Annotated in this window: 42 protein-coding genes and 1 pseudogene (2 of these 43 cut by a window edge); 35 read left to right on the top strand and 8 right to left on the bottom strand. The window is 54.1% G+C overall.

The genetic code is table 11. From position 1 onward, the window contains the following. Window positions 1–701, top strand: partial view of a ribokinase gene (rbsK, locus tag KJS42_RS09880; protein ID WP_213622739.1) — the 3' portion only. Its footprint begins 610 nt before the window's first position; only the last 701 of its 1,311 coding nucleotides appear in the window; its start codon lies off the left edge, out of view; the stop codon is at window positions 699–701. A gap of 82 nt (window positions 702–783) precedes the next feature. Here the strand turns inward: rbsK and KJS42_RS09875 are convergent, their stop codons facing one another. Continuing rightward, on the bottom strand, window positions 784–1,326 hold the full coding sequence (locus KJS42_RS09875; RefSeq protein ID WP_213622738.1) for a flavin reductase family protein: 543 nt from the start codon (window positions 1,324–1,326) through the stop codon (window positions 784–786). Between the two features lie 240 nt (window positions 1,327–1,566). On the opposite strand from KJS42_RS09875, the gene KJS42_RS09870 reads away from it, so the two are divergent. From KJS42_RS09870 to KJS42_RS09825, 10 genes are all read left to right on the top strand, one after another. Next, window positions 1,567–3,876 carry a helix-turn-helix domain-containing protein gene (locus KJS42_RS09870; RefSeq protein WP_213622737.1) on the top strand — a complete coding sequence of 770 codons (2,310 nt, stop codon included), beginning with the start codon at window positions 1,567–1,569 and terminating at the stop codon, window positions 3,874–3,876. Between the two features lie 203 nt (window positions 3,877–4,079). Further along, complete coding sequence (locus tag KJS42_RS09865) at window positions 4,080–5,012, top strand: ABC transporter permease (protein WP_239483943.1); 933 nt, start codon at window positions 4,080–4,082, stop codon at window positions 5,010–5,012. A 15-nt stretch (window positions 5,013–5,027) separates the two neighbouring features. After that, entirely contained in the window at window positions 5,028–5,912 is an 885-nt protein-coding gene (locus tag KJS42_RS09860; protein WP_155605751.1) for a carbohydrate ABC transporter permease, read from the top strand. A gap of 37 nt (window positions 5,913–5,949) precedes the next feature. After that, entirely contained in the window at window positions 5,950–7,488 is a 1,539-nt protein-coding gene (locus KJS42_RS09855; RefSeq protein WP_213622735.1) for an ABC transporter substrate-binding protein, read from the top strand. A gap of 124 nt (window positions 7,489–7,612) precedes the next feature. Continuing rightward, complete coding sequence (locus tag KJS42_RS09850; protein ID WP_244868432.1) at window positions 7,613–11,410, top strand: Ig-like domain-containing protein; 3,798 nt, start codon at window positions 7,613–7,615, stop codon at window positions 11,408–11,410. 281 nt (window positions 11,411–11,691) lie between these two features. After that, window positions 11,692–12,402 (top strand): hypothetical protein, encoded by a 711-nt coding sequence (locus KJS42_RS09845; protein WP_213622734.1) that lies wholly within the window; start codon window positions 11,692–11,694, stop codon window positions 12,400–12,402. Further along, window positions 12,381–16,568, top strand: a complete 4,188-nt coding sequence (locus KJS42_RS09840; RefSeq protein ID WP_213622733.1) for a glycoside hydrolase family 2 TIM barrel-domain containing protein — start codon at window positions 12,381–12,383, stop codon at window positions 16,566–16,568. Before KJS42_RS09845 ends, KJS42_RS09840 begins: the two co-directional genes overlap by 22 nt. A gap of 242 nt (window positions 16,569–16,810) precedes the next feature. Further along, entirely contained in the window at window positions 16,811–19,189 is a 2,379-nt protein-coding gene (locus tag KJS42_RS09835) for a GH36-type glycosyl hydrolase domain-containing protein (RefSeq protein ID WP_213622732.1), read from the top strand. A 38-nt stretch (window positions 19,190–19,227) separates the two neighbouring features. Continuing rightward, entirely contained in the window at window positions 19,228–20,373 is a 1,146-nt protein-coding gene (locus KJS42_RS09830; RefSeq protein ID WP_213622731.1) for a glycoside hydrolase family 88 protein, read from the top strand. Between the two features lie 205 nt (window positions 20,374–20,578). After that, the gene (locus KJS42_RS09825) at window positions 20,579–21,856 is read left to right on the top strand and encodes a BNR-4 repeat-containing protein (protein WP_213622730.1); all 1,278 of its coding nucleotides are present in this window, start codon (window positions 20,579–20,581) and stop codon (window positions 21,854–21,856) included. Between the two features lie 65 nt (window positions 21,857–21,921). Here the strand turns inward: KJS42_RS09825 and KJS42_RS09820 are convergent, their stop codons facing one another. After that, window positions 21,922–22,596 (bottom strand): SOS response-associated peptidase, encoded by a 675-nt coding sequence (locus KJS42_RS09820; RefSeq protein WP_213622729.1) that lies wholly within the window; start codon window positions 22,594–22,596, stop codon window positions 21,922–21,924. 252 nt (window positions 22,597–22,848) lie between these two features. On the opposite strand from KJS42_RS09820, the gene sigK reads away from it, so the two are divergent. From sigK to KJS42_RS09765, 11 genes are all read left to right on the top strand, one after another. Next, a complete protein-coding gene (gene sigK / locus KJS42_RS09815; RefSeq protein WP_155605744.1) occupies window positions 22,849–23,547 on the top strand; it encodes an RNA polymerase sporulation sigma factor SigK in 699 nt (232 codons plus the stop codon). A gap of 144 nt (window positions 23,548–23,691) precedes the next feature. Beyond that, entirely contained in the window at window positions 23,692–24,315 is a 624-nt protein-coding gene (locus KJS42_RS09810; RefSeq protein WP_244868431.1) for a YczE/YyaS/YitT family protein, read from the top strand. A 152-nt stretch (window positions 24,316–24,467) separates the two neighbouring features. Then, window positions 24,468–25,325: an ABC transporter ATP-binding protein gene (locus KJS42_RS09805; protein ID WP_213622728.1), complete on the top strand. Its 858-nt coding sequence runs from the start codon at window positions 24,468–24,470 to the stop codon at window positions 25,323–25,325. Beyond that, the gene (locus tag KJS42_RS09800) at window positions 25,318–25,977 is read left to right on the top strand and encodes an ABC-2 transporter permease (RefSeq protein WP_213622727.1); all 660 of its coding nucleotides are present in this window, start codon (window positions 25,318–25,320) and stop codon (window positions 25,975–25,977) included. The genes KJS42_RS09805 and KJS42_RS09800 overlap by 8 nt, the downstream gene beginning before the upstream one ends. Next, window positions 25,974–26,339, top strand: a complete 366-nt coding sequence (locus KJS42_RS09795; protein ID WP_155605740.1) for a GntR family transcriptional regulator — start codon at window positions 25,974–25,976, stop codon at window positions 26,337–26,339. Before KJS42_RS09800 ends, KJS42_RS09795 begins: the two co-directional genes overlap by 4 nt. Window positions 26,340–26,553: 214 nt before the next feature. Further along, window positions 26,554–27,522, top strand: coding sequence for a LacI family DNA-binding transcriptional regulator (locus KJS42_RS09790; RefSeq protein ID WP_193416509.1), 969 nt, complete (start codon window positions 26,554–26,556; stop codon window positions 27,520–27,522). Window positions 27,523–27,751: 229 nt separating this feature from the next. Continuing rightward, window positions 27,752–28,705: an ABC transporter permease gene (locus tag KJS42_RS09785; protein ID WP_193416508.1), complete on the top strand. Its 954-nt coding sequence runs from the start codon at window positions 27,752–27,754 to the stop codon at window positions 28,703–28,705. A 12-nt stretch (window positions 28,706–28,717) separates the two neighbouring features. Beyond that, window positions 28,718–29,614: a carbohydrate ABC transporter permease gene (locus KJS42_RS09780; RefSeq protein ID WP_193416507.1), complete on the top strand. Its 897-nt coding sequence runs from the start codon at window positions 28,718–28,720 to the stop codon at window positions 29,612–29,614. Between the two features lie 108 nt (window positions 29,615–29,722). Continuing rightward, entirely contained in the window at window positions 29,723–31,384 is a 1,662-nt protein-coding gene (locus KJS42_RS09775; protein ID WP_213622726.1) for an ABC transporter substrate-binding protein, read from the top strand. Continuing rightward, window positions 31,378–33,846, top strand: coding sequence for a PfkB family carbohydrate kinase (locus tag KJS42_RS09770; protein ID WP_213622725.1), 2,469 nt, complete (start codon window positions 31,378–31,380; stop codon window positions 33,844–33,846). Before KJS42_RS09775 ends, KJS42_RS09770 begins: the two co-directional genes overlap by 7 nt. A 3-nt stretch (window positions 33,847–33,849) precedes the next feature. Then, window positions 33,850–36,129, top strand: a complete 2,280-nt coding sequence (locus tag KJS42_RS09765) for a GH32 C-terminal domain-containing protein (RefSeq protein ID WP_213622724.1) — start codon at window positions 33,850–33,852, stop codon at window positions 36,127–36,129. 174 nt (window positions 36,130–36,303) lie between these two features. Here KJS42_RS09765 and KJS42_RS09760 read toward each other — a convergent pair whose 3' ends face one another. Both KJS42_RS09760 and KJS42_RS09755 read right to left on the bottom strand, forming a co-directional pair. Beyond that, a complete protein-coding gene (locus tag KJS42_RS09760) occupies window positions 36,304–37,587 on the bottom strand; it encodes a glycoside hydrolase family 27 protein (protein ID WP_213622723.1) in 1,284 nt (427 codons plus the stop codon). Between the two features lie 463 nt (window positions 37,588–38,050). Further along, window positions 38,051–38,236, bottom strand: a pseudogene (locus KJS42_RS09755) (catalase); the annotation flags it as partial. A gap of 428 nt (window positions 38,237–38,664) precedes the next feature. Here KJS42_RS09755 and KJS42_RS09750 point away from each other — a divergent pair. Continuing rightward, complete coding sequence (locus KJS42_RS09750) at window positions 38,665–43,470, top strand: X2-like carbohydrate binding domain-containing protein (protein ID WP_244868430.1); 4,806 nt, start codon at window positions 38,665–38,667, stop codon at window positions 43,468–43,470. 55 nt (window positions 43,471–43,525) lie between these two features. On the opposite strand, the gene KJS42_RS09745 is transcribed toward KJS42_RS09750, so the two are convergent. Next, window positions 43,526–44,506 carry a glycoside hydrolase family 43 protein gene (locus KJS42_RS09745; RefSeq protein WP_213622721.1) on the bottom strand — a complete coding sequence of 327 codons (981 nt, stop codon included), beginning with the start codon at window positions 44,504–44,506 and terminating at the stop codon, window positions 43,526–43,528. A gap of 246 nt (window positions 44,507–44,752) precedes the next feature. Between KJS42_RS09745 and KJS42_RS09740 the strand changes: the two genes are divergently transcribed. Further along, window positions 44,753–45,961, top strand: a complete 1,209-nt coding sequence (locus KJS42_RS09740; RefSeq protein WP_244868440.1) for an oxalate decarboxylase family bicupin — start codon at window positions 44,753–44,755, stop codon at window positions 45,959–45,961. Here KJS42_RS09740 and KJS42_RS09735 read toward each other — a convergent pair. The 3 genes from KJS42_RS09735 to KJS42_RS09725 all read right to left on the bottom strand — a co-directional run bounded on the left by KJS42_RS09735 (window position 45,952) and on the right by KJS42_RS09725 (window position 47,389). Beyond that, the gene (locus KJS42_RS09735; RefSeq protein WP_213622719.1) at window positions 45,952–46,326 is read right to left on the bottom strand and encodes a hypothetical protein; all 375 of its coding nucleotides are present in this window, start codon (window positions 46,324–46,326) and stop codon (window positions 45,952–45,954) included. The genes KJS42_RS09740 and KJS42_RS09735 overlap by 10 nt on opposite strands. A gap of 2 nt (window positions 46,327–46,328) precedes the next feature. Beyond that, window positions 46,329–46,928, bottom strand: coding sequence for an ImmA/IrrE family metallo-endopeptidase (locus KJS42_RS09730; protein ID WP_193416497.1), 600 nt, complete (start codon window positions 46,926–46,928; stop codon window positions 46,329–46,331). A 107-nt stretch (window positions 46,929–47,035) separates the two neighbouring features. Continuing rightward, a complete protein-coding gene (locus tag KJS42_RS09725; RefSeq protein WP_059044468.1) occupies window positions 47,036–47,389 on the bottom strand; it encodes a helix-turn-helix domain-containing protein in 354 nt (117 codons plus the stop codon). 290 nt (window positions 47,390–47,679) lie between these two features. Here KJS42_RS09725 and KJS42_RS09720 point away from each other — a divergent pair, with 290 nt between their 5' ends. From KJS42_RS09720 to KJS42_RS09670, 11 genes are all read left to right on the top strand, one after another. Further along, complete coding sequence (locus KJS42_RS09720; protein ID WP_213622717.1) at window positions 47,680–47,967, top strand: hypothetical protein; 288 nt, start codon at window positions 47,680–47,682, stop codon at window positions 47,965–47,967. A gap of 430 nt (window positions 47,968–48,397) precedes the next feature. Further along, window positions 48,398–49,330 (top strand): peptidoglycan recognition protein family protein, encoded by a 933-nt coding sequence (locus KJS42_RS09715; RefSeq protein ID WP_244868429.1) that lies wholly within the window; start codon window positions 48,398–48,400, stop codon window positions 49,328–49,330. A gap of 14 nt (window positions 49,331–49,344) precedes the next feature. After that, window positions 49,345–49,623, top strand: coding sequence for a holin (locus KJS42_RS09710; protein WP_213622715.1), 279 nt, complete (start codon window positions 49,345–49,347; stop codon window positions 49,621–49,623). Window positions 49,624–49,724: 101 nt separating this feature from the next. After that, window positions 49,725–49,937, top strand: a complete 213-nt coding sequence (locus KJS42_RS09705) for a hypothetical protein (RefSeq protein WP_213622762.1) — start codon at window positions 49,725–49,727, stop codon at window positions 49,935–49,937. 178 nt (window positions 49,938–50,115) lie between these two features. Further along, window positions 50,116–51,690, top strand: coding sequence for a DUF4127 family protein (locus KJS42_RS09700; protein ID WP_213622714.1), 1,575 nt, complete (start codon window positions 50,116–50,118; stop codon window positions 51,688–51,690). Between the two features lie 94 nt (window positions 51,691–51,784). Then, window positions 51,785–52,897 carry an amidohydrolase/deacetylase family metallohydrolase gene (locus KJS42_RS09695; RefSeq protein ID WP_213622713.1) on the top strand — a complete coding sequence of 371 codons (1,113 nt, stop codon included), beginning with the start codon at window positions 51,785–51,787 and terminating at the stop codon, window positions 52,895–52,897. Next, complete coding sequence (locus tag KJS42_RS09690) at window positions 52,863–53,966, top strand: DgaE family pyridoxal phosphate-dependent ammonia lyase (protein WP_213622712.1); 1,104 nt, start codon at window positions 52,863–52,865, stop codon at window positions 53,964–53,966. Before KJS42_RS09695 ends, KJS42_RS09690 begins: the two co-directional genes overlap by 35 nt. 1 nt (window position 53,967) lies before the next feature. Next, a complete protein-coding gene (gene dagF, locus KJS42_RS09685; protein ID WP_213622711.1) occupies window positions 53,968–54,723 on the top strand; it encodes a 2-dehydro-3-deoxy-phosphogluconate aldolase in 756 nt (251 codons plus the stop codon). Beyond that, entirely contained in the window at window positions 54,716–55,735 is a 1,020-nt protein-coding gene (locus KJS42_RS09680; protein ID WP_213622710.1) for a sugar kinase, read from the top strand. The genes dagF and KJS42_RS09680 overlap by 8 nt, the downstream gene beginning before the upstream one ends. A 10-nt stretch (window positions 55,736–55,745) precedes the next feature. Beyond that, the gene (locus KJS42_RS09675) at window positions 55,746–56,459 is read left to right on the top strand and encodes a GntR family transcriptional regulator (RefSeq protein ID WP_213622709.1); all 714 of its coding nucleotides are present in this window, start codon (window positions 55,746–55,748) and stop codon (window positions 56,457–56,459) included. Between the two features lie 362 nt (window positions 56,460–56,821). Then, a protein-coding gene (locus tag KJS42_RS09670) for a glycoside hydrolase family 130 protein (RefSeq protein WP_155605719.1) crosses the window boundary here: on the top strand, window positions 56,822–57,671 show its 5' portion. Its footprint extends 170 nt past the window's final position; 850 of the gene's 1,020 nt are visible here — the first part of the coding sequence; it begins with the start codon at window positions 56,822–56,824; its stop codon lies beyond the right edge, outside the window.

The following is a 57,671-nucleotide window of genomic DNA, read 5'->3' as shown; positions in this document are numbered from 1 at the left end:
CCGGCGATTTCCTCCGCTCGGCGATGCGGCGGCTGAAGGACTTGGGCGCGGCTCAGGTCGTGACAACGCTGGGAGCCGACGGATCGGCCTATCTGGATGAGGCCGGGGAGGTCCGCCCGGTGAAGGGGCATGCCGTCTCCGTCGTGGACACGACCGGGGCCGGCGACTGCTTCAACGCCGCGTTGGCGACGGCGCTCGCCCAAGGGGAGGGCCTGGAGGCCGCGATACGCTTTGCGTCGCTGGCCTCCGCGCTGGCCGTGACGAAATTCGGCGCCCAGGCGGGCATGCCGACGGCGGATGAGGTGCGGCAGTTTGCGGCAGCGGGCTCGCCCCGGACGATGCAAGAAGCGCAGATCCGCGTGAAACGGATCTACGAACCTGCCGCCCCCGCCGATGGGTACCGCATTTTGGTCGATCGCTTATGGCCGCGCGGGATGACCAAGGCGGATGCGGCGATCGACGAGTGGATGAAGGCGATCGCACCGAGCCCGGAGCTGCGTAAGCAATTCGCGCACCGGATGGAACGGTATGCAGATTTCAGCACAAGCTATGTCCGGGAACTGAACACCAGCCCGGAGTGCGCCGTGCTAGCCGACCGTATCCGCGAACTCGCGCGCGAGCGCTCGGTTACTTTGCTGTATGCCGCCAAGGACCCGGAGTATAATCACGCGAATGTGCTCCGCCGTTGGTTGGTTGAGTGAATACAGCAAAAAGCTGCTTCGTCGCTTTGATAGCGATGAAGCAGCTTTTTCGTGTAGGGAGATGTTGTAAGGAGTATAGCTGTCAGCTCTCCTGCAAAAACCGGAACCCCTTGTTGACCCCGTCCCCGCCATAGATGATCGGATTGATCTTGCCGATCTGCAAGCGTCCCTCCGCATTCAAATATTCCTTGGCTACGGAGCGGCTGATGATTCGCCCCATGATATGGGTCAAGCCCGGGAAATGCTCGCTTTCGACAACATCCACGACCCGGCAGGCGATCGAGATGGGACATTCCTTGACGACAGGCGCATGAACATGCTCCGAAGCCTCCGGCGTTAGGCCGGCTGCGGCGAACTTGCTGCCTTCCGAGCCGGAACGCGAACCGCAGTAGCTGACCGACTCCTGCAGGGAAGGGTCCGGTAGGTTAACGACGAAGTCGGCGCCCGCCTTGAGATGCTGTGCGGCAAAGCCCTTACTGTTGAAGCCCAGGACAACCATGTCCTTGAGCGAATAAGAGGACGAAGACGGCGTCACATGCGCGACCCCGTTTTCATCGTAAAAGCTGGTTAGAATCACCGGAAAACCATAGTACATTTTTTCGAAATTAACCTCGAGTTTCTCCACGTTACGACCTCCTGCATCCATTATTTCTTTATCATTGGTCCATCTCTTTCGAAGGATAACGCTGTTGAAGGAGCGGCAAGGTGATTGCGGTCACAATTCACGGCGCGGTGGAAGGAGGAGGATTGACAACCCAAAATGCGAACGATATATTTAGGGCACCCGATACCAAGGCATTCTCCCGATGCCGAAATCCAATATATTTGAACGCAACCCTAAGTCATCTACAGGGAGTGAGAACCGATGAATGTGCTGCAAATGCTCCGCTCACGCAAATATTTGCAGCGGATCCTGCTCAGCTTTATGCCCGTAGTCGCCATGCTTGCCATTGCCTCCCTCGTCCTGAACTCCGTCGCCCGCGATAAGGTGCTGAGCCTGCAAAACGACGCCGACCGCAAATTGCTCACTCAACTTAACTACAATATCGAGAACATGAACGGGATCGTCAAAGATCTGGCGGTTTCCCTCTACAACGATGAAGAGATGATCGCGCTAAAGTCCGGGGGGGACTATAAACAGAGTATTTTAAAAATCGAACGGCTGAACAAAATGGTGGCGACCTCCCCTTATTTGCACGCCATCGTATTTTACAACGGCAAGCAGGGCCGTTTCTTCTCGTCGCTGAACCACGGGATGGACAACGGTCAGTTGTACGGGGCTTTGGAGAAAATCATGGCTTCAGACAGCGAACTCCCGAAGCTGCAGCTCTTACCGCTTGACCTGGACGGCGGGAACGAAGGAATCGACGTATTCGCCTTTTTTGTGTACGACGGGCTTACGCTAGGCTCCGTCAACGACGACGTGTTGATTCTGACAGTGAAGCCTGGGTGGATGCTGGACAATCTGAAAGCGCTTAATCGGGTGGTCGACCGAGAGAACGACTTGCTGTTCGTTACCGACGGCGCGGGTCGGCTGCTGATGTCTAACGATCGCCAGCTTCCTGAAGGACTTGATACCAAGGATGTTCTTCGGCGTATCGCGGCTTCAGAACAATCGCTCGACTCGTTTATCTACGCGCAGGATGGAAGCAAATACAAGGTCACCTATTTAAGCAAAGCCCTAAACAACTGGCAAATCATCAGCTTACAGGACTATGATGATGTGCTAGGCAGCGTGCGGCAAATGAGATGGACGGAAATTGCGGTTACGTTATCCGTGGCGCTCCTGGCCGTGTTGTTGTCCGTTTTCTTTGCGCTGCGGCTATATAAACCGGTCGGCCATCTGCTTGCTTTGGTCCCTCCTCCGGGAGGACGACCGTCAACAAATTCCAAGGATGAGCTGTCGCTCATCGCGGATAACGTAACGGAAATGCTGGGTAAACTCAAGGGGTTGGAGCAGGAGCGGGCGTCGCAGTGGAACATCGCGAAGCTGTATCACCTGCGCAGCTTGATCAGTCTGAGCGAAAGCCTGGAGGAGCCGGCCTTTCTAAGGCTTAAAGCGCAATATGGCATCGACATTGCGTACCCGTCGCCGCTTCGCCTGGCGTTGGTGCAGATCGACGATGCCCATGAATTGGCCAAACAGCAGGGTCCCGCGGCAGAGTCGCTGCTCTACTTCGCCGTCGCCAATATCGGCCAGGAGCTGCTTGGGAACGGCGGTTCCTGCGAAGCTGCGGATATGAAAAGCGGTCATCTCGTCTTCATCGTCGGCGGAGGCACGGAAGCGCTGGAGAAGCTGGGAGAGCGCTTTGCCGAGCTACAAGGCATGATTCTCCGCTATTACCGGATTACCTTCACGGTAACCTTAAGCGACGTGTTCGAGGATTACCGCAAGCTTACGGCGCATTATAACCTGGTGGTGCGGCGTGCCAACTACCGTATGATTGTGGGCAAAGGAGCGATCCTGGAATCGGAACAGCTGCGCGCTAACGAGACCAATGAGGCGTTCCGCGTCCCGCAGGAGCTGGAACGGCGATTGACGGAAGGGCTGAAGAGCGGAGATCCGGAGGAAACCGAGCAGGCGATCCGCAGCTGGATCCGGCTTCTTAAAGGATTCAGCTTTGAGAATATGTATTCCGGACTGTTGCATTTGACCGTGGCCCTAAGCAACACGTTGGGCGAAATGAACCATCACAACGCTAACCCGGTCTCGGTGAACCTCCAAGCCATCAACCGACGTATTTTGGAGCAGGAAACGCTAACCGAAATCGAGGCCGTACTCCTGGAGGTGGTGGAGGAAGTACTCGAGCAACGCCGCAGCGGACGCGAGAACAAAAACCGGCTGCTGGCCGATACCGTCAAGGAAATCATCGACAAGCATTACGCCGATCCCGACCTTAATGTGCAAAAAATCGCCGACATGCTAAAAATGAGCTCCGTTCATTTGGGACAGGTCTACAAAGCGGAGGAGGGGCTGTCGGTCGTCGACCGGATTAACGAAGTCCGTTTGGCTCAAGCCCGAGTGTATCTCGAGCAACAGCAATTGACCGTAACGGAAATCATGGAGAAAGTCGGCTTCGGCAATGAGAGCTATTTCTATCGGCAATTCAAACGGCGTTACGGAGCCACGCCAAAGGAATACCGCCTGAAAGCGGCCATCGACCGCAACACATGAACTTTTCCTACCTTAAGAACCCGCAGCGGGAGCTACCGCCTGCGGGTTTTTGACGTCTCGATACAGCAATCTGAAATTGTTACAGCCTTCCTATACAGCAATCCTGAAATTGTACAGTAACGATGTGGCCCGTAGCTGCGCTATCGTTAGACGTGCAAAGCCATCGTCGCAGGCAAGACGGATGGAAAGGAAGGGGCTTTGAAATGTTGAAAAGGGATTCATGGATGCGAAGGGAGCTTCACCATTTTCGAAACAACCGGGAGCTGTTCGTGCTGTCATTACCGGGGATCGTGTATAAGCTGATCTTTGCTTATCTCCCCATGGTCGGACTGATTATTGCATTTAAGAATTACAGGTATGACCTCGGCATGTTCGGCAGTAAATGGGTGGGGCTGGAAAATTTCCGATATTTGTTCTCCACGGATGCGGCCTGGCGCATTACGCGCAATACAGTGCTGTACAATGCGGCTTACATTATCACCACGGCGGCTGCGGCGCTCCTGCTTGCGATTCTGCTGAACGAAGTGAAGGCGAAATGGAGCAAGTATTACCAGACGGCCTTGTTTTTGCCCTATTTTTTATCGTGGGTACTGGTGGGGTATGTGGCCTACGCGTTCTTAAATCATTCGGACGGATTCATTAACCGCACGCTCGAAGCTTTCGGCATGGATCCGATCAGTTGGTATCAAAATGCCGGGTCGTGGCCGTTCATTTTAATTCTGGTTCAGTTATGGAAAGCGGTAGGGTTCAACACGCTGATCTATTTCGCTGGCATTGTCGGCATCAACGGCGAGTACTACGAGGCGGCGAGGATGGATGGGGCGACGAAACGGCAGATGGCGTTAAAAATCACGATTCCGCTCCTGGCACCGCTTGTCATTATCATGCTGATCTTATCCATCGGGAACATGTTCCGCGGGGATTTCGGGCTGCATTACTTCATTCCGAACAACTCCGGTTTCCTGTACGGCTCTACGGATATTATCGATACCTATGTTTATCGGGCGCTGCGCGAAGTAGGAAACGTGAGCATGTCCGCGGCAACGGGATTTTATCAATCGGTGGTCGGGTTCATTCTGGTGCTGCTGGCAAACGGTATCGTGCGAAAAATCAATCCCGATCATTCGCTATGGTAAGGAGGGGATGCGACAATGCCTAAAACGATCAAACTTTCTCAAATCGGACTACATCTCCTGTTTGTTGTCCTATCGCTGGTCGTCATTCTTCCGTTTCTGCTTGTTGTTGCCGTATCCTTGACCGACGAGAAGTCGCTGACTCAAAACGGTTATCAGTTCATTCCCGAATCATTCAGCTTGAACGCGTACCGATATTTGCTGGACGCTCCTGATATTTTGCTAAGGGCCTACGGGGTGACGATCACGGTGACCGTAATCGGAGCGTTGACCGGCTTGCTATTAACCGCGATGACCGCTTACGTCATCTCCAGGCCGGACTACCGGTATAACCGGATTACGACGTTTTACGTGTTCTTCACGATGCTGTTCAGCGGCGGGTTGGTGCCTTCGTACATCCTGATGACGCAATACCTGCACCTGAAGGACAGCTTGCTGGCGTTAATCCTGCCGGTGCTGCTGTCGCCGTTTAACATTATGGTGATGAAAGGGTTCATGTCGAAAATCCCGATTGAAATCATCGAGTCGGCCAAAATCGACGGGGCGCGGGAATATCGTATCTTCTTCCGCATTATCCTGCCGCTGTCCACGCCGGCGCTGGCCACGCTGGGCCTGTTGATCTCCTTCACCTACTGGAACGAGTGGTTCAACGGGATGCTGTATATCGACGATCCGAACAAGGTGCCACTGCAGCTGTTGCTGGTGCGAACCCTAAAAAGCATCGAGTTTCTTACCTCCAATTCCGAGTTTACGCAGCAGTTGGGTATCGATCTGTCGAGCTTTCCCAATAACTCGGCACGAATGGCCATCGCCGTTCTAGCCGGCGGACCGATGCTGGTGATCTTTCCATTCTTTCAACGGTTTTTCGTGAAAGGGCTTACGGTTGGCTCCCTCAAGGGTTAACATAGAACAATCCAAATGAAACATAGGAGGTCATGACATGAGAAGAAGGCTAATCGGAATTTTGACAGTGGTTCTGCTGGCGGCATCCGTACTTGCAGCCTGCGGCGGTAACGGGAACAGCGGCAACGGCGGAAACGCTGGAAACGGCGGGGAAGGTGCAAATGCTCCAACGGCGGAGACGGGAGGCACAACCGATCTTGAGCCCGTCACGTTGACCTGGTATTATCCGCTTTCCCAACTTCAGGCGGATCAAACGAAGGTGGAGGAAGCGGTCAATAAGATCACGAAGGAGAAGCTGAACGCCACCGTCAAAATGATGCCGATCGCCATCGGCGACTATGTGCAGAAGATGAACACCGTGCTGGCCGCAGGCGAGAAGTTTGACATTCTCTGGACCGGCTACATGCTGAAGCCGGAGGAGCTGGTACGCAAAGGGGCGATCCAGCCGATCGATGAGCTGCTAGACAAGTACGCTCCCGAACTGAAAGCGGATGTCCCGCAGGTCATGTGGGATGGCTTGACCGTCGACGGGAAAATCTACGGCATTCCGAACCAACAGATCAACGGCAATCGTTACGGGTATATCGTGCAGAAGCGATTTGCCGACAAGTACGGGCTGGATCCGGCATCCATCAAAAAAATCGAGGACATTGAGCCGTTCCTGGCCCAAATCAAGCAAAACGAACCGGATATCATCCCGTTTGGCAATTTCGGCAATTACTTCGATTTCATTCCTCAGGTGCATGACGATCAGTTTTGGGGGGTTCCAGGGGTCGACGGCCATTTCTTCGTCAAGACCAACGATCCGACTTACACGTTGTACCGTTATCCTGAGGAAGAGCTGAACAATTTCCGACTGGTCAGCAAATGGTACAAAGAAGGGTATATCTACAAGGATGCAGCAACAGCCAACTTCGCGGATTATCAAACCAAAGGACAGATTGCGGTGGAGTATAACGTGACGCTGAAGCCGGGCGTAGAGGCCGAGGTGATGGCGAAAAACGGTGGCAACGAAGTCATCACCGTTCCGATCAGCAACTGGTATTCCAACGGTTATTCGGCAGCGACCAACCAGTCGATCAGCCGCACTTCGCCGAATCCGGAGCGGGCAATGATGCTGCTCAATCTGATCAACACCGACAAAGAGCTTTACAACCTGATCTGTAACGGGATTGAAGACGTCCATTACAAAAAACTGTCCGGCGATTATATCGAAGCCTTGGCGGATACCCGGTACCGCCCGAATATGGACTGGGTTTTCGGCAGCGTATTCAATTCCTACCTGAAGGAAGGACAGCCGGAGAACGTATGGGAAGAAACGAAAAAAATCAATCAGGAAGCCGAAGTTAATCCGATTGGCGCCTTCAAGTTCAATTCCGAACCGGTGAACACGGAGATCGCCAACCTGAACGCGGTGTGGGGCGAATATAAGCGGGGGATCCTCACCGGTACACTGGACTTCGACGAAACGTGGCCTGTGCTGTACGGCAAGCTGAAGGAAGCGGGCGAAGTCAAATATGTGGAAGAGGTTACGCGTCAGTTTGAAGCGTTCTTAAAGGAACAAGGCTTAAAGTAATCGGACTCGCCTGAACGAAAGTACGTGGAGCGGAGATAGGGAGGAACCCGCTGTGAGGGACGGCTTTGCCCGCAGAGATTGGGCAAAGCCGTTCATATCGCATGCGAGAGGATGAAGAAGAACGATGACGAAACAAAGTTGGCTTGTGCTGATGATCGCCAGTCTGTTATTCACGTTAAATCCTGTAGCATCGCCTGCGGTTTCCGCGGCGGAAAACAGCCATCCCGGCAATTCCGGTCATCCCCGCGCCACGGTTTATTACGTGGCCACAAACGGCAGTGATTCCAACAGCGGGAGCAAGAAGGCCCCGTTTCGAACCCTGGAGAAAGCCCGGGATGCCATTCGCGAACTAAAAGCGGAGAAAGGCTTGCCGCCCGGAGGCATTACGGTCTATTTACGGGAAGGCCGCTACGAGCGATCAGCGAGCTTTGAACTGCGGGAACAGGATTCGGGTAGTGCGGGCAAACCGATCACCTATGCGGCGTACCCCGGCGAGAAGGTGGTGATCTCCGGTTCCGAACAGCTGGAGAAGTCGGCATTTGTTCCGGTTACCGACGAGGCCGTGCGTAACCGCATCATCAGCGCTGAAGCGCGAGAGAAGGTGCTGGTGGCGGATTTGGCGGGACTTGGCATCACGGACTATGGGAACTTAAGCCGCCACGGGTATTATCTCGCCAACGATCTCAGCGAGGTGCCGCCCATGGAATTGTACATCAACGGGCAGGGCATGACGCTGGCGCGCTGGCCGAACGAGGGTACCGTTCAAATGGACGAGATCCTCGATCCCGGTCCGACGCGGAAAGACCCGAACGGAGAAGTGCATACGCGAGGGGGGACGTTTACGTACACGTATGATCGTCCGCAATATTGGATGCAGGCGGACGACATTTGGCTGGACGGGATTTTCGGCTATAGCTGGGAGTGGTCGTATAACAAGATCGCCTCGATCGATCCGGTCGCCAAAAGCATTACGCTTCGTTACGGAGAGATGAGCGGGATCTTCAAGAACTGGTACCCCGATTTCCACTTCGCGCAAAACTTGCTGGAGGAAATCGATATGCCCGGCGAGTATTACATCGACCGTTCCGCGGGGAAGTTATATTTTCTGCCGAATGCGGAATTTATGACGGCCGATCCGACGATTGAAGTCACGATGCTGAAATCGCCGATGATCAATGCGCTGAACGCTTCGCACATCAACTTCTCCGAGTTGATCCTGGAGAACGGCCGCGATTCGGCGGCGGTGTTCATGGGCGGCAGCCATATGAAGATCCAGAACAGCGAAATCCGCAACTTTACCAACAGCGGCGTCCTGGTGAACACGCAAAGCCGGTTCTATTACAACGACTTCGACGGCGTCCCCGGCACAGACCACGCGATCGAAAACACGCATATCCATCATATCGGCGGGACGGCCGTGACCCTGACGGGCGGCAACAAAACGACGCTCTCGCCAGGCAGAAACGTCGTGAAAAATTCCCATATCCACGATTTTGCCTATTATCACAAGGCCTATAATCCCGGCGTTCTGCTGTCGGGCGTGGGCAATCGGATGCAACACAACGAACTGCATGACGCGCCTCATCCCGGGGTGTTGATTTTTGGCAACGACCATGTGGTGGAATACAACAACATTTACGATGTATGCAAAACGTTCTCCGACCTCGGCGCGATCTACATGAACGCCGGCGAAACGCCGCAGGAGCGCGGAACCGTGATTCGGCGCAATTATTTCCATCATATCGGGGAAACGAAACCCGGGGTTGAAGGCGTATATCCCGACAATTTTACGATGGGTCTGACGATCGACGAGAACATTTTCTATAAAATGGGCAATTCGGCGATTAAGAACAACGGGGGATCCCACATTCTGACGCGCAACAATATTTTTGTGGACAGTAAGGTGCCTTATGATTACGCGGATTTGTTTCTGGGCGATGATCCGGACGATCAGGTGCCGAAGAATTACATGCCGAAGTGGCTGGCTTTGTTTGCGGCCAACAACGATTTCGTAGGGACGCCTTATCTGGCGAAATACCCGGAACTGGCTGATTTCTTCACGGAAAACCGTTATTACCCGGACACGAATACGTTTCAGGGGAATGTGATCTACAATCCGGTGGTCCCGCGCAGTACGACGACGAACGAAAACGGGGCGTACGACAAATTTGGGCTGATTCAATATGCCAACAACTGGGTGGCGCAGGAGGATCCCGGCTTCGTTGATCTGGCGGGAGGGGATCTGTCGTTGCGTCCGGATGCGGAAGTGTTCCAGCAGATTCCCGGGTTTCCGGATATCCCGTTTGATCAGATCGGTGTCCAAGGCAAAGCGGGCACGACTCTCGGTCAAGACAGCTACCCGGTGCAGGGCGTCGCGGTTTATGACGACAACGTCACGGTCGATCGCTGGAAGACGGTGAAGCTGCGGACGGCGGTTCTTCCCTGGAATGCCGACAATCCGGCGCTGATTTTCACCTCGGCCGATCCGGCCATCGCTTCGGTTGACGGAAGCGGCGTTGTCACCGGACTGGCGGTAGGTCAAACGGTCATCACGGTAGCGTCGGCGGAAAATCCGCTGTTCACGGCCACGGTGAACGTTACAGTGGAAGCCGGCGACGGCGTGATGGACTTTACCGATTTCGAATCGGGGTCGAACGGCTGGCCCCAGGATGCGAACCGAAGCATCGTCAAGGAAGGGGACAACCGCTGGTATAAGGTACTGAATGGAGCCTCGGCGCTAAGCTCCAAATCGTTCTCCGAATACGAGCTGAGCTTCAAGCTGAAGACGCCGGAGACGATCGGGAACGCTGCGACCTTGTACATTTTCGACCGACAGGTCGGCAGCGGGTCCAGCCGGATCGGTTACAAAACCCGGGCAGACGGCAGCTCGGCCTGGCTACTGTACGATCCTGCTTGGGCGATTCTGAAGGAAGTGAAACTGCCGGGCCACGACTTACAGCCAAACACGGAATATGAAGTCAAAATGCTCGTCAAAGGCGGCGACATCAGCGTGTATGTGGACGGCGGTCTCCGCCTGAAAGGCCAGGATCCCGGACACAACGCCGAGGGAAAAGTCGGGTTCTACATCGCCGGCGTTAGCTACATGCTGTTTGACGATATCCAGTTTAAGGCGCTGTCGACGGAGCTGGCCGGCATCCTTCCCGTTGAGAGCCAGGTGCGGATGGTTCCTGGAGAACAGCGGCAATTGCAGCTCACCTTCGATCCATCGGATACGCCGGAGACGGAGGTTGCGTGGCAATCGGCCGATCCGGCGGTGGCGACGGTGGATGCCATGGGCGTCGTGAACGCCGTTTATGAAGGGGAAACGATCATCACGGCGGTGTCTACGGTAAATCCGCTCATCCAAGCGGACATTTCGGTGACCGTCTCCAACGTGATGCACGAGACCAACTTCGAGAACGGCGGCAACGGTTGGCCGATTGATCCGAACCGCAGCATCACGGCGGATCCGGACGGTAATCGCCGCTACAAGATTCTGAACGGCGCTACCGGTCTATTGGACCGAAACTTCGAGTCCTATGTACTGGAGTTTACGCTGAAGACGCCGTCCTCGATGCCTGAGAACGGCGGGGTGATGTATATTTTCGACCGGCAAGACGCGGTTGGTTCCACCCGCATCGGCTACCGGACGCGGGCGGATGGGACCTCCGGCTGGATCCTGTACGACACCAGCTGGCAGAAGCTGGCGGAGGCCGATTTGCCGGGCCTTGACCTGCAGCCGGATACGGAATATGCGGTGAAGGTGGTCGTCAAGGACGGCGACGTCGCCGCTTACGTAGACGGCTCGCTGCGAATCGCCGGCACCGATCCGAATCATCGGCCAACGGGCAAGGTTGGCTTTTATGTCAGCGGGTTCGACTATCTGCTGTTTGACGATATTCGGGTATCGTTGAATCCGTGATGTGGATTAGGGGCACGGCAGGGAGGGCGGCGGGTTCGAGATCGAGTTCGGGCTAGGGTTCGAGTTCGATGTCTGATTGTATTCGATTTTTCGAATACATTTCCTCGATCGCGGCCAGAAATCGGGATTCTATATGATTTTTCATATAGATTAGGGGCTTTCGTCTTTCAGAAGCCTCATTGTATATGAAATTTCAAGTATATTGCTTTGAAATCGACGTAAACGGGGGAAATCTATGCGAATTTTCGAATAGATTTCCCCGATCTATTGGGAGGTTGGCCATGAAACGGTGCATTTACCGGGCCGAAGGTCTAGATGGAGTGGAGAAGGCTGAGATCTGGCGGGGGTCGGAGGTTTGGTTTGAGCTGTCCGAAGCGATGGAACGGCTGGAGGTGGATCATCTCAGCCTTTTTGCCGACGGGAATCGGTTCTATCTGTATTATGAATGCTTGCGGGAGACGGTTCCGCCGGAGCTGCTGCTGATGGCGGCTGGTGAGCGGTTGGCCGTTTGGCCAGGAGGGGAGTTGGAGACGGGGACAAGGACGGGGATGGAGCGGCGGTGGGCGCCGATGACGGATATTTTTCATTACCATCAACCCGCTATCGGTGCGGCTTGGCGGCATTCGGATCGCTCGACCGAACCTTACGGAAGGCTGGCAAGGCTGAAGCCCGAAGAAGCCGCAAGCTACATCTACCACCATTATCAATATCAAGAAGAAAAGCCGGGCGACGGGGATAAATACGGGATCATCGGGCTGCACGAGAACTTGTTGTTTTTCTATTCGGAGCAGCCTGCGACCCTTGAGCCGGCTACCTATAAAGGAAAGCTGAACACGTCGCTTAAGCCGGAACGCTGGGCCGAAGTGATGGAACCGCATTTTATCCCGTGGACGGGAGTTTCGGCAGGGCAGGAGCTTTGGCGGAAGCTGGAGCTTGTACTGCACGCGCGCCGGACGGAGGAGGAGACACGATGCGTCATACGTTATGCTTGAACGGAGATTGGGATTTTATGCCGCTGTACGGCGAGCCGCGGCGCCGCACGCTGCCCGAATCCCTCGTGTATGAGGCACAGAAGGTGAGGGTTCCTTCCAGTTGGAGACGAACCTACGCCCAGGGGCCGGGGAAGCGTTTTGGCGAAATCCCCGAGCATGGCTTTGTTCCGATGGACTTGTACGGTTACCCAAAGGAATGGGACGATGCCGAGGCTGGCGTGCTGCATCGCTGTTTTCGAGTGCCGGAGGGGATGGCCGGGCAGCGAATCGTGCTGAGACTGGACGGCATCATGCAGAAAGCCGTCATCTATCTGGACCGAAGAGAAATCGCCGTATGGGAGGACGGCTACCTGCCGCTAAGACTCGATATCACGTCTTTTGTGACGCCGGGGCAGGAGCATGAGCTGCATCTCGTCTGCGGGAGCTTCGATCAAACGACGTTACCCTCTGGAGCCAAGAAGGTGACCGGTCTCGTCGGTTCCTGGTTTGGCAGTGTTTGCCGGGGAATCTGGCAGGATGTTTATCTGGAGAGTTACCCGGCGCTGGCCGTAGAGGACGTCACCCTGCGCACTTCCGTCCGGAAAGGGCGGCTTGAGGCAGACGCCGTGATCGGCGGCGCGGGAGGGAAGGCGGCGGCGATTGCAGGGGAAAGACCGCTACGTGTCCGGCTTCGCGTTTGCGAGCTGGGGGTGCTGGCTTCGAGCCCGGATGGGGGACGCCCCCCAGAGGTGGTGACCGGTGCCGGGCGGCAGGTTCTAACGGCGGAACGGGCGATTGAGCCGGTTTCGTCCGAGTCGGCCCGGTGGCAGCGGCTGTGCGAGAACGATCATGGCGGGGAAGTCTTCCGCGTTTCGTTCGATTTGGACTGGGCGGACGCCAAGGGGTGGAGCCCCGATTCGCCGTTCCTGTACCGGGCGGAGTTCGAACTGTTGGACGGGGAACGCGTAATCGATCGGCGGGAGGAATCGTTTGGCTTTCGCGAGTTCTGGTGCGAAGGCCCGCAGTTTAAGCTGAACGGGATTCCGCTGAACTTGCGCGGCGACTCTTGGCATTTTCAAGGCGGAACCCAGCAGACGGAAGGTTATATCCGTAACTGGTACCAGATGTGCCGCTCCGTCGGAGTAAACAGTATTCGGCTGCACGCGGAGCCTTACCCGGCAGACTATCTACGGATCGCCGACGAGGAAGGGATGCTGATCGTCGACGAAACGGCCATTTACGGCTCGAGCAAATCGATGCAAGCTGACCATCCCGACTTTTTGGAAGCTTGCCGGAAGCATGTACGCCGGCTGGTGCAGCGCGATAAGAACCATCCGTCCGTCATCCTCTGGAGCGTGCAAAACGAGATGCGCTGGGTGGACGGACGGGATGGCTTTAAGGTGCATCTTCCCGGGTTGATGACTTCTATCCGAGAGCTGGATCCGACGCGGGCGATCATTGCCGAGGGGGATAACCGGCTGCTGTCCAAAGCGCATACGGAGGTGGAGAGCCGACATTACAACATCGACGGAACGATCGGACAATGGGATCGTACCGTTCCGCTAACCTTTGGCGAACATGGCGGCTGGTGGTACATCTGCCCGCAGAACAGCAGCATGTACGTCGGGCTGCGGGCTTACCGGGGTACCGATGAAAGTACCCTAGGTCTGGCGGAGAAAGAGCGGCTGTTCGTGGAGGTTGCGCGGCGCCAGCAGGTGTCAGGTATATCGACGTTTAATTTCGCCCACTACTTCATGCGGGCGATGCCCGAGCGGGACGTGGTCCTCCCGCCGCCGCTCGACGCTGATCTCCCCGGCGTGAAACCGAAGGTGATCCCGGCTTATTCGTTGACGATGCACAACGGCTTGCTGCCGGAGGATGAACCGAGGTATCGGCCGAATCCCGCTTTTGCCGTTATGGCCGAGGCGTTTAAGCCGGCAACGATCATCGCCGCCGAATACGATCGCTGCTTCTATGACGAACAGCCGATCGATCGCAGCTTTGACGTGTACAATGACACGCTTTCGGCCCGGAGGGTCACGGTGAAATTGACCGTGAAGCAAGGGGAGACGCTCGTCCATGACCAAAGCTTCGACTTCACACAAGGCCCGGCGGAGCTCCGGGTACTCCGGATCAGGTGGCAACCACTGCCTGTCCAATCGGAAGGAAAGGCGGAGCTCACGGCAACGTTGATTCACGATGGACAACCGGTGCATGAGCTGATGTTGAACTACCGGATCCTGTCCGCCAACCTGCGGAGCCGTCCCGTCCCCGTCAACCGGCCGGTGGCTTATTGGGGGAACGATGCGGATTATGAGACGATCCGCAGGCTAGTGCCCGGCTGTGAACGGGTGGACCGGGAGCAGTTGGATGACCGTCGTCTGCTGACTGACGGGCTTCTGGTCATCGGGAGTTGCGCAGAGGATGCTGACGGCGCGTTGGAGCGGCTACTCCAGGCGTATGTCGCCCAGGGCGGCCGGCTGCTGCTGCTGGAACAGAACCAGTTATCTCTGGGGAAGCTGACGCTGTCGCGGCGTCCGTTCCAGCGCGCCCATGCCGGGGATTACGGCCATCCGGCGCTCTCCGGGATCGGCGACGACGACCTGATGTTCTGGCAACCGGAGCTTGCCGAAGACGGCCCGTTGCCGATCATCCGCGCCGCCTTCGAGAAGCCGGTCCGCGGCGACTTCACGCTGCTGTTGGAGTGCAGCGCGGGCGATTTCGGCGACGGCGGCGATCTGTGGTCGCCGCTGCTGGAATACCGGCACGGCCGCGGCCGGATGGTGGCCAATCAGCTGGAGCTGATGGCCCACGCGGATCGCGTGCCGCAGGCTTGCTTGCTGCTGCGCAACCTGCTCGCGTATGCGGGCGGCGCGGCCGGGGAGCAGGACGAGGCGGCGGCGTTGCCGACCGCCGCGCTGGTGCGCCCCGGCGGCCCCGCCGCCGCGTTGCTCGGCCGGCTGCGGCTGCGGCACGCCGCGCTGGCCGATATCGCGGCGCTGGCGCATGCCGCGCCGCGAGGCCCCTTGGCGCCGGGCGATGCGCCGGCGCCCGCGCCTGGCGGGCATGGCGGGGACGCCGCCGCCATGCCGCCCGGGCAGGACTTCGGCCTGCTGGTGGCCGAAGCCTGCCTGCTCGAGGCGCCGGGGGCGGCGGAAGCCGTCCGGCGCCATGCCGAAGCCGGCGGACGCGTGCTCGTCCTGCCGGCGCAGCCTGGGCAGCAGGCGGCGCTAGCCCGCCTGCTGGACCGTCCCGTGCGCGTGGCGCCGCACGAGACGTACCATTTGGCGGCGGACTATGCGCACGCCGCCGTCCGCGGGCTCAGCCCGGTTGACCTGTTCGGTTTCGACAAGGTGTTCTTGTCGCCGCGGGAGGTGGTCAACCGGGTCCTCGCCACCCACCGCCTGGAAGCGCCAGGCGTGGACGTCCTTTGCACCAGCGTGGAAGGCACGGCCTGGATGGACTTTTTCGTGCAGGGATACACCGCCGAATACAGCCGCCTCGCGCTGGTGGAGTTAAATCGCCGGAAAGCCCTGCCATCCGGGGTGTTCCTGATTGAAGCCAAAGTGGGGAGCGGAACCGTAGTATGCTCCCAGCTGTTACCGGACCCTGAAAGCGACAAGGCGCTGCGCTTATATACTCGCTTGCTGGCTCATTTGGGTGCCTCTTTTGACGATGAGCTGCTGTACGAGGAGAAAGGCGACGGCGAGTGGGCCGTGGAAGCCATGATGGCTCTGCCTTGTCCGACTTACGTCGATTCCGACGCGATGAGGGCTTACTATACCGATCCGGAATTTTCACTAAACAATTTGGGTGAAGGCCTGTACGGCTGGACGCAGAAAAAAGAACGCCGCTCCACCGGCTTGCTGCATCTCGCCAATGCGGGTCGGGATCCGTGGTTCCTGAGCTGCTTCGTGACGGTACCGGAAGAAGGGGGAGCTCCCCGTCGGGGACGGCTGCGCGTGCTCGCCGATACCTCTTCCACGGTTGAAATCGTGTTAAACGGGGAGCGGGTAGCGGAGCCGGAACAGGAGCTGGTCTTGAATCCGGGTTTGAACCGGCTGATTGCCATCGTGCGTGGGAGTGACGAGGATCTTGACTTCGGTTTGGTCTTCCTTCATCCCGACGGCCGCTATATGAAGGATCTGTCGTATAGCCTGACGCTAGACGAGGTAGAGCCCAAATAGGTGGACCCGGTCTCACGGGTTTACGGTATAACGGACCTGAAAGACCTTAATTGTCCGAAAACGCACCTTTCCTGTTTCTAACGGACCGGAAAGCCGCTATTTCCTCCCAAATAGGCTTGATCGTACGTTTAGATGCTCAATAAGGTCTTTGGAGTCCGTTACAGATGGAATCGGTCTTTTCCAGCTAAATAACGGCGCTGAGGTCCGTTAGAAATCAACAAAGAAGTAAGGAGTGGATACCCATGAAACCGATCGACCCGCAAAGCTACTATTCCTTCCGCGATGCGGAAAAAGAAATCGAGTTCCACCGGCACGACATGCCGACCCCATGGATGAACTATTTGTCCAACGGCACATTCCATACGATGTTGTCCCATGCGGGCGGCGGGGTCGCGTTTTACAAATCGCCGCAAATTTGGCGGATTACGCGCTATCGGTTTTTTCACCTGCCGATGGATCGCTCGGGCCCCTATATTTACCTCCAGGACGCGGACTCGGGGACGTACTGGTGCCCCACCAACGAACCTGCTGCCGCCAAACCGGATACCTGGAAAAGCACCCACGGCCTCGGCTACACCCGGTTTGAAGCGAGGAGGGACGGAATCGCGGCCCAAACGTTGTATTTCGTGGGTCCCTACGAAAATTCGCTGATTTGGAAATTAACCTTGTCCAATGAAACCTCGGTAGCCAAAGAACTGAAAGTTTACGCTTACGTGGAGTTCGGGATGATGGAATTCATGCGCGAGCTGCAGTGGCAATGCTATAACAAGCACCAGGTCTCCGTGCAGTACCGTCCGTCCGAAGCGTTGGTGTACCGGTATGGCGTTGAAAATCAACCGAAGCCGGAGGAGACGCCGCTCGTTTATTTTGCTTCCGACGCGCCGCTGTCCGGATATGACGGCGACCGCGAGGAATTTATCGGCAGCTATCGCAGCGAGGCCAATCCGGCGGCGATCGAAGAAGGAGGCTGCCGCGGATCGACGCTGATGGGCGGAGATCCTTGCGGCGCGCTGCAATTCAAGGTCACGCTGCAGCCGGGCGAAAGCCGGACCCTTCATCTCTTCCTTGGCACGGCCCAAGATGAAGCGGAGGTTGAAGAGGCGCTTGCACGCTCCCGGGAAGAAGGATTCGCGGAGCGTTCTTTTCAAGGGCTTCGATCCTTTTGGGACGGTTATCTCGGAGCTTGGGAGTGCCGGCTGCCGGATCCGGACGCCGAGCGGATGCTGAACATCTGGAACCCGTATCAAGCGCATCGCAACTTTCTGTTTTCACGGAATATTTCCTTCTATGCTACCGGAACGTTCCGCGGTGTCGGGTACCGGGACACATCGCAGGATATATTGGCGGTCGTGCCGTTTGATACGGCGCAAGCGCTGGGCAAGCTGCGGCTACTGCTCGGCCAGCAGTACCGGGACGGGCACGCAAACCACTACTTTTTCCCTCATGAAGGTTGGGAGCCGGTGACGAGCATCCATTCCGACGATCATTTATGGCCGGCATTGGCGGCTTGGGACCTGTTAGCTGAAACCGGGGACGCCGCGTTTTTGCTAGCGGAGGTGCCTTACTACGATGGCGGTCAAGGAACAGTATACGAGCACTTGAAGGCCGCGATCGATTTTACGGCGTCGAAGCTGGGACCCAACGGGTTCCCGTTGATGCTGCGATCGGATTGGAACGACCAGTTGTTCCGGGTGTGCCGCAAGGGTCGGGGGGAGAGCATTTGGACCGCCATGCAGCTTGGCCTGGTGTTGTTACGGATGGTTGATCTCGCCGTCGCCGCCGGCCGTCCGGAGGATGTCGCGAAATACAAGACCATGTACGAACAACAGCGGGAGCTGGTCAACCGCATTGGCTGGGACGGCCGCTGGTTCCGCCGCGCCATTATGGATGACGGCCGTTTCCTTGGGAGCGATGAGCACGAGGAAGCAAAAATCTGGCTGAACGCCCAAACCTGGGCGGTTCTATCCGGGATGGCCGATCCGGAGAAAGGTCGGCAAGCGATGGACAGCGTTCGGGAGCTGCTGGACACGGAGCTTGGCATCAAAAAAATCCACCCTTCCATCAGCACGTTTCCCGATCCCGCCGATCCTTTGACGAATTACAACAAGGGGACGGGGGAGAACGGGGCGGTATTCTGCCACGCCAATACCTGGGCGATCATGGCCGAATGCCTGCTCGGGCGAGGGGATGTCGCCTACAAGTATTACCGCCAGCTGCTCCCGAACGTGGCGATGGACCAAGCGGGCTTGTGGCGGTATAAGGCGGAGCCATATGTCTACGCCTCAAACTTGTTTGGGCCGGAGTCCGACAAGTTCGGATTGGCCAATGTGTCCTGGCTGACCGGGACGGCCGCTTGGATGTACGTCGCCGCGACGCAATATATCCTGGGCATCAAACCGGTGCTGCAGGGCTTGTCCGTCAACCCCTGCATTCCCGCGGATTGGGAAGGGTTCACGGTGAAACGCCGGTTCCGCGGTTGCGACTACGAGATTACGGTTCGCAACGAAAGCCGGGTTAGCCAGGGCTTAAAACACATCACCGTCGACGGTCAGCCGCTGGAGGGCCATGTCCTGCCGGCTTATCCCGGACGCTCATCCGTCCGTGTTGACGTCGTCATGTAACTTGAAAAATCCATCAAGCCAACCTACAGGAGGATAAAATGAACTGGAATGAATGGATCGAACAAACGCTGGACATTACGCGAACGAATATCTCCCGTTTTCAAACCCGTTTTCCGCATGTCAGCCAGGGAGAGGGCAAGTACCAGCTGGTGGAGCATACCGATTGGACCGAAGGCTTCTGGTCGGGTATCTTATGGCTTAGCTACGAGTACAGCCGGGACGAAACGATCCGTCAAGCGGCTGAAGCGGCCACGGCGTCTTTTCAAGACCGGCTTACGCGGCGGAGCCATTTGGAGCATCACGACATCGGCTTTCTATATCTGTTGTCCACCGGGGCGCAGTGGATCGTAGAGCAAGATGAGGCCGCCCGGAAGTCGACTCTGGAAGCGGCCGATTTGCTGCTGACACGGTGGCGGCCAACTGCCCGCATCCTGCAAGCCTGGGGCCCTGAGGGGGATGAAATCAACGGCGGACGCATCATCATCGATTGCCTCATGAACTTGCCCTTACTCTATTGGGCCAGCCAGCAAACCGGGGATCCCGAATATGCCGACATCGCCCGGATTCATGCCGAGCAAAGCCAGCGATTCTTGGTGAGAGGCGACGGCTCGTCGTATCACACGTTTTATTTCGACACCGCGACCGGCGATGCGGTTCGGGGCGGCACGCATCAGGGCTATCGCGACGGATCGACCTGGACGCGGGGGCAGGCTTGGGGAATCTACGGATTTGCGCTCTCCTACCGTTATTTCCGGGAAGCTTCTTTTTTGGATACATCCAAGCGGCTGGCCCGTTATTTCATCGATCATCTACCTGCGGATCTCATTGCTTATTGGGATTTTGATGCGCCTCAAAATGAAAGCGAACCTCGGGATAGTTCGGCTTCTGCGATCGCGGCATGCGGCGTTCTGGAACTCGTGGAGCATTTACCCGCCGATGACCCGGACCGGGCGAAACTGCTGGCTTTTGCCGAACGTGCCGTGGCGTCGCTGGCGAAGCATTGTTTCTCGGGCGGCACGAACGGGGCCCGGGAAGGCGAAGGCTTCCTGCGACACGGCTCCTACTATGTGAGGGGCGGTATCGCAACCGATGATTATGTGATCTGGGGGGATTATTTTTACCTCGAAGCGTTGATGCGCCTTGGCCACGGGATCCCGGGATATTGGTACGAACGCGGGCGTTAATTCACGTGAATCCGGGGTTGGTCTGTATGATAAAGGAGAAATGTTCTATTTTTAGCAAAAATGCGTAATTCCGTTCTATTCAGAACGTTGTTTTGTTTCTATTCCGGCTCGGGGCAGCGTGATACGCTTGTACCGGTAGCGGGAGGACCAAGGTTATCGGGGGATTGAGTTTTGCAAGCGATTTCAGTTTGAGGAGGCGAGAAGTGTGAAAAGGGGAAAAGGTTGGCGAATCGGGCTCTGGTTTGTAGCGTTGATGACGCTGCTGCCGACAACTACGGGGTATGCGGCCGCTGAACTTACAGAGGTTCCTTATCCGATGGATTCCAGCAACCAGGCGGGATGGTGGTCGCCGCTGGATACGTATGGAACGGGGTATGAATACGCTTATATGGCTTACAATGCGCCTGGGGGCACAGCGGGTATGCATACGGTATATATCGCCAGAAGAGACGGAACGGGGGCTTGGAGCAATATCCCGGTCATGAACGGGTCCGTCGTAGCCGAGTATAACGACGATTTAGGTCACAACCAGCCCTCCATCGCGAGGGACGGCAGCGGCCGGTTCCATGTGTTTGCCTCGATGCACGATAATAACTGGCGATATTTTCGATCGGATACGGTAGGCGGAGCTCCTCAGAATCATTCGGCGGATATGCCGGGTCCGGATATGAAAATCTCTTATCCAATCGTCAAAACCGCGCCAAACGGGGATTTGTATCTCTTCGCACGGGCGGCCAAAGATCCTGCGGGGAAACGGGAAGGCGTCCTGTTCCATTGGGATAATACGGCCTCGACTTGGAGTCAGATCGGTGTGATCGCATCAACGCTGAATCGGTCCGTTTATCCGGACGACTTGGCTTTTGATGCGAATGGCGATATGCATATTTTGTTCGAGTGGGCGCATTTTGCAGCCAGCGCGTTACGCCATGAGCTGTCGTACCTGAAGTACAGCCCAGCCACAGGCAGCTTTACGAAGGCGGATGGAACGCCGGTGTCCCTTCCGGCGACGTTGTCTACGGCCGATATCGTCCAGCCTTTAGCCCCTGGCGAAACCTACGTGCAGAGCGGCGACGATCCGGGCGGACCCGGCGTGCAAAGCGCCAAAATGACGGTGGACTCCGCAGGACGGCCGATCATCGCCTACCGTTACCGTGAAGCAGGCAGCGCGAATTTCGCCGTGAAGCAGGCAACCTACGGCACGGGAGGCTGGGAGCTGCAAACGGTCTTTGATGCCGCCGCGACGCGGGCTGCGGTGGATGTCACCTGGACCGGCACGGAAGCGAGAATCTACTACGTGAAGCAAAGCGGTGCGGATCGGGCCTTCGTGGCCGTGAATTCGAGCGGAGCCGGATGGACCGAGACCTCGTTGGCCCCTGGCAAACCGATCGAACGGCTGGCAGTGGAGCGTAGCGCCAAAGGCGTCGATATCCTGTACCTGGTGGATATCCCGAATCTCAAGTTATATTACGGCAGGAATAACTGAAGTGAAATTAAAGCTCTTGGACGAGAGAAGGGTCCAAGAGCTTTTTTACTTTTTTTTTCAAAGTCTTATCGCTTCACCCAAGCCAGCTGCAAATCCATCTCCCGGATGCATTCGTCGGTGTCGTACCGGTTGTTGTCGATAAGCGGCGTAACCGCGTAGGCCTTCATTTCCTCCGCTGCATGCGGACGCAAGATGGGGTCCAGCGCGTCGAGATCATTGATCTCCTCGTCCAGCCAGCGGGTCATATCCTCAGGAGACAAAATCGCTGGCATGCGGCTCTCAAACTCTCCGATCAGCGGATTGGCATCCGTCATGACGAGGGTGCAGGTGCGGAGCGGCTCGCCTCGCGTATCCCGCCAAATTTCGTACAGTCCGGCCACACCAAACATGCCGCGGTTTTTCAGAACCACCCGGACGGGGTATTCTTTCTTGCCTTCCTTCCTCCAATAATAGAAGCCATTGCACGGGATGATGCAACGCTGCGTGCTGATGATTCGGCGGTACGTCGGATTCTGGTGGACGTTATGCAGATCCGCGTTAACCGCGTCTTTTCCCCAATACGGAACAAACCCCCAACGGAACTCGTCGAGCACCCGCTCCCCATCCTGCTGAAGCACGACCGGCGTCGGTTGCGTGGGACTGATGTTGAAGCGGTTCTTGTAATAGCTCATGACCCGCCCGATTTGAAAATGCTCCTGGACTTCCGGCAACTCGGCCGCGATGGAAAACCGTTGACACATGAAATATCTTCCTCCTTTGATCGATTGTGATGTAGTGTTTGTAAAAGGAGGAAAATAATTCTTTTTCTTAGCTAAAAATGATTTAATTCATGGATTTACTTGTGCTTCATGTTCCAAGATGAGAGAAAGGATCCTGTTAAATCAAATTCCTTCGTACAGGCACGCCTAGGCCTCCGCCCACATACAATGAAATGACCCAAAATGAAGCGAGGTTGTATTCATTGTGATGTGAATCAGCAGGAGGTGTCATCATTGCCTGGATTGTTTACCGCAATTGCTTTGTTCATTAAACAGCTGACTTTGCTCGTATCGTATGTCAAAAATAATGCGTTTCCCCAGCCCTTGACCGAGGAGGAGGAAACGAAACACCTGCAGCGCATGGCGGAAGGGGATGCGGTTTCCCGCAATATTCTGATCGAGCATAATTTGCGGCTGGTGGCGCATATCGTGAAGAAATTCGATAACACCGGCGAGGATCTGGAGGATCTGATCTCGATCGGTACGATCGGTCTGATCAAGGCAATCGAGAGTTTTCGGCCGAATAAAGGGACGAAGCTGGCGACCTTCGCGGCCCGCTGCATCGAGAACGAAATCCTCATGCATTTGAGATCGCTGAAAAAAACGCGCAAGGACGTATCGCTGCATGATCCAATCGGTACAGATAAAGAAGGAAATGAAATCACCTTGATCGATATTTTGGGTACGGAAGCGGACGATGTGGTGGACCGGGTTCAACTGAAGATGGAGAAGAGCAAAATCTATCGGAACCTGGACATTCTGGACGCGAGGGAGCAGGAAGTGATTAAGGGACGTTTTGGCCTGGATCATGGGGGAGAAGAACGGACCCAGCGCGAAATCGCCAAGGAGCTCGGCATCAGCCGAAGTTATGTGTCACGGATCGAGAAGAGAGCGCTCATGAAGCTGTATCATGAGTTTTATAAGAAAAAATAATAAGAATTTGTTGTAGATGCCTAAGCGGGACCGAGCCATGCTCGGTCCCGCTTATTTTACAGTCAAGCGATTGAAATTGTGATACAATGGCGTCGTTGATTGTGAAGCAGCAGGAGCAAATATAAATGGATTAGGACGGACCCTATGAAGAGATTATTTCTTAAAATAGATTCAAAGAGACTGATCATCATGGTTATTGGTAATGTCTTTTTGGGGATGGGGATTAGTATTTTCAAGCTGTCCGGTATGGGCAACGATCCCTTCAGCGGCATGGTGATGGCGCTCGCAGATTCTCTCGGTATTGCGTATGCTCATTTTCTAATCCTACTTAACTTGATGTTGTTTGTAATCGAATGGATCATGGGTCGGAAATATATCGGAGCCGGGACTTTCGTCAATGCGATTCTTCTGGGCTATATCGTTACTTTCTTTCATAGTACCTGGCTTCATCTATTCGGCGAACCTCAGCTTTTTTGGCAACGGACGGTCGTTGTGGCGATTGGTGTGGTCGTTTGCAGTTTTGGGGTATCGCTGTACCAGACCTCGAATGTGGGAATAGCTCCGTATGATAGTTTGTCCTTGATTATGAAAAATCGCTTCCCGAAAATCTCTTATTTTTGGCATCGGATGTTTACAGACGCACTTTGTGCTTTGATCTGCTTCCTGGCTGGAGGCGTGATCGGTTTGGGAACGCTCGTGTCCGCGCTGGGTCTAGGACCCATCATCCACTTTTTTGATGTAAAATTTACGAAGAAGCTCTTGGCTTAACCGGGATGCTGTACAATCAAACCCCCGCCGACTTTATCGTCTGGCGGGGGTTTTGTGTTTATTTTACATCTTGAGTTATTGACGTTCCCCAATTTCGATGTTATATTGTGCATACACGATATGCACAATTATTTTTTTGGGGGAGGTACCGAATGCTGGCATTAGATATTCGTAACCTAAATAAGAAATACCCGAGCTTTGAGCTCAAAGATGTTTCGTTCCAGCTGGAGAAGGGCTATATCATGGGCTTTATCGGAGTCAATGGCGCGGGGAAAACCACCACGATCAAATCGATTCTGAATATGACTCACATCGATAGCGGTGAGGTTCATATTCTGGGGCGAAACATGAACGAGCACGAGCTTGAATTGAAACAAGACATCGGATTCGCCTTTGGAGGCATCGATTTTTACACGCGCAGTAAAATCAAGACATTGACCGAAACCATCAAAAAGTTCTATCGGAATTGGGACGACGAGACCTACTCCTATTACCTGCGGAGATTCAAACTGGATGAGAATAAGAAGATCGCCGATCTATCGACGGGCATGAAGGTTAAATACAGCCTTGCCCTTGCTTTGTCCCACGGGGCGAAGCTGCTCATTCTCGACGAGCCGACAAGCGGACTTGATCCGGCCTCACGGGATGATCTGCTGGACATTTTCCAGGAGTTGATCGTTGGCGGTGAAGTCAGCATTCTTTTCTCCACCCATATTACCTCCGACTTGGAGAAGTGCGCGGATTACATTACCTTTATCGCGAATGGGGAAATTATCCTTAGCTGCGAGAAGGAAGAATTCAAGGAATCTTATCTTCTGCTGAACGGTTCCGCGAGTGAACTGGACCAGGTGAAGGACCAGATGATTGCCTACAAGACGAATTCGTTTGGGTTTACGGGATTGATCCAAGCGAGCGACTTCGATCCGTCCTGCGGCATCAAGTCCGCCACGCCAAGCCTCGAGGATGTCTTGATCTATTACACGAAGAAGGGGGAGCAAATCCATGGTTAACTTGATTAAGAAAGATATCAGGCTGGGCGTACATCCCCTGTTTTTGATGATGCCTTTCCTAACGGGCGCTTTAATGTTCATTCCCGGCTGGGTTTACTTCGTAGTGATCCTGTATTTTTGCTGGATCACCATACCGAATATGTTTAACCAATTGAGATCGCAAAATGATTTGATGTTTACCTCGATGATGCCGGTCACGAAACGGGACATCGTGAAAGCGCGGGTATTCGTAGTCGCCGGATTGGAAACGGCGCATATTGTGGTTGCCCTGATCTTTGGCCTGATTAGCTCGCGTATCTATCCGGATTCGATGACCTATCTGTTCTTCCCGCCGAATTTGGGTTTCTTTGGTCTCTGTTTTGCCATGCTGGCGATCTTTAACCTTGTCTTTATAACCATGTATTACAAAACGGCGTATAAATTCGGCATGGCGCTGCTTGCCTCCACCGTGGCTGCTACGCTGTTCGCCGGGATTACCCAATGGCTCGGGATCGTGAATTCGGGGATGAACCGTATTTTCTATGGTACGGAAGCGAATCATGTGGCGTTTCAAGCATACATGCTGATTGCAGGAATCGTCATCTTCTTTGCATTTACCGCTGTGGCTTACCGGATGGCAGTCAAACGATTCCTTCAAGTGGAGATCCAATGAACGTAGCGATTTCGAACACTTCGGAGAAACCGATTTATCAACAGCTGTTTGAGCAAATTAGCGCTCAGATTTTGAAGGGTGAACTGGAGAGCGGCTACAGTCTCCCCCCGATCAGACAAGCTGCCCATGAGCTGCGGGTCAGTGTCATCACCGTCAAGAAGGCATGGGAAGAACTCGAACGGCGCGGTTTGATCCATACGGTTACTGGAAAAGGATGTTTCGTGGCCGAGTTCTCACCGGAGGAGATGTTGCGAATCCGCAACGAAATGGTGATGGAGCAATTGATGAATGAGGTGTCTTATTATAAGTCCTTTGGACTGAGCTTGGATGAGATGATCGAAATGTTGAAGAAGGTTTATTGATGAAGCGAAGAGAATAACGATTTTGCGTTATGTGTTACGAATCGATTGGAAATATAACGTTCGACTCCAAAAAGCCGCAGCAGCGGCTTTTTTCATTTTACGGTACATGGAAAGACTTAAAATTTTACGAATTTGAAACGTTTCCAAATTTATTATTGAAACGTTTCCACTTTGGTGCTATGATAGGATTCATAAGAGAGCTCGGGGGGGTTATATGGCAAGCATTAAGGATGTAGCCAACTTAGCTGGCGTCGCCGTGGGAACCGTATCCAGAGTCATCAATAACTCGGGGGCGGTCAAACCCAAGACGCGCAGAAAAGTGGAAGAGGCAATCAGGGAGTTAAATTATATCCCTAATGAAGTCGCTCGAAATTTTAAGATGCAAAAATCCAAGATGGTCGCTCTCTTGCTTCCAAGTATCTGGAATCCATTCTTCTCTGAACTGGCTTATTACATTGAGGATGAGTTGGATCGGGAAGGCTTCAAGCTCATGCTGTGTAACAGCGGGGGGAAGCCCGAAAAAGAACTGTACTACCTGGATATGCTTCGGCAAAACAAAGTGGCTGGAATAGTGGGGATCACTTACAACGATATCGAAAATAATGTGAGCCATGATATTCCGATCGTAAGTATTGACCGACACTTTAATAAGAAAATTACCTGTGTGACTTCGGATAATTTTGAAGGAGGACGCATGGCTTTACGGGAGTTAGTTAAAGCCGGTGCTCGAAAACCGGCTTTTATTGGGAGCGTCACTTCCGTATTTAGTGAGACCATGAACCGAAAAAAAGGATTCATGCACGAGGCTGAGGCACTGGGTGTCGAGTACGTGGTTTACGAGAAACCGGACCCTATTGTGGATGACGAAGCCTATTTTAATGAATTTTTTAATGAGCATGCAGCGGTGGATGGCATTTTTGCCATCACGGATATGCTGGCTGCCAACTACATCGAAAGAGCACGCAAACGAGGCATTCGTGTTCCGGAGGATGTCAAGGTGGTAGGTTATGACGGCATTCAGGACAATCCTTATTTTCACCCGATCTTGTCAACGATTAGACAACCGGTGGAAGAGATGGCGCGCATGGCGATTCGACTGCTATATAGCAAGATGGAAGGTGAACCTCTGACCGAGCAGGTCTATCGGATCCCGGTCACCTTCAAGCAGGGCGAAACAACTTGATTCCTTCAAAAGGAAAGAAAAACATCAGTTTATTCCGATTTCTATGAGAAACTGACGTTTTTCTTCTCAGAATTGGAAACGTTTCAAGTTTGAGTATCTGTGCGATAAACACTGAAAAACATTAAAGGTTTCAGTTGATGGATGGGATAGATTCGCGGTCTTCTGCACATAACAAATTGGAAACGTTTCAAAATAGAAGATTATTTTACCATGGAAAGGGAGTATTTCAATGACCTCAAGAACCAGCGGGGGGGAACCGAGGATGATCAAACCTCATGGGAATCGGAGATGGAGCCGGATCAAACGCGATTATGAGTTATACCTGTTCCTGCTTCCTATCCTAATCCTTTATCTCATCTTCAAGTATTATCCGATGTACGGCGTCCAAATCGCATTTAAGGATTTCTCGCCAAGTCAGGGGATCTGGGGGAGTGAATGGGTTGGGTTTCAGCACTTTATCGATTTCTTTGATTCCTATAACTTCTGGACCATCATTACCAATACGCTCTCCCTTAGTTTCCTATCGTTGATATTTGGCTTTCCGGCACCCATTATCATCGCCATTATGCTCAATCAGATGCTCGGCAAGAGATATAAGAAATTTGTTCAGACGGTGATCTATGCCCCGCACTTTATCTCTACCGTTGTGCTGGTCGGCATGCTGAACGTTTTTTTATCTCCCAACAGCGGCATCGTAAATCATATCATCACATGGTTTGGTGGAGAGCCTATTCTCTTTATGGCTGATGAGGGTTGGTTCCGTCCTTTGTATATCTTGTCCGGCATATGGCAGGAAACCGGGTTTTCAACAATCATCTACCTGGCGGCGCTTGCCGGAGTGAATCCGGAGCTGCATGAAGCGGCAATTATGGATGGTGCGAGTAAATGGAAGCGAATCTGGCATGTGGACATTCCAGGGATCTTGCCAACGATTGTGATTCTGTTGATTCTCGCGTTAGGCAACATCATGAGCATTGGATTTGAGAAGGCCTTCCTGATGCAAAGCGATTTGAACTATGCCACCTCCAATATCATCCCAACCTATGTTTACGAAATGGGGATTCAGAAAGCAGAGTACAGCTTCTCCACGGCAGTAGGCCTGTTTAATTCGCTGATTAATATTATCCTGATTGTCACTGTCAATCGAGTCGCCAAGAAGTTGACAGAAACTAGCTTGTGGTAGGAGGGGTCCACCTTGAATTCATTGCTGAAAAGAAAGAGCAGAGGGGACGTATGGTTTGATGTAACCAACTATTCCTTATTAACCATTGTGATGCTGCTCGTGTTATTCCCGTTATACTTTGTTCTGATCGCGTCATTTAGTGATCCCAACTATATCTACTCGGGAGAGGTTTGGCTGTTTCCCAAAGGCTTCACCTTGGATGGTTATGAGCGAATATTTAACGATTCCTCCATTTGGATAGGGTATGCCAATTCGATCCTTTACGCGACTTTAGGAACCCTCATTGGAGTGGCCGTCACCGTATTTGCAGCTTATCCGCTGGCTCGTCGAGATTTGGTGGGGAAATCAGTGATTATGTGGTTTCTAATGGTCACCATGTTTTTTAGCGGCGGGTTGATCCCAACGTATTTGCTGATTAAGGATCTCCACATGCTGAACACGATTTGGGCGCTGGTTATCCCCGGAGCGGGCGGCGTATTTAATGTGATCATCGTAAGAACCTTCTTTCAATCGACCATCCCGGATGAAATGTGGGAAGCCGCTTCGATAGATGGATGTTCCAATACCAGGTTCTTCTGGAGTATCGTTCTGCCGTTGTCCAAGTCCATCTTGGCGGTCATGGTGCTCTATCATGTAGTTGGTTTCTGGAATGGCTTCTTTGACGCTTTGATTTACCTGAATGATGAGAGCAAGTATCCCTTGCAATTGGTGCTTCGCAACATCCTTGTCCAAAATCAGGTGAACTCGGGGATGATGATTGATGTGGAATCTTACGCGGCCAAAATGCGCGTCACCGAGTTGATCAAATACGGCGTCATCATTGTATCCAGCTTACCTTTGCTGATTTTATATCCCTTCCTGCAAAAGTATTTTGTTAAAGGCGTCATGATCGGATCGATCAAGGGCTGATAGGAACAAGCGACTTGAAGGGGGGGATGCGGGCTTAGGGCTATTTCATCGCAAGGAAACAATCGTGGGATTAAACGAGTAGGACGAAATCAAGGGAGGTTATGTTCAATGAAATCATGGTACAAAAAAGCGGGAATTCTTGCCTTAGCCGGAGCCTTTGTACTAAGTGGGTGTTCGGGTAAAGGGAACAGCAGCGAGGGTTCGAAGAACCAGGCCAATAGCTCGGTGGAAGACACCAATTTTAACAAGACCGGTCTTCCGATTGTAAACGACACCGTGACCTTAACCATGGTATCCCCAAAAGCGGCATTAGCGCCGGAATATTCCGAGATGGAAATCTTTAAGCGACTAGAGAAGGAAACGAACGTAAAGATCAACTGGGAGAACATTCCGGATACTGACTATACAGAGAAGAAAAACCTGCTCATTGCGAGTGGCGATTTGCCGGATGCATTCTACGCAGCCGGATTTACCGACTATGAGCTGATTAATTTCGGTAAAGACGGAACCATTATTCCTCTTGAGGACTTAATTGATCAATACGCACCGAACTTGAAAGCGCTTTTTGAACGTCGGCCGGACATCAAATCGACGATCACCGCACCGGATGGTCATATCTACGGACTTCCATCCTGGGAAGATAATAATCTGGGAACCAACCCGTTCTTTCATGTGATCAATAAAAGCTGGCTGGATAAGCTGGGGCTGAAAATGCCGCAAACCCTGGATGAATATACGGAGGCTCTGGTTGCTTTTAAAACACAAGACCCCAATGGGAACGGCAAACAGGATGAAATTCCGCTCAGCTTTATGCACATGCAATGGTGTATGGATATTGCCGGCATCTTTGGTGCATTTGGACTTCCGGATAACCTGGAGCATCGAGTCGTTCGCGATGGCAAGGTCATTTTCACCGCCACTCAGCCTGAATATAAAGAAGCGCTCAAATACTTCCACGAAAAATGGTACAAACAAGGTCTGATCGATCCCGAGTCCTTTACCCAGGACGCTGCACAGTATCTGGCTAAAGGTAAATCGTCGGATGAGACGCTGGGCTCCTATATCTGGTGGGAAATCGAAGAGGTTGTCGGGACAGAACGCAGTAAGGACTATGCTCTGTTGTCTCCGCTGAAGGGACCCAGTGGTGATCAGTTAATCGGACGCGCTAATGGCGGAGGTCCGGGACGCGGAGCTTTTGTGATTACGAAAGCAAACAAGAATCCGGAAATCACCATGCGTTGGATCGATCAACAGTATGAACCCTACATGGCTGCTCAAATCCATTGGGGGCCGCTGGATGTCGTGTTCGAGAAGGATGAAAATGGGAAATTGGTGAACCTGCCGCTTCCGGAGGGCACCTCTGCAGGTGAATTCCGTCAAAAGGTTGCTCCAGGTTCGGGCGGACCCGGCGTGATCACATTTGAAGACTTCGGCAAAGTGGTCGATATGGAACCACGTGCCCAACAGCGTGCCAAGGATCTGGAACAGTATTACAACCCTTATATGGAGAAGGAAAACTATCCAAGCATCTTCTTTGAACCTGAGGAATTGGACAAAATTAACAAGATTGAGCCGGAGTTAATCAAATATGTAAATACGCAAAGAGGGAAATTCATCGTGGATGGCGGCGTGGATGGGCAGTGGGACAGCTACGTTAAAACACTGGAAAAAATGGGCCTCAATGAATTAATGGAGCTCTACCAAACCGGGCTGGATCGTTATTATGCAAACCTAAATAAATTGACGATAGGTGGGGAGAAACCGTGCTAGATGTCATCGCAATCGGGGAAGTATTAATTGATTTTACGCCGGCTGGCCGTTCAACTGGAGGAAACGAGCAGTTTGAATGTAATCCGGGAGGAGCTCCGGCTAACGTGGCGGCTGCGCTATCCCGGTTAGGATCCAAATCGGCCTTGATTAGCAAGGTGGGGGAGGATCAGTTTGGTTCCCTGCTGCATCAGACTTTGCAAAACGCCGGTGTGGATGTTACCGAAGTTTCGTATACGAAGGAAGCGAGCACCACGCTGGCCTTTGTCCATTTGGACGATCACGGGGACCGATCCTTCAGCTTTATTCGGAAGCCAGGGGCGGACACCTTCTTGCAGTCCATGGATCTTCCGCACGAGAAAATCGTGAACAGCCGAATCTTGCATTACGGGACGGTATCCATGACCCATGAACCGGCTCGTACCGCAACTAGAACGGCGGTTCTTCAGGCGAAGGAAGCAGGCGTTCTGCTCTCCTTTGATCCGAATATCCGGTTCCCGTTATGGGAGAGCCCAGAAAAGGCCAAGCAGAACATCCTTTGGGGAATGAAATACGCCGATATTCTGAAAATCTCCGAAGAAGAGCTTTCCTTTATTACGGGGACTCACGATATCGAAGAAGGATCCCTGAAGCTGGCGCAACAATTTGAGATTGCGGTGATCGTCGTCACTTTGGCGGAAAAAGGCTGCTACTACCGGATCGGAAGTAAAGACGGCTATGTTTCGGGGTTTCAAGTCAAGGTCGTTGACACGACGGGCGCCGGAGATGCTTTTCTCGGATGCTTGTTATTTAAAATCCTGGAGGCCGGAAGCCCTCTGAAAGATCTGACTCCCTCGCAGATCACGAACATGCTGACTTATGCAAATGCCGGCGGAGCGCTGGTCACAACACGGAAAGGGGCTCTGAGAGCAATGCCAACAACCGAAGAGATTCATCAGATGCTAGAGTCCAATCAGCAACTTATCGAAGAAGAACGTTTTAGACCGGGGTTTCACTTCTCGCCCCCAACCCATTGGTTAAACGATCCGAACGGATTGGTTTATTACGAAGGAAGCTATCATTTATTTTATCAACACCATCCTTACGGGAATCAATGGGGGCCGATGCATTGGGGCCATGCAGTTAGTAAAGACCTTGTTCATTGGGAGCATCTGCCGATCGCCTTGTACCCGGATGAACATGGCGCGATTTTCTCCGGATGTTGTGTGGTGGATTGGAAGAATAGCAGCGGATTATTCGAAGATTCCCATGGTTTGGTGGCCGTCTTCACCCATGCGGACACCCATCCGGAAACCGGGCAGCCCCGCCAACGACAAAGCTTAGCTTACAGCAGCGACAAGGGGTTAACCTGGCACAAATACGAAGGAAATCCCGTCCTCGCCGAGGAGGAGCTGGTTGATTTCCGCGATCCGAAGGTGTTCTGGCATTCCGAAAGCGAACGTTGGATCATGGTGCTTGTGGCGGGAGATCATGTTCGGTTCTATCAATCTGAGAATCTATTGAAATGGTCCCTGTCCGGTGTATTCGGTAAAGAAGAAGGGTCCCATGACGGCGTTTGGGAATGCCCGGATCTATTTGAATTGCCGATAGGCGATACCGGGCGTTCGAAATGGGTGCTTATCATCAGCATCGGCGATCATCCGAATGGTCCGGAAGGATCCCGTACGCAATATTTCATCGGGGAGTTCGACGGGAACACGTTCATCAATGAGAATTCGCCTGATCACATCCTGTGGCTGGATTATGGGAGAGACAATTATGCCGGGGTCACCTGGTCGGATCTCCCGGAAGAAGACGGACGGCGAGTGATCATCGGATGGATGAGTAATTGGAAATACGCCAACGAGACGCCTACGGGGGCCTGGCGAGGCGCAATGACTTTACCCCGAGTCTTGTCATTAACGGAACAGGATGGGAGTGTCGTATTATCCCAAATGCCTGTCCGGGAAATCGAGCAACTGCGTAAAGCATCATTGCGTTGGGAGGAGGTCTCGGTTACGCCAGAAGCTCCTTTTTGGCAGAACGTGAAAGAGGATTTGCTTGAAATGGAAGTGAATCTCGATATCCGGTCTGGCGAGGAAGTGCTGATCAGGTTGAAATCCTCAGAGAAGGACGAGGTAATTGTCGGCTATGATCCCGGGAATCAATGGCTGTTCATCGATCGTACCTATTCCGGGGTTAGCGATTTCCATCCGTCATTCGCTAGCAAGCATGGGGCTAAAATGGCGGCGATAGACGGAAAGATCCAACTGCATCTTTGGCTGGATCGCAATGCGGTTGAAGTGTACGGGAATCAAGGTCTCGTTGTATTGACGGATCAAATTTTTCCGAAAGCTCCGTTGGATCAGGTTGAAGTCATCACGAGATCCGGGGAGGTTGTACTGGATTTTGTTCAGATCCATACCCTGAAATCCGTTGAAATCCCCTACGCCTTTCCAAAGCAAGTGGTGTGTCAGGAGGGATAATCGATGAGTCAGCTCACGGGTGAGCAAGGATTAATGATGCATTGGGCTTTTGATGAAGGGGCCGGAAGAAGTGCTCTGGAGCAGGTATCCCAATCGCGGGATGAGATTCAGTATGTATTGAATCAAGCCGAATTCACTGAACCCGCTGATCCGCAGTGGAGACAAGGCGTAGAAGGAAGCGGGCTCCTGTTCGATGGATATTCAACTTCGATCGCCCGGCCAGTTTGTGAATTAGACAGGAATCAGGGGGCGGAGCCGTTGTCAGCCCTAAGTATTGGGGTGTGGGTGGCGCCACGCTCCTATGATTGGGGGTATGAAGGGAAACTGGCTGCAATTGTGAACCGTCACAACAGGGAATGCGAGCAGGGATATCTGCTTGGAATGTTCCGACACGGCCGCTGGTCCTTTCAGTTGGGGCTTGATCAAGGGGGCTGGAAGGAAGTTTGGTCACCGGACGGCGATGAGCTGCCTAAGCATGAATGGTCCTACGTAAACGCTGTTTTTAATGGGGAGCAAGGCGTAATCAAGCTGTACTTAAATGGCCGGGAAATTGCTTCGTCAGAGGTTCCTGTTGGTTCCCGAATGGTCGAGGCTGTAGGCACAGATTTGCTAATCGGCAAAAATAATCACAGCAGCCGATGGGCGGGAGTATTTCATCTCCAGATGTTTAGCGGGATCCTGGATGAACTGAAGATCTATCAACGGGCATTAAGTGGAGAGGAAATAGCCGCATCGTATCGGCAAGTGCTGGATTCCCTGTATGGCGGCATCAAACCTCAGGTGCCCTATGATGAGATTAAGCTGGATCGGGCTCCGCTCCTGCTGGATCGGCATAGGCCGCAGTATCATGCCAGCCCTCCTGCTCATTGGATGAATGAACCACACGCGCCGATTTATTTTGAAGGGCAATATCATTTGTTTTATCAGCATAATCCGTTAGGGCCGTTCTTCTATCAGATCCATTGGGGACATTGGGTGAGTGAGGATCTCGTCCATTGGCGTGACCTTCCCGTAGCCCTGGCCCCTGAGAGGGATCAACTTGCCCCGGACGGAATTTGGTCAGGCAGTGCCACGTATGATGCGGAGGGTTTGCCTGTATTGTTCTTTACAGCAGGCAATGACAGTGCTTCGCCTAATCAAAGCGTGGCTCTTGCTCGGAGCACGTATCCAGCCGATGGCAACCCGGATTTGGTTCTTTGGGTCAAGCATCGGGAGCCGCTTATCGTACAGCAAAAAGGGATAGGGGCGTTTGGAGATTTCCGCGATCCGTTCGTTTGGAAGGATGATGACGGTTGGTATGCTTTGGTCGGATCGGGGATCGAAGGCGAAGGCGGGGCCGCGTTGGCCTTTGTTTCGAAGGATATGTTGAACTGGACGTACAAAGGACCGTTTTTCCAAGCGGATCTTCAGAGGTTTCCTTATCTTGGACCGATCTGGGAGCTTCCGGTTCTGCTTCCTCTTGGCACGGATAAGCAGGGGGAGAACAAGCACTTACTGTTGGTCAGTCCCGTGGGAGATGGCGCGGATGTTGAGGTGTTTTACTGGATTGGGCGGCTGGATAAGGAGGAGCTTTCGTTTATTCCAGATCAGGAGGAACCCGAGCTGATTGATGTTGGTGATTTCCATTTCACCGGCCCGAGCGGCATGGTGGACCCGAAGACCGGCAGAAAAATCATCTTTACGATAGCCCAAGGGGACCGGACGTCCGAACTGGAATATCAATCGGGCTGGGCCCATAACGCCGGGTTACCATTAAGCGTGTATTTACGGGATGACGGACGGCTGGGAATCGAGCCGATCCAAGAATTGCAATCGCTGCGCGGAGAGAAGCGGCTGTCGCTTCGGGACAATTCGCTCGCCGAGGCGAATGAACGGCTCCAAGAGATTCAAGGCGACATGCTCGAGATTCAATTGGAAATCGAACCGGACAGCGCCCAACAATTCGGAATCAAGCTCCGGCGGACTCCGGACGGGGAAGAAGAAACGCTGCTCTATTATGATTCGAAGCAATCGATGCTCCTGGTCGACCGAACGAAAACGACGCTGCATCCGGGAGAACGATGCGGAGGGATCCAGGGCGGCAAGCTGGAGCTCGCGAGCGAGAATTTGAGGCTGCACCTTTATCTGGACCGTTCCATGGTCGAAGCTTATGCCAACAGCCTAAAAAGCTTGACCACCCGGGTCTATCCAAGCCGCAGAGATGCGCTGGGGCTGGAGATTTGGGGAGATGGAGAGCTTGTTGTGAGGTCGATGGAAGTGTGGGAAATGAAGTCGATCTGGTAGAGAAGGGCAGAAATGATTTCCCATATAAAGTAACCCCTAAGTCGTTCGAATTGAGCGCTAGGGGTTACTTTTTTGTTCTTAACCACCGTTACTTATCAGGGCCACCGGTCAAAAGATAATAATAGGATTTCTGAGGACCTATGCATAAGTCACTAGCAGGTCTCTTTGTGTTGCTTACCCTAACCGGAATAAACGCACTCCATGCGATGGTACCGTGGTAGGAAGTTCACCTGATACCGTGAGCTCGGCCGTCGCTCCGCTCCACAGCTCAAAGCCCGCAGTAACTCCCGATAGACCGATCCGCTCCATAGGGAGTTCCAGCGTCAGCGGACTTTCACCGAGATTAAAAACAGCGGCATAGCCGAATCCCTCAGGATGTTCAGCCGTCCAAACGATAAGATCGCCTTCACGGATTGCTTCCCTGGCTCCGCGACTCTCCCGGTGCATGCGCAGCACCTCCCGATTGGTGATCAGCGAAAGAGTCCATTCGTCGTTATCCCTTAATTCACCGCCAAAGATGAGCGGCGAGCGGAAGATGCTCCAAAGCGACATCATCGTCAACTGCTCGTCTCGGGTGAACCGGGTCCAGCGATCCGCCCCGCCGCCATCCACCGAGCGTATGCCGATATGACCGAGCGGCAGCATGTCGCAGTCCGGCCATGAGCCGGCTTGCGGCACGCCCTGCCAGGCCCGGCACCGGTCGAACATATCTCGCAGAAGCGGCCACTGGTCCCAGAAATCGTCCGTCATCCGCCACATGTTGGCATGCTCGGCGAAGAAGCCCGAGGATTCCACCGGAGCCGGCCCGGGGGACAGGCTTAGCACCATAGGCCGGCCGCAGCGTTTAATCGCTTCGGAAATCATCGCGATTTCCGGTTGGTGGGTGCCGTATAACCTGGAGGCCGCAATATCGTCCACCTTTACCAGGTCAACACCCCAGGAGGCGTACAATTCAAAGAGCGAATCGTAATAAGCCTGCGCTCCTTCCTTTGAGGCATCCACGCCGTACATATCCGTATTCCAGGGACAGATGGAGTTCGTATGCGCAATGTCACGCGCGGTCGCGGTTGTGCCTAGAATGGGAGTGGCGGCATGAACGGCTTGGCGAGGGATCCCGCGCATGATATGAATGCCGAACCTCAAGCCCAGGTGATGAACATCATCGGCCAAAGGCTTGAAGCCTAGGCCGCCGACCGCGGAGGGAAAACGGTTCTCAGCGGGCATGAGCCGGGAATAGCTGTCCATCGCGAGCGGTACAAATGGGCGATATTGCGAGGAATGCGCCCCCGGTTCATACCATTGAATATCGACCGTGATATAACTCCAGCCAAAGGCTTTGAGGTGTTTCGCCATGTATTCCGCATTGCCTCGAATCTCTTCTTCCGTTACGGCCGCGCCATAACCGTCCCAGCTGTTCCAGCCCAGCGGCGGAGTAGGTGCAATAAACGAATGGTCCATTTTACAGGCTCCTTTACAGATGATTATTGCTCTATTTAGGTTCATCTTAATCAAGAAGTAGTGCAATATCTATAGTAACTTTGGAACGATGAGGGTAAAATATTGCGGTTAATCGAGTATATAAGGGAATTATGCGAAAACCATCGGTGTTATGGCTGCCGGAAGCTGCGGATGGACTTGCTGAGCCGCGGCGAATAAATGCAAGAACAAAGCCGGCGATTGCTGCTGCAATCGCCGGCTTTTCATTAATATCGATCGGACTTGTGTCCCATCCCTTGGGCCTTATCCAGCGCTTCATCCGCACTGGCAGTGCTGGTATGCTTACCCGCCGCATCCATCTCCCGCTTCACCGCCTCAAGTCCTTCCTTGGCCCTTCTTCTATACTCTGGGTCCGCTTGCGTGAAGTGGCTGATCCAAGTCTCCTAAATTACGGAACTGCACAACTTCAGATTGTTTACGAGATTCGGTCGAAATGGGAGATTTTCTCGAGGAGATGATAGTTCTCCAGTGTGGTCGGCCCCCGGCTTCCGACGGTTCGGACGTTTTGATTGTCTGTGATCGGGTGCCCTTGGCGGTCCGTTAGGGTTTGTTCCTCCTCGTTCGCTTCTTTGTTCGTGCCTGCATGTGGATCCACTAGATTGACCTCCAAATTTCAATTTGAGGATAGTGTCTTACGTGATTCTCGGAAGTATGCATTATTTGGTAAAAGTGGTTGATCGCAAAAATTCCCTTAAGAGATCTCTTATCTAAAAGGAAAATTGTCCCTTGTTCGAGAAAATGGTTGCCTCAATCCGCTGGATGATTGCCCCAAATGAGGGGGAGATGTACGTCGAACGAAGAGATGTACCTAGGCGAAAGCTTCGGCAATTTTCTATACTCATCGCGAAGGAAACGTGACCCAAATGTGGAAAGCTTAGGGGTATTTTCACGCAGGGAGACGGTCAGGTAACCTGAAATAATTCAACCCGCCGTTTTGAAAGCGTTACCAAAAAAGGACGCTTGGCGCAGATAGGGGGGAGCACCGAATTTCACGGGTCTCTGAACAGGGACACCTATTCTACCAAAGGAGATGAAATGATGATCCGTTTGTTGCAAAAGACGTTGATTTGCTTGTTAGCAGCAGCGATTGTGCTAGTACCGTGTGCTTATTTTGAGCCAAGTCACAAGTTGGCACACGCGGCCGATAATGGGCTGGCAATGAAGCCTTATATGGGCTGGAGCAGCTACAGCTTACAGGTTTACGACGGCCCGGAGGGGAACTGGACCTCCGAAGAGAAACTGAAAAAGATCTCCGATGCGATGAATGAAAAACTGCAGGCTCACGGATACGAATACATCAATATCGACGCCGGATGGAACGACAGCATGGACGAATACGGCCGGCCGATTCCGAGCGAAACGTTATATCCAGACGGTTTCGAGAATTTGGTGGATTACATTCATAACAACGGCCAGAAGGTCGGGATTTACTTGATTCCGGGTTTGTCCAAGGAAGCTTATCGTTTGAACCTGCCGATTTACGGTACGGAATACCATATGCAGGATATCGCCGCTCAGCCGCTCCGGCAAGCGGACTATTGGGACATCGATTACAAGATCGATTTCTCTAAGCCGGGGGCACAGGAATACATTAACTCGATCGCCGATCTGATCGCTTCCTGGGGCGTCGACTTCGTGAAGTTCGATAGTGTGACTCCGGGCTCCGGTCATAATGACCTGTCGATCGATGCTCGCGACGACGTGAAGGCCTGGTCTACTGCGCTGTCCAAGCACGGCATTTGGTTCGAACTGTCTTGGGCGCTGGATCACAACTACGTGGATTTTTGGAAAAAGTACGCCAACGGATGGCGCGTCAATTGGGACATTGAGGCTTATGACCGCAATATCGGGATGACGCAGTGGGCGAACATCGCCCGGTTGTTTCCGGATGCCGCTTTATGGTGGCGTGACGCCGGTCCCGGCGGCTGGAACGACTTCGATTCCCTCAACGTCGGCAATGGGCAAACCTCTGGTTTGACCCGGGACGAGCGGCAGACGGCGACGACGTTGTGGGCGATCGCCAGCGCGCAATTCTATACCGGCGATGATCTAACTAACCTGGACAGCTATGGCCTCGAGCTGTTGACGAACGATGAGGTCATCGCCGTCAACCAAGCCGGCCGTCCGGCACATCCAGTGTCGATGGCTACCAACCAGCAGGTGTGGGTTGTCAATAACGGGGATGGGACCTATACCGTCGCCTTGTTTAATCTAGGCAACAAAGGCGTAACGATGGATGTCAAATGGAGCGACATCGGGCTGGACGGCGCGGCTTCCGTCCGCGATTTGTGGAGCCATGCGGAACTCGGCCAGTTTGCAACCGGCATGGATAATATTGCTTTGGAGCCGCATGCTTCGCGCTTGTTTAAGGTAACGGCGAAGAACGGGACATCCAAAGTCAATGATGACGATACCGGCGTGAAATATACCGGAAACTGGACGCGTAACGGCGGTAATGAGCTGGTGCAGGATGCGCAGGATCTGAATGTGACAATCGTCGACTCGAGCGCGGCAGCATCGGGGAACGCGGTTGTGTATGACGCAGCCGCGGTCAATGAGGAGAGATTGGCGGCTGGAGCCTTTGCGGAGCAGGCAGCGTCTGGTTTGACCGCCGCAGAGGCGGGCGAGCATTGGGTGATCTATAACGATAACCACCCGTCGGTGACCTATGATACTTACGGAAGCGACGGCAGTTGGGGATACAGTTCGGGGAGGGATCCCGTCTGGAATGATTATCTAGGCGATGTTCATTACGGGGAAAAAGGCGAGGTGCGTTTCGAACATCAGTTTAAAGGTACGGGCGTAGATTTTCTGACTGAAACGGCCGAATCCGGAGGGGACATCGACATCGATCTGGACGGCGAATTCCAAGAGACGGTAAGCGCCAATGCCCCGAATCAACAGGGACAAATCCCGGTTTACAGCGTACGGAACCTGCCGTTCGGCGAGCATACGATCTCCGGCGTGATGAAGGGCGGGACCTACTTGCTCGTCGATGGGTTCAAGGTTTACGCGGACAGCTTGCTTGGGGCAACGACGGCCAGCTTTGATACGACAAATCCGCAGGACATTCCCGTTTCGCTGCCGCTGGGAGGAGATACATTCACCCACATTGCGAACGGTTCAGCAGAACTGGTGCGAAACACGGATTATGCGGTCTCCGGCGACAGCGTCACGATCAAGAAAGCGTATTTGGCCCAGCAACCGCCCGGCCCGCTTGCCTTGACGTTTGGTTTTGCCGGCGGCGACACGCAGACGTTCACGGTGGACATTACCGGACCGGTGATCGTGAATAGCACGATCGCTCCGAAGACAGCGGAGTTTGATCAAAAAGCATCCGCGCAAGCCGATGTCTCGACCACGATGACCTTAAACGGCAATACGCTGGTCCGCATCACCAACGGGGCAGAAGCCTTGACCGAAGGGGCGGATTTTTCGATCGAAGGGGATACGATCCGCATCCATTCCTCGTACTTGGCCGAGCAGCCAACCGGCATAACCGAGCTGACCTTCCAGTTCAGCGCCGGGCTGCCGCAAACGCTCACGATCGATATTGTAAATACGTCCGGCCGTTTCCTCATGATCAACAACAATGATCCTGGCATTCGTTACACCGGGTCCTGGAACCGCAGCACAGGGCGCAACTTCGGCGATTATCAGGATGACGTGCATTTTGCCGAGACGAACGGCGATTTCCTGGAATACACCTTCAAGGGGACCGGCATCCAATATATCACGGAAATTGACCCTTCTCAGGGGGAAGTTGACGTTTATCTGGACGGCGCATTCGCGGGCACCGTGGATACCCATGCCGATGCCAGACAACCGATGCAAGCGGTCTACAGCATATCCGGGTTGACCGACAGCCTGCACACCATCAAGCTGGTGAAGAAATCGGGCCGCTTCATGCTGTTGGATGCCCTCAAAGTGCAAATTCCCGACTTGATTAACCACACCGAAGCGACCTTCGATAAGAATCCGTCCGCCCAGGACGACATCGAAGTCGAAGTGCTCGGCGGCATCGGGAACCTCGGTAGCATTCGGAACGGCCAAGTGCCGTTGGTTGCGGGCGCGGATTACACCGTAACGGGGAACATTGTCACGATCAAGAAGGAATACCTCGCTGTCCAGCCATTGGGAAGCTTGAAGCTGACGTTCCACATCAAAGGCGATTATTACGATGACGTGCATGCGACAGAGGTGAATGGGGATTCCTTCGAGTATACGTTTAAAGGAACGGGCATTGATTTGCATATGCCAAAAGGTCCAGCCCAAGGAGAAATGGAGGTTTACATCGACGGACAGTTAAAATCAACCGTTGATGCCTATGACGAGTCCCGCAGCGCCCAGCAGCCGTTGTTCGGCATTGCTAACCTGCCAGCTGGCCAACATACGGTCAAAGTAGTGAAAAAATCCGGCGAGCTGATGCTGGCGGATCTATTGATTTACCGCGTCGCCCCCGGTTCTACGACACCAACCACGCCAACGAATCCGTCCAACCCGCCGTCGTCCCCAACCGGACCGTCCGGTCCTTCGGCGCCGCCTAGCGCGGCGGGAACTGAAATCGTTCGCGATCCGGCCAATCAGATCCCGGTGGATATCATTCGGACGACGTTAGCCGACGGAACGAAACGAGATGAAGTCAAACTGACGGCCGATGCTCCGCTTCGGGCTGCGATTGACAAACTAGAGGACGAAGGCGTCACATCGCTAACCCTTACGATTCCGGATGCCAAGGATGAAGTGGCCTCCGTCCAGTTGTCGCTCGCCCGCGATTTTATTCAGTTGATTACGGGACGCGGTTTGGAATTAAAACTCCAATCGACGAGCGGAGAGATCCTGTTCCCGGCAGCCTCTTTGCAGGGTTCGACCGGCGATCTGACCGTGACAATCCATCCCGTGAAAGCAGCTAACCAAAGCAAGGAAATCGAAGGACGCGCCAACAAAGCCGAGGTGGTACTTGCGTCCACAGGGGGGCAAGGGGTAACTGTCATCGGTCGTCCGGTTCAAATCGAAACGAACCTGCAGAACCGGGAGGTCGAGCTCATTCTGCCGCTGGCCGGCTCGGCGCTGAACGATGCGGACCCGGCCAAACTAGGGGTGTATATCGAACACTCCGACGGGACGACGGAGTTCCTGACGGGAGAGGTTGTTCCGTTCGGGAACGGCAAAGGGTTGAAATTCAGCGTAGACCATTTCAGCACCTTCGTCCTGGTGAAGACGGCCGAGGCCATGTTGCCAACGCATAATGCTTATATCAGCGGCTATCCGGGGGGGCTATTCAAACCGGAGAACCAAATTACCCGCGCGGAGATGGCTGCCATGCTATCCAAGGCCGTGGGCCTGAAGGAGACGGCGGAAGCGTTAGGCTTCAACGATGTTCCGGCAGGTTATTGGGCTGCCGAAGCGATCGCCCAAGCATCCCGCATGGGCTTGATGCAAGGTTTTGCCGATGGCAGCTTTAAGCCGGAACAACCGGTGACGCGGGCGGAAATCACGGCCGTCGCCGCGAAATTCATGAAGTCGGTCGCGGGGCAGGGTACCGGCTTCTCCGACACCGCCGGCCATTGGGCGGAGGAGGCGATCCGGTCCGCCCAAGCGGCAGGGATCGTTAGCGGCTATGCCGACGGCAAGTTCCGCCCGGCGGCATTCGTCACGCGGGCCGAAGCAGTGACCGTGATCAACCGGGCATTGGGCCGAGGGCCGCTATTTGGCAACATCGACGTGCTTCCGGTTTGGCGTGACGTACCGCAATCACACTGGGCTTTCCACGATATCGCAGAGGCATCGACGGAGCATGTTGCGACACCGAGAGTGGGAGGCGGAGAGGAACCAAGTAAATAAAAAAAAGGGGAGCACCTCCGGCTTGATTCAGCCGGCCGGTGCTCCCCTGCTTTGCTTATTTGTACGGATCGATCGTTTGGATCGTGCCGTCCGGGTTGTAATGCAGTTCGGTGTATTTGACACTGCGCTTGTGGTTCACGCCGCCGGACAACGAGCTGTCATGATAGAACAGGTACCATTTGTCCTGGAATTGCACAATGGAATGGTGCGTGGTCCAACCGATGACCGGCGTCAGGATTTTGCCTTTAAAGACATAAGGCCCTTGCGGGTTCTTGCTGATCGCGTACACGAGGGTATGGGTGGATCCGGTTGAATAGGACAGGTAATAATTACCGTTGTATTTATGCACCCACGGTCCTTCGAAATACCGCCGGTCTTCGTCCCCGGCCAACAGCGGATTTCCGTCCTCGTCAACGATGGAAATTTCCTGCGGTGCGGATTTAAAGCTGAGCATGTCATCGCTTAATTCAGCGAATTGCGGCCCCAACGCCGGCGCATCCGGTGCCGGTCCTTCGGCGTCCGGTTTGAAGGTTCCGGTTTGCCATTTCTCCAACTGGCCGCCCCAAAGTCCGCCAAAATACATATAGGCGCGGTTGTCGTCATCGACGAGTACGGCCGGATCGATACTGAAGCTGCCAGGAATGTAGCTTTCTTGCGGCGTGAACGGACCTGCAGGCGAGGAACTCGTAGCTACGCCGATGCGGAAAATGCCTTCTTTGTCCCGGGCAGGGAAAAAGAGATAATAGGTATTGTTCTTGTAAGCCGCGTCCGGAGCCCACAGCTGTTGGCTCGCCCAAGGAATATCCCGCAGATGCAAGGCTTCGCCGTGATCGACGCACGGTGAGTTGAAATCGTCCAGCGAGAGAACGTGGTAATCTTCCATCGCGTATTGGTCGCCGTTATCATTGTCGGGACCGTTGTGATCGAGGTCATGGGATGGGTAAATATAAATTTTGCCGTCATACACATGGGCGGATGGGTCTGCCGTAAAAATATGCGTAACGAGCGGTTCATTCGGACGTACAGGTTTTTCCACGAGGATTCCCCTTTACCTAGTTAGTTTGTTGACTAAACTTACTAACTTTAATTATACAGAAGCTTGGACAACTATCAAGCTCTTGAAGTTATTTTCTCCGAAATCATCGGATTTTATTGGGAAATGAACCGTTTCGCCAGAACATATTTCTGCTAGGGAGGGAATAGGATCACTGTATGATTAGAATGTGGAAAAAATTAACATTGGCACGTCCAGAATAAGGAGTGATTGTCGATGACGGATCAAATGGATCCATCCGCTTCAAGGCATCCGGAAAATCACGCTGCGGGGACATCCCCCGTACCCGAGCCGATACGCGATGACGGCAGCGGCGCGACTGATACAGGACCACGGGATGTCATGCGGGATCGCGAAAATCCCGATATGCTGGCTCCTCCGGTGACCGATAACGGATTGGTACCGAATCTAAAATTTTCTTTTTCGGACACGCACATGCAGTTGAACCAAGGGGGCTGGTCGCGGGAAATTACGATTCGGGAACTGCCTATCGCTACGACGCTGGCAGGGGTGAATATGCGCTTAACGCCGGGAGGCGTGCGGGAGCTGCATTGGCATCAGCAGGCGGAATGGTCGTTCATGATCTCGGGGAAAGCCCGGATCACCGCCGTGGACCAGGATGGAAGGAACTTCATCGCCGATGTAGGCATCGGGGATTTATGGTATTTTCCGCCGGGGATTCCTCATTCGATTCAAGGGCTGGAGGAGGGCTGCGAGTTTCTCCTTGTGTTCGATGACGGACATTTCTCCGACTTAAACACCCTGTCGATTTCAGATTGGTTCGCCCACACGCCCAAGGAGGTGCTGTCGGCGAACTTTGGCGTGCCGCGCAAAGCGTTTGACAATATCCCTGGTAAGCAGGTGTACATCTACCAAGACCGAGTCCCGGGGCCGATCGCCAGTCAAAAGATCACTTCGCCTTACGGAGAGATTCCCGTCAGCTTCAAGCATAGCCTATTGGCCCAGAAGCCGGTCCGAACGCCGGGCGGAACCGTGCGCATCGCGGATTCCACCAACTTTCCCATCGCCAAAACGATTGCGGCTGCTCTCGTGGAGATCAAGCCCGGCGCCATGCGGGAAATGCATTGGCATCCGAACAACGACGAATGGCAATATTATTTGTCCGGGAAAGGACGCATGACCGTGTTCGCCGGAGGCGGCGTCGCTCGCACATTCAACGTCAGGGCGGGGGATGTGGGGTACGTCCCATTTGCCTTTGGCCACTATATTCAAAATACCGGGGATCGCAGCATCTGGTTCTTGGAGATGTTCCGCAGCGACCGGTTCGCCGATGTGTCGCTGAATCAATGGATGGCGCTGACGCCGCGCGAGCTGGTCCAGGACAATCTGCATGTCGGGCCTCTGTTAGTGGATGCGCTGCGGAAGCAAAAGTGGCCGGTGGTGGAATACGACCGTACGTCTAAACCTCACTCATAACCTAAGACTTCTTCAACATCATCCATCTGCACCACCAGGCGCTGAATCTCGTCCGTATCGCCGCTGCGGGCGGCGATTTGCGGGAGACGAATGCCGAGAACCCGTTGGGATGGAACGGAAAGCGCTAATTCCAGCTCCGAACCGCCGGAAAACTCCGGCGGTTCTTTGGGTCGTACGAGGTCTTCCAGCAGAACGGATACGCCCGGCAAATCACCGAAATCTTCGGCCGTGAACGGCTCAAACGGACCGGAGACCGGGATGTAGAGCGTCTTCGACCAATCCAGTTCTCCCGGCCGCGCATCGACAATCAACTGCAGCGGTCGGTTGGAATCCGCGTAAAAATCGCAATACGCCGCGATCCGCATCGTCACCGTCCTCCCTGGCCGCCGATTTGCCGTTCCAGTTGGGACAACATGCGCCGAGTCTCCGGCGACCAGCCCCGCTCTGCTTCGCGCTGGCGGCGGGTTGCTTCCTGGGCTGCAGCGATCAAGCTGCCGTGCAGCACCCGCCGCTGGATTTGGTCCAGCCGCTGCTCCGCCAGCTCTGGCGGGACATGGAATTGCTCGGCGATATAAGCCACCGCCTCGCTGCGATGATCCGGCACTGGCAGTTTGGCAAACATATAAAAGGGGATGGCGGCGTAAAGCACGAACTGCTCGGCTTCAGTCTCCTGGGCATGCAGGAACAGATCCGTCATCCGGCGCTGATCCCCGGCATGGCGCAGCACATGGCATAACTCGTGAAAGAAGACGACCCGGGTCTGAACCGCCTCCAACCACTTGTTCAGGAAAATCACGTTCTCCTCATTATCCGAAAAAGAGGGGTGATTCCCGTAAATTAGCCCGATGCCGAAGGCTTCGGCGATTCGCTCGATGTCGAGATCGGCGGGGGCCGATATCCCGTGATTCAATAATTTGGCGTTAATCCATTGTTCCAGATGGGTCTCATGATAATAAGCGTACAGCATCCAAGTCACCCCGAATCAGAATGTATGTTCGGTTCATCGCCCGAAATAAGGGCCCTCCAGAATCGGGGCCGTCATTGCTGGTCATATATAGGTTGGTTCACTTCAACTTACTTCGCTTCGTCCCCGTTCAGCAGCTTCTTCTTCTGCTCCCGATACGCTTTCAAAGCGGCCTCCATCATGGCGATTTCATCCGCCGTATACGCTTCGGGACCGCCGAAAAAAGACAAGCTCATCCCTTTCTCCGCAGCAGGAGACGGGTCGGGGGTTCGGCCCAGCAAGTAATCGGCGCTGGTATCCAGAGCGTCGACGATATTGCGCAGCACCTCCGGATCCGGCTTGCGGTCGTTTGTCTCGTACCGAGACAACTGCACGACCGAAATGTCCGCTTGGGAGGCGAGGTCTTTTTGCGTGAGCTGACGTTGTTCACGAAGATATTTGATCCGATCGCCTAGCGTTTGCATGGTTACTCCTCTTCCTTGCCGTTTCATTTAGTGTAGCACAAGTTGCCAAATTGGTAAAGCGTGGGCACACCAGATGGAAATATTTTATATTGTCAAATCGGCAATAATGCGACTTGACATTACCGAAATGGCAATCTATAATCAGGATACGGTTACCAAATTGGTAAAAAAGAGGGTGATCTTCTCATTGTTGATTGTTTGGACAAGCCTAAGTGAACTGTGAAGCTAGTTGATGTTTCCAATACGGTAATTTATTGTTGCGCAGGATGAACTTAAGAGAGGTGAGGATAATGGATATGGCTGCTATTACATCGATCACTTCGGTACTGGCGGCGATTAGCGGAATTGCATTGGGGTGGGCGGGACGTTCAAGAGCAACTCGGCAGGAAGCTGAGGACGTAGCCGAAGCGGAGGCGATAAGGAAGACGGAAATAGTAAACATCACACGTCTCGTTGATGACATGAAAATCGAACAAAAGCTGCAAGGTCAGCGATTTGAAGCGTTCTCCGAGCGGCTGACGCGCGTCGAGGAATCGACCAAACAAGCCCATAAGCGGATCGATCGGCTGGAGGAATAAACGCCCTGTGAATAATTGAGGTATATGGCAGAGTATGCTAAGATAACAATAGAAACAAGGAGGCTGCGCCACAGCCTCCCCGGTACAACACTTGGGTGGGAAACCTCCAAATGTTCATCAGAGAATAACCCGCACCGTTGGCGCTAACCTGGGCGGGTTATTTTCGTTTATTCAGGTAAGTAAGCAGTGCCAGGACAAACATGCCAAGCATGATCACTTCCGAAAACGAAAATTTCATACGCATCACCTCCCATCCGGAGGCGATACTGTCCCACCCAAGTTCAGTTATACATGCTAAATTATACCATGAGTCTGCTATTTATCGCAGGCTCTTTTTCTTTATTCTTAGGTGCCCTGGAATCGGACAACAAGCGCACAGGCGAACCGGCACCCGTACGGAATAGTATGAATGGAAGGGGTGAAAACGCTTATGGATACACAAAAATACCGAATTGAAAGGCGGTACGTCGCGATCCGGCCGAACATAAGGCCCGGGACGAGGTTATCGACCGGAACGCCGGAGTTTTTTGTGGCCCATGACTCGGGAAATCCGGGAGCAACGGCGGACAATCACTATGCCTATTTCAACTCGCCAACGAATCGCTCCGCCTCGGCCCATGTATTTATTGACGATACGAAGATTCTTGAAATCATACCGACCGGCACCGGTCCCGAACCGGCGGAAAAAGCCTGGCACGTGCTGTACGACGTCACGACCGACAATGATTTGTTTGGCTATGATGCCAACGATGCGGCGATCGGGGTGGAATTTTGCTACGGCGGGCGCATAAACTTTACGGAAGCGTACAAGCGGTATGTTTGGTATTTGGCCTATTGCTGCAGCGTATGGAACAAAAATCCTTATGTCTTTATCCCGTCCCACCGGCAATTGGATCCGGCGCGCAGACAGGATCCTGATGAGGCTCTGGCCACAGGCAGGAAAACGCTGAACCAGTTACTGGATGATATCTCGACCGAACTCAACGTGATGCGGACGCCTAGGCCAACGCCAAATTCGAGTACGTCATTTGCGCCGCTGCCCGTAACCATCGCGCAGTCCTTGATCGACAACTATGTCTCTCCGGCTTGGTTCGCCTCGCAAGCCAAGGGCGACCAGGTCGGAATGACGCATTTTCACAATTTGGCAAACAATCTGCGAGTAGCCTCGGGAATTCCGCTGGCCTCCTCATCCGCAGCCGGTCCGCTGATTCCGCTACCGAAAAGTAATGCGCAGGAAATCATCTTCCGGTGGCTTTCGCCGGCTTGGTTTAAGGCGCGGGATGAAGGGAATTCGGCGCGAGCGCAGCATTTTAACAACCTGGCGAATTATTTGCGCCGGGCCGCGGGCATCCCGGAGCAATAAGAAGGAGGGAAGTCATGCAAAACGAGATTTTAACCAATGTGTTGGCCTTTGCCTCGGTTTTATCCGTATTCGTATTAGCTTTAGTCCAACTTGTCAAAACGACCGTCAACCTGCCGAAAAACCTGATCCCTTTCATCGGGGTCGTCATCGGCGTATTGGTCGGAGCCGCGGCTTACCCTTTTACGGAAATGGAATTAGCGTTGCGGCTGTGGGCGGGAGGTTTAGCCGGTTTGTCGGCCACCGGACTGTTCGAGCTTGGGAACAATCGTCAAGTGAAGACGAAGGAGAAGTGACTTAGCATCTGTTGCCTTAACACGATACCCCCTGTTTTATTTTCCAGTTGAATGAAGAACACATGTTTGCATATAATACAAACAAACGTTCTTATTTGGAGATGATTCGGGTGGAAAAATACATCGGCCGGACCGTAGAAATCATCTACGTCGACCGCGAGGGCAGGATCACCCAGCGGCGGATCGAGGTGCACGATGTGCGTGAGGGTATAGTTCGGGCGACCTGTCTGGCTTCCCATGCGCCTCGGGCTTTTCGAATGGAGAATATTTTGGCTTGTATTCCTGTGGCAAAAGGACGGCATCATGCCTCCTGACCTTCCCTTGTTTTGGGCCGTTTCGCTTTGGCGAACGGCCCTTTTTGCATTTTTCGGATATTATCGTAAATCCGTGGGATATTTCCCGGACTCCCGGAAAGCTAAGATTACATTAGGCGTACGATGAGCTATGCGCTATTTTTCGATGGGAATCAGGCTAACGGGAAGGAGTGGCAATATGGCTAAAGTGGTTTATGTGCCGCTGGACGAAAGGCCGTGCAACGAGGGGTTTCCCAGGCAGCTGGCGCGGATGACGGACGTAACGCTCGTCGTTCCGGACCGTTCGATGCTCGGGAACAAGAAACGCCCGGCGAATACGACTGCGCTTCGGGAATGGCTGCTCGAGGCCGCGGAAGGTGCGGATTATTTGCTTGTCTCGATCGATCTGCTCGTTTACGGGGGGATCGTGCCATCCCGGCTGCATCATTTATCTCTGAAGGAGTGCTTGCGGCGGTTGGCGGTATTAGGGGAAGTCAAACGGCATTACCCCGGCATCAAGATTCACGCCTTTAACTTAATTATGCGCGTGCCAAACAATAACAAAGACGAAGAAGAGCCGGATTATTACAAATTTCACGGCGGGCAAATTTTCAAATACAGTTACTTGACGGACAAAGCGGAGCAGGAGGTATTGACCCCGGCGGAACAACGAGAACTGGAAGAGGTCACGCGGTTCATCCCGAAAGCCGATTTAGGCGATTTTTTGGAGCGACGTGCCGTCAACCAACAAGTAAACCAGCACGCATTGACCCTGGTCCGCGAAGGCGTGATCGACCATCTGGTTGTCCCGTTGGACGACAATTCCCAATACGGCTTCTCCCGGGCGGAACAGCAAATGATGGTTTGCCGCGTGGAAGCGTTGAACGTGCTGGATAAGGTCTTGATCTACCCAGGGGCAGATGAGGTAGGCTGCACAATGTTTGCCCGCATTTTCGGGGAATTGAAACAGTACAAGCCGGAGATTTTTGTGCGTTATTCTTCAACCCTGGGTCCGCGGATCAAGCCGAAATACGAAGACCGCAGCCTGAACGAAAGCGTCAAATCGCAGATTACCGCGGCAGGAGCCGTCCTGACCGACCATTCCGCAGAGACGGATTTAGTGCTTCTCGTCCACTCGCCGGCGGTCGACCAGGCGGGGATGGCCGAGCAAATTCCGTTCCAGGAACGGCATCGCACCTATTTCTCGGAAATTCATTATCGGGAGTTTGCCGAAGCGATGGAGGCTTACTTGCGCAAAGGGAAGCTGGTCGCATTAGGCGACGTGGCGACGTGCAACGGTGGCGATCCGGTGCTGATAAACCTGCTGCAGCAAAAAGGACAGTTGGACCAATTAACGTCCTACGCCGGCTGGAATACGTCCGGGAACACGCTGGGAACGGTGGTGGCCCACTTGGTGATTGCTTCTTATTACGCGAGTCGCTGGGCGCAGGGCGAGTTGGCGAAGGCATATGAGGCGAGTCGTGTTTTTTATTACCACCGTCTAGCAGAAGATTTCCTGTATCAGTCGCTGGTGCGGCAAGACATGCTGGCGAACGACCTTCCCGGGCTGAACGCGAGCTACTATGTGCTGGAGCATTGCTTGGGGCAGGCTGAGGCGATTTTAGCGGAGAAAATGAACCGAGCGGCAGCGCACTATTTTGCGGATATAAAGGAAGGTCGGATTCGGCTAAGCGGGCTGCATTTTCCGTGGAGACGCATGTTTGAGGTGGGGTTTGAGCTGACGATCGAAGGATTCGATGCACTTCACACATAAACATTATAACGTTATATTCCCAGGAGAATTTTTCCGTGTTATGCTAAACCCAACCGTAAGCATGACAACGATCTATTAAAAAGAGGCGAACCCAATGAAGGAAAGAATTGTTCTCCGCCATCTGAAGAAAGTGAACGGGGAAGAGATCGACATCGTGATCGAGGACGGAAAAATCGCCGAGATCACCGGAGCCGGCCTAGCTCTCTGCGATCGGGAATGGGACGGATCGTCCCTTTACGTATCCAGCGGCTGGATCGATATGCATGTTCACGCTTTTCCGGAATTCGATCCGTACGGCGATGAAATCGATGAGATCGGCGCGAAGCAAGGCGTTACGACGATCGTGGACGCCGGCAGCTGCGGTGCAGACCGAATCGGCGATCTAGTGGCGAGCGGGAAACGATCCGCCACCAACCTGTTGGCGTTCTTGAACATCTCGCGGATCGGGTTGAAACGCATCGACGAACTGTCCCAATTGGCCTGGATCGACCGCGATCGGATCAAAGCAGCGCTAGCGGATTACAGCGACTCGATCGTCGGCCTGAAAGCGAGGATCAGTCAAAGCGTGGTTCGGGAGAACGGCGTAGAGCCGCTGCGTATCGCGCGGGAGTTGTCACTTGAGACGGGAATGCCGCTCATGGTGCACATCGGTTCGGCTCCGCCCGATATCCGGGAGGTGGTTCCGCTGCTGCAGCGAAAAGATATCATTACCCATTATCTCAACGGCAAAGCGAACAATCTGTTCGACGCATCAGGCGAACCGCTTCCGGTGTTGACTGAAGCCATCAGCCGGGGCGTGCATCTCGACGTGGGCCACGGCACAGCGAGCTTCTCCTTCCGGGTGGCCGAGGCGGCCAAGCGGCACGGTATCAACCCGGATACGATCAGCACCGACATTTATCGGGGTAACCGGCTGAACGGTCCGGTGTATAGCATGGCGAACGTGCTAAGCAAATTCCTCTATCTCGGCTATCCGCTTGAAGAGGTCATCGCGGCGGTGACCACTCGTGCCGCGCAGTGGCTGGGCAGGGAAGAGCTCGGCCGCATTCGGGTCGGGGATCCGGCTAATTTGACCTTGTTTGCCGTCAAGGAGGAACCGACGGATTTGATTGATTCGGAAGGAGAACGGCGCGTTTCGAATCGCCATATTGAAGCAAAAGGAGCGATCATCCATGGAAAGTTCATTGAATGCGAAGTACGGGCTTAAACGCGTCATCAACGCCAGCGGGCGGATGAGCATCCTCGGCGTATCTGCACCGAGCGATACCGTGATGGAGGCGATGAAGCGAGGCGGCCAGAGCTACGTCGAAATCGCCGATCTGGTCGATAAGGCGGGGGACTATGTCGCCAAGCACGTCGGTTCGGAGGCGGCAGTGATCGTGAACTCGGCATCAAGCGGCATCGCCTTGTCGGTAGCGGCGATCGTGACACAAGGCGACCGGCGCAAGAGCTTGCGTTTGCATCAGGACGAGATTGCCCGTAACGAAATCCTTATCCTGAAGGGCCACAACGTGCAATACGGCGCTCCGGTGGAAACGATGGTTTACCTCGGCGGCGGCAAATTGGTGGAAGTGGGCTATGCCAACGAAGGACGGGCGGAACATTTCGAAGACGCGATCGGTGAGAAAACGGCGGCGATCCTCTACGTGAAATCGCATCATGCGGTGCAGAAGAACATGATTTCCGTCGAAGAAGCGTGGGAGGTGGCGAAACGGAACCACGTGCCGATGATCGTGGACGCGGCCGCGGAAGAGGATCTGCAAAAGTACGTGAAGTTCTCCGATTTGGCGATTTATAGCGGATCCAAGGCGATCGAAGGCCCGACCTCTGGAATCGTCGCCGGGAAACGTACCTATATCGAATGGGTGAAGGTGCAGTTGCACGGCATTGGACGGAGCATGAAGGTCGGCAAGGAAACGTCCTTCGGCCTGCTGCAGGCCCTGGATGAGTACGCCGTCAAGCCTGACCACAGCGAGCGGGAAAAAGCGACTTTGCAGACGCTGATGCCGCTTAGCGATCTCCCGGGAATCCGGGTTTCGATCGTGCAGGACGAAGCCGGACGGGCGATTTACCGGGCACGGGTGCAGGTTGATCCGCAGCAGGCTGGCATTAACGCGAAGGAAATGGTTCATGCGCTGCAAACCGGAGATATTGCGATTTATACCCGGGATTACGGCGTCAGACAAGGGTTTTTCGATATCGATCCGCGCCCGCTGATGGGGGACGATATCCAGGTGATTGCCGAAAAAATACGCGAATTGGCAGGAGGACGTTAAGATGTCGCAGATTGCAAAACGATTTTATAAAAAACGGGTAGCTCTCAATGTATTGGCCAAAGACATTCCGAACGCCAAAGAAGTGTTCGAAGCCGCGGAAGGATACGTTCTCGTCGGGGTATTATCTAAAGACTACCCCACTGCCCAGGAAGCCGTCACGGCGATGAAAGCGTACGGCCGGGAGATCGACGATGCAGTTTCGATTGGCCTGGGCGCCGGCGATAACCGCCAGGCGGCGGTCGTTGCGGAAATCGCCAAGTATTATCCCGGCAGCCACATCAACCAAGTGTTCCCGGCCGTTGGGGCGACCCGGGCAAACCTCGGCACGCAAGACAGCTGGATTAATAGCTTGGTTTCACCGACGGGGCAAGCGGGTTACGTGAACATTTCCACTGGCCCAGTCAGCGCCGCCCAGGAGAACCAGGCGATCGTTCCGGTCGAAGCGGCGATCGCGCTGGTGCGCGATATGGGCGGCAATGCGCTTAAATACTTCCCGATGCAGGGGCTCAGCCGTGAAGAGGAGCTTCGCGCCGTGGCGGCCGCCTGTGCCAAGGCGGATTTTGCGCTGGAACCGACAGGCAGCATTGACCTGGACAATTTCGAAGCGATCCTGCGCATTGCCTTGGAAGCCGGCGTTCCGCAGGTAATTCCGCATGTGTATACGTCCATCATCGACAAAGCGACCGGCAACACCCGTACCGAAGATGTGCTGCTGCTGACGAAAGTCATGAAAAAGCTGGCGGATGCTTATGCCTAAACGCATAGCAGCCTTCGGCGAAGTCATGATGCGCCTGCAGGTGCCGGGTTACGAAACGTTGGCGCAGGGCGATACGTTGAAATATTCCTTTTCGGGCACCGGCGTCAACGTCGCGTCGGCCTTGTCCCGTTACGGGCATGCCGGTTCGCTGGTTACGCGGTTGCCGGACAATCCGCTTGGAGGCGCCGCTTCCGCCTACCTGCGCAAACTGGGTATCGATACCTCGCGCGTCCTGCGAGGAGGCAAGTACGTTGGCATGTACTTCTTGGAGAACGGCTTTGGCGTGCGGCCTAGTCGCGTGACATACTCGAACCGGTTGGACAGCAGCTTTAACACCGCGCCTGAAGGAACCTACGATTTCGCGGAAATCGCTGCCGGGATCGATGCGGTCCATTTCTGCGGGATTACGCTGGCGATGAACGACGGCGTGCGGGCGCACATGAAATCGTTCGCCGAAGCGGTCAAGCGGCAGGGGGGCAAGGTGATTTTCGACTGCAATTACCGCCCGTCCCTTTGGGGGGAAGGCGGGTATGCCAAAGCTAAACCGCATTACGAAACGATGCTGCGGCTAGCAGACGTCGTGATGATGAACGAACAGGACGCGATGCTTACCCTGGGGATGATCACGGCCCGGCAGGAACGGGAGGATCAACTGGCAGAGCTGATTCCGGTCGTGGCGGAAAGCTACGGCATTTCCGCGATTGCCGGAACGCATCGCCAGATCCACGGCGATAATTCCCATTCGCTGCGCGGATTTCTCTACAAGGGGGAGCGGCTCGTTTACTCTGATCGGCTGACCTTTTCCGTCTATGATAGAATAGGGGCGGGGGACGCTTTTGCGAGCGGGATTATCCACGGCGAGCTAGAGGGCTTCGCCCCGGAGCGAACCGTCCGGTTCGCGGCGGCGGCGGGCATGCTGGCGCATACCGTGCCGGGCGATACCCCGATGGCGACGGAGGCGGAGATCCTCCGGGCGATGGAGCAATCTGCCGCCGGTGATGTGGAAAGGTAGGAAGAGGGCCATGAATTTGTCCCGTAAAGATCGACCGTTATATTTGCAAATCAAAAATATCCTGAAGGATCGCATCTTATATGGCGTTTACCCGCTCGGATCGAATATCCCTTCCGAGCCTCAGCTGGAGCAGGAATTCGCCGTCAGTAAAATTACCGTCCGCGGCGCGATTCAGGAGCTCGTCCAGGAAGGTTACCTGGAGAAGGGCAGCGGCAAAGGCACCAAAGTGATCCGCAATAAGGCGGCCTCCAAGTGGTCCAAGTGGAAGCACTTCACGGAGATTCTGGTGGAGGAGAACCATCAAATCCGCAAGGAGTGGCTCCGTGCTGAAACGGTGCGGAACGACGCGGGCTCCGAGCTCCACGGGATGTTCGGGGAGCGTTGCTTGAAGCTGGAACGCGCGTATTATCTCGACGGCCAGCCTTATATTTTTTACGAGCATTACGTGAAGACTCCCCGGAAAGAACCGGATCTCGACGATTTCCGCGATCATTCGCTTTACGAAGTGTTGGAGGAGTGGGGCGTGTCGCTGGACAAGCTCCGGGACGAATTTGCAGTGACCCTTCCGCCGGGCGAGGCGAAGCGGTTCCTGCGGGTGACTGACGGGGTGCCCGTGCTGAAGCGGTCGCGCTATTCGCGGGATGTCCAGGGAAGCATGGCCGAATACAGCGTCGGCTACTACAATACGGAGCAGCAAGCTTACATCGTCGATTATGACGCGTAACGCGGCTGGTCGAATGAACTCTAGACCCCAGATCGTTGCCCTGATTGCGCAATGATCTGGGTTTTTTATGCGAAAAACCGAGTACAATTCGCCGTGCCCGGTGATTTTCGCGGAATATATATGAAATTTCATACAGATTGAAGTCCCGGTGAGTGAAAAGTCGCGATTATAGATGATATTTCGAATAGAATCCGAACTTTTTGGCGTTAGCGACTAAATATATGCGAAATACCGAGTATAATCGCACCAAACGATCCGAATTATTCAGATGTTTTCGAAAGTTTATGGGATATTTCCGCCGGATAGCCAAAGCTATAATAGCATTAAAGCACTTACAAAGGGTTTCATGAGGAGGAGCACAGATGAAGATAACGAGGCATCCGGAAAATCCGATCGTGGTACCGGGAGGTTTCGAATGGAGAAAAGTAACCGTATTCAATCCGGCGGTGATCATGGATAACGGTAAGTTCTATATGATTGAACGGACGGCAGGATCGCTGACGCCGTGCAAAAACTACCTGGGCCTTCTGGAAAGCGAAGACGGCGTGCATTTCACCCATGTGAAGGACGAGCCGATCGTTACGCCGGACATGCTCGGTTTCCCGTATGGCAGCGTGCAAGATCCACGGATCGTGAAAATCGACGATACGTTTTACCTGAATTATGCGCTTCGTCCGTGTGCGATGAGCTATTACCCGACAGGCCGAGGGGTCCCGGAGCGTTCGATCCCCGAGTACCCAGACGGTTGGGGCGAACAGGAAGGCCATTGGCTGACGCGTTCGTCGATCCTCGCCTCTAAGAACCTGATCGATTGGGAGTTCGTGGCCGACACGACCCCGCTGGAGATCAACGATCGGGATAACATCCTGTTTCCGGAGAAAATTAACGGCAAGTTCGTGTTGTTACGCCGGCCGGAGGAATATGTGGGCGAAGCGTACGGGACGGAAAAAGCGGCGATGTGGATCACCTATTCGGAAGATCTGATCCACTGGGAGGAGCCGAAGCTGCTGGCGAAAGCGGAAAACATGGCGTGGGAGTCGCGCAAAATCGGCGGTTCGACACCACCGGTACGGACGGATCGCGGATGGCTCGTGTTGTATCACGGTGTGGACGATGAGGTGGTCTACCGTGTCGGCGCCATGCTGCTGGATCTGGAGAACCCGGAGAAGGTCATCGCCCGCACCCAAAACTTCATCATGGAACCGGAAACGT

This window comes from Paenibacillus sp. J53TS2 (assembly GCF_018403305.1).
Lineage (GTDB): Bacteria > Bacillota > Bacilli > Paenibacillales > Paenibacillaceae > Fontibacillus > Fontibacillus rhizolycopersici.
This window is presented reverse-complemented; position numbering and strand designations above follow the sequence as displayed.

What these genes read in the sequence shown, in the direction of transcription:
- KJS42_RS09870 (WP_213622737.1), top strand. Translation starts at nt 1,567, where the DNA reads ATGAATGTGCTGCAAATGCTCCGCTCACGCAAATATTTGCAGCGGATC.
- KJS42_RS09865 (WP_239483943.1), top strand. Translation starts at nt 4,080, where the DNA reads ATGTTGAAAAGGGATTCATGGATGCGAAGGGAGCTTCACCATTTTCGA.
- KJS42_RS09860 (WP_155605751.1), top strand. Translation starts at nt 5,028, where the DNA reads ATGCCTAAAACGATCAAACTTTCTCAAATCGGACTACATCTCCTGTTT.
- KJS42_RS09855 (WP_213622735.1), top strand. Translation starts at nt 5,950, where the DNA reads ATGAGAAGAAGGCTAATCGGAATTTTGACAGTGGTTCTGCTGGCGGCA.
- KJS42_RS09850 (WP_244868432.1), top strand. Translation starts at nt 7,613, where the DNA reads ATGACGAAACAAAGTTGGCTTGTGCTGATGATCGCCAGTCTGTTATTC.
- KJS42_RS09845 (WP_213622734.1), top strand. Translation starts at nt 11,692, where the DNA reads ATGAAACGGTGCATTTACCGGGCCGAAGGTCTAGATGGAGTGGAGAAG.
- KJS42_RS09840 (WP_213622733.1), top strand. Translation starts at nt 12,381, where the DNA reads ATGCGTCATACGTTATGCTTGAACGGAGATTGGGATTTTATGCCGCTG.
- KJS42_RS09835 (WP_213622732.1), top strand. Translation starts at nt 16,811, where the DNA reads ATGAAACCGATCGACCCGCAAAGCTACTATTCCTTCCGCGATGCGGAA.
- KJS42_RS09830 (WP_213622731.1), top strand. Translation starts at nt 19,228, where the DNA reads ATGAACTGGAATGAATGGATCGAACAAACGCTGGACATTACGCGAACG.
- KJS42_RS09820 (WP_213622729.1), bottom strand. Translation starts at nt 22,596, where the DNA reads ATGTGTCAACGGTTTTCCATCGCGGCCGAGTTGCCGGAAGTCCAGGAG.
- KJS42_RS09810 (WP_244868431.1), top strand. Translation starts at nt 23,692, where the DNA reads ATGAAGAGATTATTTCTTAAAATAGATTCAAAGAGACTGATCATCATG.
- KJS42_RS09805 (WP_213622728.1), top strand. Translation starts at nt 24,468, where the DNA reads ATGCTGGCATTAGATATTCGTAACCTAAATAAGAAATACCCGAGCTTT.
- KJS42_RS09800 (WP_213622727.1), top strand. Translation starts at nt 25,318, where the DNA reads ATGGTTAACTTGATTAAGAAAGATATCAGGCTGGGCGTACATCCCCTG.
- KJS42_RS09795 (WP_155605740.1), top strand. Translation starts at nt 25,974, where the DNA reads ATGAACGTAGCGATTTCGAACACTTCGGAGAAACCGATTTATCAACAG.
- KJS42_RS09790 (WP_193416509.1), top strand. Translation starts at nt 26,554, where the DNA reads ATGGCAAGCATTAAGGATGTAGCCAACTTAGCTGGCGTCGCCGTGGGA.
- KJS42_RS09785 (WP_193416508.1), top strand. Translation starts at nt 27,752, where the DNA reads ATGACCTCAAGAACCAGCGGGGGGGAACCGAGGATGATCAAACCTCAT.
- KJS42_RS09775 (WP_213622726.1), top strand. Translation starts at nt 29,723, where the DNA reads ATGAAATCATGGTACAAAAAAGCGGGAATTCTTGCCTTAGCCGGAGCC.
- KJS42_RS09765 (WP_213622724.1), top strand. Translation starts at nt 33,850, where the DNA reads ATGAGTCAGCTCACGGGTGAGCAAGGATTAATGATGCATTGGGCTTTT.
- KJS42_RS09760 (WP_213622723.1), bottom strand. Translation starts at nt 37,587, where the DNA reads ATGGACCATTCGTTTATTGCACCTACTCCGCCGCTGGGCTGGAACAGC.
- KJS42_RS09750 (WP_244868430.1), top strand. Translation starts at nt 38,665, where the DNA reads ATGATCCGTTTGTTGCAAAAGACGTTGATTTGCTTGTTAGCAGCAGCG.
- KJS42_RS09740 (WP_244868440.1), top strand. Translation starts at nt 44,753, where the DNA reads ATGGATCCATCCGCTTCAAGGCATCCGGAAAATCACGCTGCGGGGACA.
- KJS42_RS09735 (WP_213622719.1), bottom strand. Translation starts at nt 46,326, where the DNA reads ATGCGGATCGCGGCGTATTGCGATTTTTACGCGGATTCCAACCGACCG.
- KJS42_RS09730 (WP_193416497.1), bottom strand. Translation starts at nt 46,928, where the DNA reads ATGCTGTACGCTTATTATCATGAGACCCATCTGGAACAATGGATTAAC.
- KJS42_RS09725 (WP_059044468.1), bottom strand. Translation starts at nt 47,389, where the DNA reads ATGCAAACGCTAGGCGATCGGATCAAATATCTTCGTGAACAACGTCAG.
- KJS42_RS09720 (WP_213622717.1), top strand. Translation starts at nt 47,680, where the DNA reads ATGGATATGGCTGCTATTACATCGATCACTTCGGTACTGGCGGCGATT.
- KJS42_RS09715 (WP_244868429.1), top strand. Translation starts at nt 48,398, where the DNA reads ATGGATACACAAAAATACCGAATTGAAAGGCGGTACGTCGCGATCCGG.
- KJS42_RS09710 (WP_213622715.1), top strand. Translation starts at nt 49,345, where the DNA reads ATGCAAAACGAGATTTTAACCAATGTGTTGGCCTTTGCCTCGGTTTTA.
- KJS42_RS09705 (WP_213622762.1), top strand. Translation starts at nt 49,725, where the DNA reads ATGATTCGGGTGGAAAAATACATCGGCCGGACCGTAGAAATCATCTAC.
- KJS42_RS09700 (WP_213622714.1), top strand. Translation starts at nt 50,116, where the DNA reads ATGGCTAAAGTGGTTTATGTGCCGCTGGACGAAAGGCCGTGCAACGAG.
- KJS42_RS09695 (WP_213622713.1), top strand. Translation starts at nt 51,785, where the DNA reads ATGAAGGAAAGAATTGTTCTCCGCCATCTGAAGAAAGTGAACGGGGAA.
- KJS42_RS09690 (WP_213622712.1), top strand. Translation starts at nt 52,863, where the DNA reads ATGGAAAGTTCATTGAATGCGAAGTACGGGCTTAAACGCGTCATCAAC.
- dagF (WP_213622711.1), top strand. Translation starts at nt 53,968, where the DNA reads ATGTCGCAGATTGCAAAACGATTTTATAAAAAACGGGTAGCTCTCAAT.
- KJS42_RS09680 (WP_213622710.1), top strand. Translation starts at nt 54,716, where the DNA reads ATGCCTAAACGCATAGCAGCCTTCGGCGAAGTCATGATGCGCCTGCAG.
- KJS42_RS09675 (WP_213622709.1), top strand. Translation starts at nt 55,746, where the DNA reads ATGAATTTGTCCCGTAAAGATCGACCGTTATATTTGCAAATCAAAAAT.